This window comes from Cupriavidus sp. 05N39 (assembly GCF_056397325.1).
The window spans coordinates 1-50,549 of record NZ_JBFTNE010000028.1; the positions used below are offsets into that span (position 1 = coordinate 1).

76 protein-coding genes (1 of these 76 running past the window's edge) are annotated in these 50,549 nt (G+C 63.3%); 49 read left to right on the forward strand and 27 right to left on the reverse strand.

What is annotated here, in order from left to right:
• Positions 1-306: 306 nt before the first annotated feature.
• Positions 307-939 (forward strand): hypothetical protein, encoded by a 633-nt coding sequence (locus tag AC1DN0_RS15455; RefSeq protein WP_477111029.1) that lies wholly within the window; start codon positions 307-309, stop codon positions 937-939.
• 18 nt (positions 940-957) lie between these two features.
• On the opposite strand, the gene AC1DN0_RS15460 is transcribed toward AC1DN0_RS15455, so the two are convergent.
• The 3 genes from AC1DN0_RS15460 to AC1DN0_RS15470 form a co-directional block, all read right to left on the reverse strand.
• Positions 958-2,073, reverse strand: coding sequence for a tyrosine-type recombinase/integrase (locus tag AC1DN0_RS15460; RefSeq protein ID WP_477111028.1), 1,116 nt, complete (start codon positions 2,071-2,073; stop codon positions 958-960).
• Positions 2,070-2,315: a DUF4224 domain-containing protein gene (locus AC1DN0_RS15465; protein ID WP_477111027.1), complete on the reverse strand. Its 246-nt coding sequence runs from the start codon at positions 2,313-2,315 to the stop codon at positions 2,070-2,072. The genes AC1DN0_RS15460 and AC1DN0_RS15465 overlap by 4 nt, the downstream gene beginning before the upstream one ends.
• 123 nt (positions 2,316-2,438) lie before the next feature.
• Complete coding sequence (locus AC1DN0_RS15470) at positions 2,439-2,963, reverse strand: DUF1643 domain-containing protein (protein ID WP_477111026.1); 525 nt, start codon at positions 2,961-2,963, stop codon at positions 2,439-2,441.
• Between the two features lie 30 nt (positions 2,964-2,993).
• Here AC1DN0_RS15470 and AC1DN0_RS15475 point away from each other — a divergent pair, with 30 nt between their 5' ends.
• Both AC1DN0_RS15475 and AC1DN0_RS15480 read left to right on the forward strand, forming a co-directional pair.
• Complete coding sequence (locus AC1DN0_RS15475) at positions 2,994-3,197, forward strand: hypothetical protein (RefSeq protein ID WP_477111025.1); 204 nt, start codon at positions 2,994-2,996, stop codon at positions 3,195-3,197.
• Between the two features lie 115 nt (positions 3,198-3,312).
• Positions 3,313-3,528: a hypothetical protein gene (locus tag AC1DN0_RS15480; protein WP_477111024.1), complete on the forward strand. Its 216-nt coding sequence runs from the start codon at positions 3,313-3,315 to the stop codon at positions 3,526-3,528.
• Between the two features lie 17 nt (positions 3,529-3,545).
• Here the strand turns inward: AC1DN0_RS15480 and AC1DN0_RS15485 are convergent, their stop codons facing one another.
• Entirely contained in the window at positions 3,546-4,568 is a 1,023-nt protein-coding gene (locus AC1DN0_RS15485) for a phage Gp37/Gp68 family protein (protein WP_477111023.1), read from the reverse strand.
• 41 nt (positions 4,569-4,609) lie between these two features.
• Between AC1DN0_RS15485 and AC1DN0_RS15490 the strand changes: the two genes are divergently transcribed.
• Complete coding sequence (locus AC1DN0_RS15490) at positions 4,610-4,813, forward strand: hypothetical protein (protein ID WP_477111022.1); 204 nt, start codon at positions 4,610-4,612, stop codon at positions 4,811-4,813.
• A 14-nt stretch (positions 4,814-4,827) separates the two neighbouring features.
• On the opposite strand, the gene AC1DN0_RS15495 is transcribed toward AC1DN0_RS15490, so the two are convergent.
• The 13 genes from AC1DN0_RS15495 to AC1DN0_RS15555 form a co-directional block, all read right to left on the reverse strand.
• Positions 4,828-6,621 (reverse strand): DNA cytosine methyltransferase, encoded by a 1,794-nt coding sequence (locus tag AC1DN0_RS15495; protein ID WP_477145831.1) that lies wholly within the window; start codon positions 6,619-6,621, stop codon positions 4,828-4,830.
• 351 nt (positions 6,622-6,972) lie between these two features.
• The gene (locus AC1DN0_RS15500) at positions 6,973-7,290 is read right to left on the reverse strand and encodes a hypothetical protein (protein WP_477111020.1); all 318 of its coding nucleotides are present in this window, start codon (positions 7,288-7,290) and stop codon (positions 6,973-6,975) included.
• Positions 7,287-7,727 carry a hypothetical protein gene (locus AC1DN0_RS15505; RefSeq protein WP_477111019.1) on the reverse strand — a complete coding sequence of 147 codons (441 nt, stop codon included), beginning with the start codon at positions 7,725-7,727 and terminating at the stop codon, positions 7,287-7,289. Before AC1DN0_RS15505 ends, AC1DN0_RS15500 begins: the two co-directional genes overlap by 4 nt.
• 199 nt (positions 7,728-7,926) lie before the next feature.
• The gene (locus AC1DN0_RS15510) at positions 7,927-8,430 is read right to left on the reverse strand and encodes a hypothetical protein (protein ID WP_477111018.1); all 504 of its coding nucleotides are present in this window, start codon (positions 8,428-8,430) and stop codon (positions 7,927-7,929) included.
• A gap of 34 nt (positions 8,431-8,464) precedes the next feature.
• Positions 8,465-9,286 (reverse strand): hypothetical protein, encoded by an 822-nt coding sequence (locus tag AC1DN0_RS15515; RefSeq protein ID WP_477111017.1) that lies wholly within the window; start codon positions 9,284-9,286, stop codon positions 8,465-8,467.
• Between the two features lie 23 nt (positions 9,287-9,309).
• Positions 9,310-9,894 (reverse strand): PD-(D/E)XK nuclease family protein, encoded by a 585-nt coding sequence (locus AC1DN0_RS15520; RefSeq protein ID WP_477111016.1) that lies wholly within the window; start codon positions 9,892-9,894, stop codon positions 9,310-9,312.
• Positions 9,894-10,835 (reverse strand): phage recombination protein Bet, encoded by a 942-nt coding sequence (gene bet / locus AC1DN0_RS15525; protein WP_477111015.1) that lies wholly within the window; start codon positions 10,833-10,835, stop codon positions 9,894-9,896. Before bet ends, AC1DN0_RS15520 begins: the two co-directional genes overlap by 1 nt.
• A gap of 34 nt (positions 10,836-10,869) precedes the next feature.
• The gene (locus tag AC1DN0_RS15530) at positions 10,870-11,172 is read right to left on the reverse strand and encodes a KTSC domain-containing protein (RefSeq protein ID WP_477111014.1); all 303 of its coding nucleotides are present in this window, start codon (positions 11,170-11,172) and stop codon (positions 10,870-10,872) included.
• A gap of 26 nt (positions 11,173-11,198) precedes the next feature.
• A complete protein-coding gene (locus AC1DN0_RS15535; RefSeq protein ID WP_477111013.1) occupies positions 11,199-11,339 on the reverse strand; it encodes a hypothetical protein in 141 nt (46 codons plus the stop codon).
• Positions 11,340-11,439: 100 nt separating this feature from the next.
• Complete coding sequence (locus AC1DN0_RS15540; RefSeq protein WP_477111012.1) at positions 11,440-11,643, reverse strand: hypothetical protein; 204 nt, start codon at positions 11,641-11,643, stop codon at positions 11,440-11,442.
• Positions 11,640-11,867: a hypothetical protein gene (locus tag AC1DN0_RS15545; protein ID WP_477111011.1), complete on the reverse strand. Its 228-nt coding sequence runs from the start codon at positions 11,865-11,867 to the stop codon at positions 11,640-11,642. The genes AC1DN0_RS15540 and AC1DN0_RS15545 overlap by 4 nt, the downstream gene beginning before the upstream one ends.
• Positions 11,864-12,139, reverse strand: coding sequence for a hypothetical protein (locus tag AC1DN0_RS15550; RefSeq protein WP_477111010.1), 276 nt, complete (start codon positions 12,137-12,139; stop codon positions 11,864-11,866). Before AC1DN0_RS15550 ends, AC1DN0_RS15545 begins: the two co-directional genes overlap by 4 nt.
• Positions 12,140-12,148: 9 nt before the next feature.
• Positions 12,149-12,364 carry a hypothetical protein gene (locus tag AC1DN0_RS15555; protein ID WP_477111009.1) on the reverse strand — a complete coding sequence of 72 codons (216 nt, stop codon included), beginning with the start codon at positions 12,362-12,364 and terminating at the stop codon, positions 12,149-12,151.
• Between the two features lie 136 nt (positions 12,365-12,500).
• Between AC1DN0_RS15555 and AC1DN0_RS15560 the strand changes: the two genes are divergently transcribed.
• Entirely contained in the window at positions 12,501-12,701 is a 201-nt protein-coding gene (locus AC1DN0_RS15560) for a hypothetical protein (protein WP_477111008.1), read from the forward strand.
• A 52-nt stretch (positions 12,702-12,753) separates the two neighbouring features.
• Here AC1DN0_RS15560 and AC1DN0_RS15565 read toward each other — a convergent pair whose 3' ends face one another.
• From AC1DN0_RS15565 to AC1DN0_RS15575, 3 genes are read right to left on the reverse strand one after another with little or no spacing between them, the layout of a single operon-like run.
• On the reverse strand, positions 12,754-13,107 hold the full coding sequence (locus AC1DN0_RS15565) for a hypothetical protein (protein ID WP_477111007.1): 354 nt from the start codon (positions 13,105-13,107) through the stop codon (positions 12,754-12,756).
• Positions 13,108-13,115: 8 nt separating this feature from the next.
• Positions 13,116-13,385, reverse strand: a complete 270-nt coding sequence (locus tag AC1DN0_RS15570) for a hypothetical protein (RefSeq protein WP_477111006.1) — start codon at positions 13,383-13,385, stop codon at positions 13,116-13,118.
• Positions 13,386-13,398: 13 nt separating this feature from the next.
• Positions 13,399-14,175: a LexA family transcriptional regulator gene (locus AC1DN0_RS15575; protein ID WP_477145832.1), complete on the reverse strand. Its 777-nt coding sequence runs from the start codon at positions 14,173-14,175 to the stop codon at positions 13,399-13,401.
• On the opposite strand from AC1DN0_RS15575, the gene AC1DN0_RS15580 reads away from it, so the two are divergent.
• Positions 14,174-14,554 carry a hypothetical protein gene (locus AC1DN0_RS15580; protein ID WP_477111004.1) on the forward strand — a complete coding sequence of 127 codons (381 nt, stop codon included), beginning with the start codon at positions 14,174-14,176 and terminating at the stop codon, positions 14,552-14,554. The two genes, AC1DN0_RS15575 and AC1DN0_RS15580, sit on opposite strands and share 2 nt — an antisense overlap.
• 293 nt (positions 14,555-14,847) lie before the next feature.
• Here the strand turns inward: AC1DN0_RS15580 and AC1DN0_RS15585 are convergent, their stop codons facing one another.
• Positions 14,848-15,165 carry a hypothetical protein gene (locus AC1DN0_RS15585; protein WP_477111003.1) on the reverse strand — a complete coding sequence of 106 codons (318 nt, stop codon included), beginning with the start codon at positions 15,163-15,165 and terminating at the stop codon, positions 14,848-14,850.
• A gap of 189 nt (positions 15,166-15,354) precedes the next feature.
• Between AC1DN0_RS15585 and AC1DN0_RS15590 the strand changes: the two genes are divergently transcribed.
• From AC1DN0_RS15590 to AC1DN0_RS15645, 12 genes are all read left to right on the forward strand, one after another.
• Positions 15,355-15,699, forward strand: a complete 345-nt coding sequence (locus AC1DN0_RS15590) for an XRE family transcriptional regulator (protein ID WP_477111002.1) — start codon at positions 15,355-15,357, stop codon at positions 15,697-15,699.
• Positions 15,696-15,842 carry a hypothetical protein gene (locus AC1DN0_RS15595; protein ID WP_428179446.1) on the forward strand — a complete coding sequence of 49 codons (147 nt, stop codon included), beginning with the start codon at positions 15,696-15,698 and terminating at the stop codon, positions 15,840-15,842. The genes AC1DN0_RS15590 and AC1DN0_RS15595 overlap by 4 nt, the downstream gene beginning before the upstream one ends.
• A 17-nt stretch (positions 15,843-15,859) precedes the next feature.
• The gene (locus AC1DN0_RS15600; protein WP_477111001.1) at positions 15,860-16,753 is read left to right on the forward strand and encodes a hypothetical protein; all 894 of its coding nucleotides are present in this window, start codon (positions 15,860-15,862) and stop codon (positions 16,751-16,753) included.
• Positions 16,750-18,144 carry a replicative DNA helicase gene (gene dnaB, locus AC1DN0_RS15605; protein ID WP_477111000.1) on the forward strand — a complete coding sequence of 465 codons (1,395 nt, stop codon included), beginning with the start codon at positions 16,750-16,752 and terminating at the stop codon, positions 18,142-18,144. The genes AC1DN0_RS15600 and dnaB overlap by 4 nt, the downstream gene beginning before the upstream one ends.
• A 7-nt stretch (positions 18,145-18,151) precedes the next feature.
• Positions 18,152-18,619: a RusA family crossover junction endodeoxyribonuclease gene (locus AC1DN0_RS15610; protein WP_477110999.1), complete on the forward strand. Its 468-nt coding sequence runs from the start codon at positions 18,152-18,154 to the stop codon at positions 18,617-18,619.
• Complete coding sequence (locus tag AC1DN0_RS15615) at positions 18,619-19,020, forward strand: hypothetical protein (RefSeq protein ID WP_477110998.1); 402 nt, start codon at positions 18,619-18,621, stop codon at positions 19,018-19,020. The genes AC1DN0_RS15610 and AC1DN0_RS15615 overlap by 1 nt, the downstream gene beginning before the upstream one ends.
• Positions 19,021-19,099: 79 nt before the next feature.
• On the forward strand, positions 19,100-19,339 hold the full coding sequence (locus AC1DN0_RS15620) for a hypothetical protein (protein ID WP_477110997.1): 240 nt from the start codon (positions 19,100-19,102) through the stop codon (positions 19,337-19,339).
• Positions 19,340-19,418: 79 nt separating this feature from the next.
• Positions 19,419-19,613 (forward strand): hypothetical protein, encoded by a 195-nt coding sequence (locus AC1DN0_RS15625; protein WP_477110996.1) that lies wholly within the window; start codon positions 19,419-19,421, stop codon positions 19,611-19,613.
• Positions 19,613-20,035, forward strand: coding sequence for a recombination protein NinB (locus AC1DN0_RS15630; RefSeq protein ID WP_477110995.1), 423 nt, complete (start codon positions 19,613-19,615; stop codon positions 20,033-20,035). Before AC1DN0_RS15625 ends, AC1DN0_RS15630 begins: the two co-directional genes overlap by 1 nt.
• A complete protein-coding gene (locus tag AC1DN0_RS15635) occupies positions 20,032-20,163 on the forward strand; it encodes a hypothetical protein (protein ID WP_477110994.1) in 132 nt (43 codons plus the stop codon). The genes AC1DN0_RS15630 and AC1DN0_RS15635 overlap by 4 nt, the downstream gene beginning before the upstream one ends.
• Before the next feature lie 190 nt (positions 20,164-20,353).
• A complete protein-coding gene (locus tag AC1DN0_RS15640; RefSeq protein WP_477110993.1) occupies positions 20,354-20,815 on the forward strand; it encodes a hypothetical protein in 462 nt (153 codons plus the stop codon).
• 11 nt (positions 20,816-20,826) lie between these two features.
• Positions 20,827-21,438, forward strand: coding sequence for a hypothetical protein (locus AC1DN0_RS15645; RefSeq protein WP_477110992.1), 612 nt, complete (start codon positions 20,827-20,829; stop codon positions 21,436-21,438).
• Positions 21,439-21,669: 231 nt separating this feature from the next.
• On the opposite strand, the gene AC1DN0_RS15650 is transcribed toward AC1DN0_RS15645, so the two are convergent.
• Both AC1DN0_RS15650 and AC1DN0_RS15655 read right to left on the reverse strand, forming a co-directional pair.
• On the reverse strand, positions 21,670-22,464 hold the full coding sequence (locus tag AC1DN0_RS15650; RefSeq protein WP_477110991.1) for a hypothetical protein: 795 nt from the start codon (positions 22,462-22,464) through the stop codon (positions 21,670-21,672).
• Between the two features lie 648 nt (positions 22,465-23,112).
• Complete coding sequence (locus AC1DN0_RS15655) at positions 23,113-23,487, reverse strand: DUF4124 domain-containing protein (protein ID WP_477110990.1); 375 nt, start codon at positions 23,485-23,487, stop codon at positions 23,113-23,115.
• Between the two features lie 95 nt (positions 23,488-23,582).
• On the opposite strand from AC1DN0_RS15655, the gene AC1DN0_RS15660 reads away from it, so the two are divergent.
• The 26 genes from AC1DN0_RS15660 to AC1DN0_RS15785 all read left to right on the forward strand — a co-directional run bounded on the left by AC1DN0_RS15660 (position 23,583) and on the right by AC1DN0_RS15785 (position 47,008).
• Positions 23,583-24,038 carry a terminase gene (locus AC1DN0_RS15660; RefSeq protein WP_477110989.1) on the forward strand — a complete coding sequence of 152 codons (456 nt, stop codon included), beginning with the start codon at positions 23,583-23,585 and terminating at the stop codon, positions 24,036-24,038.
• The gene (locus AC1DN0_RS15665; RefSeq protein WP_477110988.1) at positions 24,038-25,312 is read left to right on the forward strand and encodes a terminase large subunit domain-containing protein; all 1,275 of its coding nucleotides are present in this window, start codon (positions 24,038-24,040) and stop codon (positions 25,310-25,312) included. Before AC1DN0_RS15660 ends, AC1DN0_RS15665 begins: the two co-directional genes overlap by 1 nt.
• Before the next feature lie 56 nt (positions 25,313-25,368).
• Entirely contained in the window at positions 25,369-26,697 is a 1,329-nt protein-coding gene (locus AC1DN0_RS15670) for a DUF4055 domain-containing protein (RefSeq protein WP_477110987.1), read from the forward strand.
• 3 nt (positions 26,698-26,700) lie between these two features.
• On the forward strand, positions 26,701-27,765 hold the full coding sequence (locus AC1DN0_RS15675) for a hypothetical protein (RefSeq protein ID WP_477110986.1): 1,065 nt from the start codon (positions 26,701-26,703) through the stop codon (positions 27,763-27,765).
• A gap of 31 nt (positions 27,766-27,796) precedes the next feature.
• Positions 27,797-28,702 carry a DUF4238 domain-containing protein gene (locus AC1DN0_RS15680; RefSeq protein ID WP_477110985.1) on the forward strand — a complete coding sequence of 302 codons (906 nt, stop codon included), beginning with the start codon at positions 27,797-27,799 and terminating at the stop codon, positions 28,700-28,702.
• A 137-nt stretch (positions 28,703-28,839) separates the two neighbouring features.
• Positions 28,840-29,622, forward strand: coding sequence for a DUF6651 domain-containing protein (locus AC1DN0_RS15685; RefSeq protein ID WP_477110984.1), 783 nt, complete (start codon positions 28,840-28,842; stop codon positions 29,620-29,622).
• Between the two features lie 59 nt (positions 29,623-29,681).
• On the forward strand, positions 29,682-31,004 hold the full coding sequence (locus tag AC1DN0_RS15690; RefSeq protein WP_477110983.1) for a major capsid protein: 1,323 nt from the start codon (positions 29,682-29,684) through the stop codon (positions 31,002-31,004).
• Between the two features lie 48 nt (positions 31,005-31,052).
• Positions 31,053-31,481 carry a hypothetical protein gene (locus AC1DN0_RS15695; protein WP_477110982.1) on the forward strand — a complete coding sequence of 143 codons (429 nt, stop codon included), beginning with the start codon at positions 31,053-31,055 and terminating at the stop codon, positions 31,479-31,481.
• Entirely contained in the window at positions 31,478-31,726 is a 249-nt protein-coding gene (locus AC1DN0_RS15700) for a spike base protein, RCAP_Rcc01079 family (protein WP_477145833.1), read from the forward strand. The genes AC1DN0_RS15695 and AC1DN0_RS15700 overlap by 4 nt, the downstream gene beginning before the upstream one ends.
• 30 nt (positions 31,727-31,756) lie before the next feature.
• Entirely contained in the window at positions 31,757-32,251 is a 495-nt protein-coding gene (locus AC1DN0_RS15705; RefSeq protein WP_477110980.1) for a DnaT-like ssDNA-binding protein, read from the forward strand.
• A gap of 1 nt (position 32,252) precedes the next feature.
• On the forward strand, positions 32,253-32,627 hold the full coding sequence (locus AC1DN0_RS15710; RefSeq protein ID WP_477110979.1) for a hypothetical protein: 375 nt from the start codon (positions 32,253-32,255) through the stop codon (positions 32,625-32,627).
• A 49-nt stretch (positions 32,628-32,676) separates the two neighbouring features.
• On the forward strand, positions 32,677-33,363 hold the full coding sequence (locus AC1DN0_RS15715; RefSeq protein WP_477110978.1) for a hypothetical protein: 687 nt from the start codon (positions 32,677-32,679) through the stop codon (positions 33,361-33,363).
• A 24-nt stretch (positions 33,364-33,387) separates the two neighbouring features.
• Positions 33,388-33,795, forward strand: coding sequence for an HK97 gp10 family phage protein (locus AC1DN0_RS15720; protein ID WP_477110977.1), 408 nt, complete (start codon positions 33,388-33,390; stop codon positions 33,793-33,795).
• A gap of 11 nt (positions 33,796-33,806) precedes the next feature.
• Positions 33,807-34,253: a phage tail terminator-like protein gene (locus AC1DN0_RS15725; RefSeq protein ID WP_477145834.1), complete on the forward strand. Its 447-nt coding sequence runs from the start codon at positions 33,807-33,809 to the stop codon at positions 34,251-34,253.
• A gap of 60 nt (positions 34,254-34,313) precedes the next feature.
• Positions 34,314-35,540, forward strand: coding sequence for a phage tail tube protein (locus tag AC1DN0_RS15730; RefSeq protein ID WP_477145835.1), 1,227 nt, complete (start codon positions 34,314-34,316; stop codon positions 35,538-35,540).
• A gap of 88 nt (positions 35,541-35,628) precedes the next feature.
• Positions 35,629-36,045, forward strand: coding sequence for a hypothetical protein (locus tag AC1DN0_RS15735; RefSeq protein ID WP_477110974.1), 417 nt, complete (start codon positions 35,629-35,631; stop codon positions 36,043-36,045).
• A gap of 50 nt (positions 36,046-36,095) precedes the next feature.
• Positions 36,096-36,392, forward strand: coding sequence for a phage tail assembly chaperone (locus AC1DN0_RS15740; RefSeq protein WP_477110973.1), 297 nt, complete (start codon positions 36,096-36,098; stop codon positions 36,390-36,392).
• 3 nt (positions 36,393-36,395) lie between these two features.
• Complete coding sequence (locus AC1DN0_RS15745) at positions 36,396-39,302, forward strand: phage tail tape measure protein (RefSeq protein WP_477110972.1); 2,907 nt, start codon at positions 36,396-36,398, stop codon at positions 39,300-39,302.
• 2 nt (positions 39,303-39,304) lie between these two features.
• Positions 39,305-39,961, forward strand: a complete 657-nt coding sequence (locus AC1DN0_RS15750) for a hypothetical protein (protein ID WP_477110971.1) — start codon at positions 39,305-39,307, stop codon at positions 39,959-39,961.
• A complete protein-coding gene (locus AC1DN0_RS15755) occupies positions 39,958-40,509 on the forward strand; it encodes a hypothetical protein (RefSeq protein WP_477145836.1) in 552 nt (183 codons plus the stop codon). The genes AC1DN0_RS15750 and AC1DN0_RS15755 overlap by 4 nt, the downstream gene beginning before the upstream one ends.
• On the forward strand, positions 40,509-40,910 hold the full coding sequence (locus AC1DN0_RS15760; RefSeq protein ID WP_477110969.1) for a DUF6950 family protein: 402 nt from the start codon (positions 40,509-40,511) through the stop codon (positions 40,908-40,910). Before AC1DN0_RS15755 ends, AC1DN0_RS15760 begins: the two co-directional genes overlap by 1 nt.
• A gap of 1 nt (position 40,911) precedes the next feature.
• A complete protein-coding gene (locus tag AC1DN0_RS15765; RefSeq protein WP_477110968.1) occupies positions 40,912-44,070 on the forward strand; it encodes a phage tail protein in 3,159 nt (1,052 codons plus the stop codon).
• A 15-nt stretch (positions 44,071-44,085) separates the two neighbouring features.
• A complete protein-coding gene (locus tag AC1DN0_RS15770; protein ID WP_477110967.1) occupies positions 44,086-44,724 on the forward strand; it encodes a phage tail protein in 639 nt (212 codons plus the stop codon).
• 8 nt (positions 44,725-44,732) lie between these two features.
• Positions 44,733-45,341 (forward strand): tail fiber assembly protein, encoded by a 609-nt coding sequence (locus tag AC1DN0_RS15775; protein ID WP_477110966.1) that lies wholly within the window; start codon positions 44,733-44,735, stop codon positions 45,339-45,341.
• A gap of 208 nt (positions 45,342-45,549) precedes the next feature.
• The gene (locus AC1DN0_RS15780) at positions 45,550-46,677 is read left to right on the forward strand and encodes a phage head spike fiber domain-containing protein (protein ID WP_477110965.1); all 1,128 of its coding nucleotides are present in this window, start codon (positions 45,550-45,552) and stop codon (positions 46,675-46,677) included.
• Position 46,678: 1 nt separating this feature from the next.
• A complete protein-coding gene (locus AC1DN0_RS15785; protein WP_477110964.1) occupies positions 46,679-47,008 on the forward strand; it encodes a hypothetical protein in 330 nt (109 codons plus the stop codon).
• A 16-nt stretch (positions 47,009-47,024) separates the two neighbouring features.
• Here the strand turns inward: AC1DN0_RS15785 and AC1DN0_RS15790 are convergent, their stop codons facing one another.
• Complete coding sequence (locus tag AC1DN0_RS15790; protein WP_477110963.1) at positions 47,025-47,519, reverse strand: lecithin retinol acyltransferase family protein; 495 nt, start codon at positions 47,517-47,519, stop codon at positions 47,025-47,027.
• A 139-nt stretch (positions 47,520-47,658) separates the two neighbouring features.
• On the opposite strand from AC1DN0_RS15790, the gene AC1DN0_RS15795 reads away from it, so the two are divergent.
• From AC1DN0_RS15795 to AC1DN0_RS15815, 5 genes are read left to right on the forward strand one after another with little or no spacing between them, the layout of a single operon-like run.
• Positions 47,659-48,069, forward strand: coding sequence for a hypothetical protein (locus tag AC1DN0_RS15795; protein ID WP_477110962.1), 411 nt, complete (start codon positions 47,659-47,661; stop codon positions 48,067-48,069).
• Complete coding sequence (locus tag AC1DN0_RS15800) at positions 48,062-48,541, forward strand: glycoside hydrolase family 24 protein (RefSeq protein ID WP_477110961.1); 480 nt, start codon at positions 48,062-48,064, stop codon at positions 48,539-48,541. The genes AC1DN0_RS15795 and AC1DN0_RS15800 overlap by 8 nt, the downstream gene beginning before the upstream one ends.
• Positions 48,538-48,936 (forward strand): ubiquitination-like system serine protease family protein, encoded by a 399-nt coding sequence (locus tag AC1DN0_RS15805; protein ID WP_477110960.1) that lies wholly within the window; start codon positions 48,538-48,540, stop codon positions 48,934-48,936. Before AC1DN0_RS15800 ends, AC1DN0_RS15805 begins: the two co-directional genes overlap by 4 nt.
• On the forward strand, positions 48,936-49,337 hold the full coding sequence (locus tag AC1DN0_RS15810) for a hypothetical protein (RefSeq protein WP_477110959.1): 402 nt from the start codon (positions 48,936-48,938) through the stop codon (positions 49,335-49,337). Before AC1DN0_RS15805 ends, AC1DN0_RS15810 begins: the two co-directional genes overlap by 1 nt.
• Positions 49,334-49,591: a hypothetical protein gene (locus AC1DN0_RS15815; RefSeq protein ID WP_477110958.1), complete on the forward strand. Its 258-nt coding sequence runs from the start codon at positions 49,334-49,336 to the stop codon at positions 49,589-49,591. Before AC1DN0_RS15810 ends, AC1DN0_RS15815 begins: the two co-directional genes overlap by 4 nt.
• 3 nt (positions 49,592-49,594) lie before the next feature.
• On the opposite strand, the gene AC1DN0_RS15820 is transcribed toward AC1DN0_RS15815, so the two are convergent.
• The 3 genes from AC1DN0_RS15820 to AC1DN0_RS15830 all read right to left on the reverse strand — a co-directional run.
• Positions 49,595-49,819: a DUF2188 domain-containing protein gene (locus AC1DN0_RS15820; RefSeq protein ID WP_477110957.1), complete on the reverse strand. Its 225-nt coding sequence runs from the start codon at positions 49,817-49,819 to the stop codon at positions 49,595-49,597.
• A gap of 134 nt (positions 49,820-49,953) precedes the next feature.
• Complete coding sequence (locus AC1DN0_RS15825) at positions 49,954-50,178, reverse strand: DUF2188 domain-containing protein (protein WP_477110956.1); 225 nt, start codon at positions 50,176-50,178, stop codon at positions 49,954-49,956.
• A 196-nt stretch (positions 50,179-50,374) separates the two neighbouring features.
• A protein-coding gene (locus AC1DN0_RS15830) for a DUF2188 domain-containing protein (protein ID WP_477110955.1) crosses the window boundary here: on the reverse strand, positions 50,375-50,549 show its 3' portion. Its footprint extends 32 nt past the window's final position; 175 of the gene's 207 nt are visible here — the last part of the coding sequence; the start codon falls outside the window, past its right edge; the stop codon is at positions 50,375-50,377.

The window sequence follows — 50,549 nt, forward strand, 5'->3', positions numbered from 1 at the left end:
TTCATCGTGCGACGATTCTCGGACTTCGCCTCATTCCATCTCACGCTACGCCGGAGTTGCTCTGCGCCTCCGGCAACCCGCGACGATTGCCGACGTCTCACCTCGAATAGCTCGCGACGCCGCTCCTCAAATAGCCCGGGACGTAACAGGTATATCTCAGCGTGAACGCGCGGGTGCTCCGAGGCCAGATCACAACAGCAAAAATCCTCTCCGCGACGCAACAGCCGCTGCTGAAGTAGCACACTAGCTTTCTGAAGTCTCTATTGCGTTTTGCAATGTCCTGTCGTTCGATGCGAGTGAGATGCTATGAGCGAACTTGTGGCTCTGAAGAGTGCTTATCAGCTTTTACAGGACTACTGGCTGCTGACGGTCTTTGTTCTGGCATGGTTCCTCCGCCATGCGGTACAGAAATGGGTCGAAGCAAAGCTTAATGTTGCCGTGACAAAGGAAGCGGAGGCGATCAAGCACCAGTTTCTGGCCGAGATGGAGGCGTTAAAGCTCACCTATTCCTCGCAGCTTGAGGAAACGAAGCTCAAGATTGAAATCCGAAAGGCGGCCGCCATTGAGGTTGCGAAGCAGCGGATTGAGGCATATCAGAAGATTGAGCGGTTGTTGGGTGCCGCAGGACGAAGCGCTCATATTTTTCTCACCCTTGAGCCTCAACGACGCGCCGATCTTATGCCTCGCACCGAGGTAATAACAAATCTGCATGCTGCATCTGAGGCGGTCAGTGAGAAGCAACTACTCGTACCGGATGAGGATGTAAAGGCATTTCACGCGCTTATCTCGGACATGAATGACCTCTGTGCAGCGCACGAGCAAGCGAACACGACGTTGACCGAGACGGATGCAGCCATAGACGACATGGCGAAACGAGTCCGTGCTTTCAAACAGCGTCTCAGAGAATTGCTAGCTTCTGTGGCAGCTGAGATTCAATAGACCATGCAAGCCCGCTAGCTACATTGGCAGGCTCAGGCGAACGACCGATATAGGTACTTCACGCTGCTTGATGTACCCCTCGGTCGTCGCCCGGTCTGTATGCGCGCCTGCCACCTGCAGGGCGTCGATGTCATAGCCTGCCTTCTTCGCATCCGTGAGCGCCTTGGCCCGGATGTCCTTCACCGTGTAGTCCACATCGCCGATCTCGGCGCGCGCGATCGCATCGCGCCAGGCATCCCGGCACGCTGCCGCGGTCTTCGCCTTTCCCTTCTTGTTGATCACCACGAAGTCGTCAGTCAGTGCCTGCACCTTCACGTCTTGCCGGAGCGCTTTGGCGCGGCGCAGCACTTCGCGAATCTCCGGGGTGATGGGCCAGTCGACAGCCTCGCCACTACTGTCCTCGGTCTTGGACGGGACGAAGTGGATCAGCCCTGCTTCGCGGTCCACCTGGCTCCAGCGCAGCTGCCGTATATCGGTTGAACGCTGGCATGTCAGGTAGCACAGGTCGACGAAGACCTGCATTTCCGGGCCGGTCGGCACCTTTGCCACAATAGTTTGCTCCTTGCCGCCGATCTTCTTCTTGTACTTGTACTCGGCCAGCGCCGCGCGGATGGCCAGGAAGTGGCCATGCGGGATGTACGTCGTCCGGACCTTCGGCTTCTTCAGTTCGATCTCGCGGCAGGGATTCAGCGGCACATGCCGGCGGCGCACGGCCCAGCTAAAGAACTTGGACAGCCAGCCCTTCATGGCGGTCTGGGTCGGCAGCTTGTCTGGCCAGTTCTGCAGCAGGAAATCCTCCACCGCGCCCGGGTCAACCTCTTCGATGTTGTGCCGCTTGAAAGCCTTACGGACATCCTCCCCGCGCCGGCGCCACTCGGCCCGGAACGAATCGGCATACTCCTTTTCCGTCTTCTCCATGTAGACGGCCACGAGCCGGGACATGCTCCCTTCGTCGCCGTCGACCTCCGTCTTCCGCTTCTCCTCGGCCAGCCGCTCATACATCCGGGTCTGGCCCTCGTCGAAGCGGCACAGCTTGATCCACTTCTGGTCGGTGTTCCTGACCCAGTGATAGCTGCCAAAGCGGACATAGACCCGGCTGGGCAGCCCGTCTGCCTTCTTCCTGCGCCCGGTCATGCCGCCTTCCTGAGGGGGATCAGGGCGGGGCGGTTAGCTGCCGGGGTGCCCGCGCCAGGCAGGACCCCCGCGCGCTTCGCCTGCAGCGCCTCGAATGCTGCCCAGGTCAGGATGATCCTGCCGTCGGCGCGCTGCACTGGCGTCAACCCAAAGTGCAGCTTGAACCATGCTGCTTGCGCGCTGTGTCGCTTCTTGCCGGTGACGTCCCGCAGGTCCTGCTCGCTCATCAATCTTGTGTCCATCTGGCTCTCCCAGTCCTGCCGTCCTGCCGGGTTGTTTCAATCATACGTTTTGCTGCTGCTTTCACTTCTACTCACTACGTTGGTAAATGCCGAATACGCACCATATGGGTATCCGCAAGGTGCTCAAGGTGCGAAGAGCTTCGGCCGTACCTTGGCCGCGATGTACAGGGGATGCTTCGGGCTGCCGTCCTGGTTCAGGCCCAAGTGATGCAGCAGGGCGCCACGGCCGCACATCCTCACGATGCGCAACACCTCCGCCGCACGCGCCGGTGCCGCCTTGTGTGCGCCCCATGCGCAGATCACCAGCGAGCAGCGATCCAGCGCGTCCATGATTGAGCAGTTGGCCGTGTCCTCGCGACCCAGYGGCGCCGGGTGCGCCAGCAGGCCGTCTGGATCGGTGGAGCGCAGGGGGAACAGGTTCACCACCTCCAGGCGGCCATAGCGGCGGCCGGCCAGCGCGCGCTGCAGGCATCGGGTGATCGTCGGGTCGTTGACCTGGTGGTCGGCGGTCGACGGGTTGAGCATGATGAAGCCCAGGGCCGGCAGGCTGCGGTCCCACTGGCGCCAGAGGCGATAGCGGTACTGTTCGCAGTCGGAGAGGATGGCGCCGGCCTCTCCGTCAAGTGTCTGGGAGGTCATGTGCTTCATGCTACGATTCTCCAAAACAGGGGGGCTACCATGGGCATTGAGAGCTACAAGGACTACACAGTTCGTGGCTTTGCGAAGCAACTGTCGGATGGTTCGTTCGAAGCATTTGGCACCGTGCAGCAGGACCATCTCGTTCTGGAGGCGTCTGAGCCTCTGGGCTACTACGCAACGTTCGACTTTGCCGTCGCGGCAGGCATCGAATGGGCGAAAGCATGGGTAGATGATCAACGCTGATCCCTCCGAAATTCCACCGCACAGATCCTGAAGAGGGTGGGGCGTTCTTTGAACATGCTACGGTCCATGAACCTGCAAGCAAGGTGCGAGCAGTTTGCCGACAGAGGGAGCTACGATGACTAAGGAAAAATTCTTCGACAAAGAGCTTGCTGACAAGGTTGGCGAAGGCAAGGCGCTCCATGCCGCTGTGTTGACTCAGGAGACACGCGAAAGCCTTGAGAGGATCAATGTCGAACGCGCATTGGTGGGCCTGGGCGCTGTTCAGGACCCGATGGACGCCCTCTTGGACTTCGATAAGATCCTGGGTCTTCCTGGCGACCCGACCAAGTAATTTAGTGGTATGGCGCGTCATGCCGCGATCTCCGGGAATCCATCGTGCTGCACGCTGTCGAGCAGGCGGCCGGCGGCCTTCTTACCGACGCGGTCCATTGCCGCAATGGGGTAGGGCTGGGTCGCGCTGTAGTGGACGAAGGTGTAGCCGCGCTCGGCCGCCTCGACCTCTGCCATCGTGCGGTTGTTCGGCGCGTGCTCGCCCCATTGCTTGAACAGAAACGGCACGCCAGCCGCCGCGCACTGGTCGCGCAGGCTGGTGACCCAGTCCGGATGCATAGGTCGCGCGACCGCGCCGCTCTCGCCGCCAACGATCACCCAGTCGATTCCATCGTCGTAGCCCGTCCAGCTTGCGGATTCCCCGCAGGCCGGGCATAGCGGCACACACTCGCCGTTGGCCGTGTAGGTTTCGACCTCATCGTCTTTGACGTACCGTGTATCGGCGCAAACATCCATGCAGTGGACGCCAGTTGGATCAAGCCAGCGCGACACGTCCACCGGCCCCAGAAGCGGCTCCATGCTCAGGAACCGCACGCGCGCCGGCTCGTCCAGCAGCTTCGGGATGTCGCGGTCGGCCTCGGCCTGGTTGCAGATCGTCGCGCCGAGCCAGACGTTCGATGGCAACCGGCCCGGCATTCCTGGCCCGACGAGCATGCCCTGCACATTGCCGATCCGCTTTGTCAGCAGCAACCAGTCGAGGTTCGGCGTGGCCATGATCAGGTCGAACAGATCGGTACGCCAGGCCGGATCCACCGCGTTATCGAACACGTCGGCCAGGCTGGCGCAGAAGACGCGCTGCCGGCGGCCATGCTCGGCGAAAAAGGCATCATGGTTGGCGTTCCAGGCCAACGGCTTGCGCCAGTTCGCGGGGCTCGTGAGCCGGCGCGGCGCGCCCGGGCCCCAATTGACCGCCTGCCCGCCAGCGAAGCGCGCATTGCGAGTCTCTGCGTAGCAGTGGTCGCAGCGGGGCCCGACCTTCTGGCAGCCTTCCCAGGGATTGAAGGTGTGATCTGTCCACTCGATTTTGCTGTTCTCGCTCATAGGGGCCTCAAGGTTTGCTTCCCAGCGCCGATAAGTCGGGCATGGACGATTATGAAAAATTCCTCAAAGAGACGGCCGAGCTGCACGGCGACGAAGTTGCCAAACTCCACGCTGAATTGGGCCGCGCTGTCTATGAGCAACGGGTGCGTGATCGCGAGCGGTACAGGGAGATGGTCGAAGAGACTTTCGCGTTTGAGCACCACGCCCGTCTGAACGGCTACCTCGGTTTTCCCCCGCTTCCCTAGAGCCATTGGTTGGGTCATGCTGCCTCCGGCTGAGCCACCGACAGCGCCACGGCCACCGGCCGCACCCAGACCGGCATGGCCGACAGCATGAAGGTCTCGCCAGTCTCGGCCAGCAGCAGGGTGGTGCCCATTACCTCCGCGATCGCGCGCGCGGCGTCCGGCGGCACTGCGTTGCCGATGCGCTCGCGCCAGGCCTGATCGCTGAGCCCGTCCAACTCCAGGTATTCCTCGGGCTCGATCAGCGACTGAAGCGCGGCCAGTTCCAACGTGGTGAAAGGGCGGTGCCACGTACCGTCCAGCGCGCGGATGATCGCGACCAGCTTGTCGTTCGCCGCGGGCAGGCGCGGATCAGCGACCGACCAGCGGCCGTTGTCGTGGCCAGCAGCTGCCGACACGGCGCCACTCGACTGATCCCAGCCCACCACACCATAGTGGCCGCCGGTCAGGTAGTGGTCGCCGCGCTCGCGCCGCATACCGGGGCGCGGGTCCGCAACGGCATACGCCCCCTGGCCGGTGTCGCTGCGTGCGATGACAGTGCCGGCCGGCTCGTCGAAGCCGGTGATCCGATACTTGCCAGCACCCTCGAATCCGGTCGACGCGCGCGGATCCTGGACGCACTGTCCTGTGCCATGGGCGYTGGTGACCGCGCCGGCGGCCTGGTCCCACGGCACGATCCGGAACTCGTTGTTGTGCTTGGCCGGGCCGGCGTGGCGCGGATCGGCGACGGTGTAGTAGCCCTGGCCGGGCATCTGCTGCGCGGCGATGGTGTTTGCATGCTGGTCCCACGGCAGCACGCCGTAAGCATGGCCATCATTCCATTTCGCGCTTTTGGCGAAGCGCGGGTCGGCGATCGAGAAAGTGCCATTGGTCGGCAGCGACTCGCCGGCCACGGTGCCCGCTGGATCCTTCCAGTCGATGACGCCAAGGTGCCCGGACCTGCGTTCCGGCAGGATCAGGTAATCCCGCAGGTGCCCGTTCTCCACCGCCAGCTTGTTCAGGCTGCGCCAGTCGCTGCCGGCTTCGACGAACGCCAGGCGCACCCAGGTCTTCCACTGCAGCGAGGGAACACGGTGCATCGGACCGCCGGTCAGCTCGCCGGGCAGCGGCATGCGACCTAGCACCGTTCCGACACCCTGCAGGCGTCGCAGCTCGGGCTCGTACAGGAAGGCCGGGACCTTCTCCATGTGCCGCGCCACCAGCAGGAAGCGCTTGCGGCTCTGGGCCAGCCCGCCGAGCTCTCCGCAGTCGTGCGTGGTCTCGTTCACCGCATAGCCGTAGTGACGCAGGATCTGGTTGATCTGATCCAGCAGGTGCCGGCCGCGCGTGGCCAGCCGCGGCACGTTCTCGAAGACGATCAGCTCGACGGGGTCGTCCTTCCAGGCCTCGCACATCAGCCAGACGCAGCGCAGCGTCAGCTCGTTGAGCGCCTGGTACTTCGGCGTGCGGCTCAGGGCCTCGGACAGCAGGCCGGATGCGCCCTTGCACGGCGACGAGATGAACACGCAGTGCGGGTGCTCGTTGTTGGCGGCGCGCCGGATGTCAGCGGCCGTGGCCTCGCGCCAGCCCGCCGGCGGCTCTTTGCCGTGGAAGGCGGTGTACATGGCCCGCGTGAACAGGTCCATGACGGTGCAGGGCACGCCCACGAGCTGCTCGAAGTCGCGCGCGGCGGCCGGGTCGACGTCGATGCCGCCCAAGCAGCGCCAGGTCGCGATCATGTTGCCCACCTGGGAGGCTGCTTTCTTGAAGCCCTTGGCGCCGCCGCCCAGGCCGGAGCACATGCCGAATGTGGTGTATTCGCGGCGGATCATGCGTGTGCCTCGTTGTAGGAGAAACCCTCGCTGTAGGAGGAGGCTTCGCCTACATCCGACATGCAACCCAGCGCGTATCCTGAATGAAGGCTAAGACAGAATTGGAGAGAGCTATGAAGCCCATTCTTGTGCTGCTTGCCGCTTCCATTGCACTGCTGAGCGGCTGCGTTGTGGCACCCTATGGAGACGAGCACCGGGGCGGTGGGGGCTACTATGGCGGAGAGCCTCACGGGGATCACGATCGGTACCATGACGATCACGATCACGACCGCGGCGATCATCGGGACGATGGGGGGGATCGAGATCGCGGGCAGCCGGGGCGCTATCTGTACTGATTTCGGGGTCATCTCATTAATCCTGTTGCGGCTTCGTCAGCGAAGCCAGTAATGCGGATTCGGGCCCGAACTTCACCCAGCGCGCCAGCGGCTGCAGCGGACGTGTCTTCGCGCCATCGTTGAGCGCGCGAGCCAGGCGCTCGAGCTGCAGCAGACGGGAGGCCTGGGAGACGTTCGTCTCGCGCGCCACGGCCAGCAGCGACTTCGTCTCAGCCAGTTGTCGGCGCAGCTCGGCGTTCTGCCGCTTCAGAGCCGACGAGTCGGCGGCAAGATCCACGATGTCGGCGTTCAGCCGGTCGGCGGCGCGGACGGGGGTGCGAAGGGGCCAGTTCATGCGGTCACCTGCGCTGGGTCGGGTTCGAGGGCGGCAGGGCGGCCGGCCAGCACCAGGCGCAGGCGCGTACCGTCAATCCGCGTGGAACCGATGCTGGATTGGGCGCCGGTGCGGAACTGCGCTGCGTCGATTGCGCTGACACGCCATGCGGGCATCGGCGAGACGCCCTGCACGAATTCCACCGGGCGGCCGAGTTTCCGGAAGCACCAGTCCTGCATGAACATCTCGGCGTTCCATGCTTCAGGGCCGTAGCACTCCACCAGCGTCAGCGCCTGGAAGCCTCGGCCCTCGGTCAGGTCCGGGGAATGCGAGACTCGCCAGTAGGTGGTCAGCTTTGCGCGTGCGGCGATCTTCGCTTCGTGATCGACGCAGGCCTGCTCGGTCTCGAAGAGCTGGCCGTCGTCGGCGCGGTACATGGTCTTGTTGATGGCTTCCATGGTCAGGCTCGAAGTAGGGTGGGCGGCTGACGGCGTTCCCAACCAGGAGACGGCGTCGCACGCTATTTAGGGACTCGGCGTTGTCCTGCCGCAGCCGCCCGTTGAGGGGTGGGTTACTCGCTGCACCGGAAGGGAATCGAACCCCGCGGGCCAGGCACCTGCCCGGTACCGCCGGCATCTGCTTTCGCCCGTAAATCGGTCAGGCCGCTTCCTTCATCTGCTCCGGCTCTTGGAAGCTCAGGCTCATGTGCACTTCCTGGCCGAGCAGCTGGAGGATGCGGGCGGTGGTTTTTTCGTCCGGGTACGCCTGCACGCGGAAGTTGATGAAGACCGTGCCGCCTTCCTGAAAATCGAACGAGAGCTTGTTCACCCTGGCATCTTCGAGCAGGATGTCGTCCTTGGGCCGCACCTTGCTGAGGATCCGTAACAACTGGTGCTCCCAGTCGCCGTCCCACTTCACCGCGCCGAGGGCTGGGTTTTTCAGGTTGGGCAAATAGGCAGCGTCGCTCACCAAGTCGCCCTGCACTGATTCGTCCTTGTAGTAGAACGAGGACTTCAGCGTCGGCGAGAACTGCGCAAGCAGATCGTTCGAGACGCGTGCCTGCAGCTTCAGGTCCACGCTGAGCACGTTGTCTTCACCGTGCTTCTCGTTGCGGGTGTTGATGTGCTTGATCTTGACCAGCTGGCTTTCGAGTTCGAGCATTGCTGTGGCTCCGGTGGTGGTGGCGGTTTGGGATTTAGGCAGCGCGCGCGGACATGACTTCGTCCGGGTAGGCCTCGACGCCCTCGATGCGCATGGCGTCCTTCTGGGCCTTGGCCAGCTGGTTGAGCGCGGACTGGTTGACCTCCAGCAGGTGCTGGTGCTCGGGGTGCGCGGCCACGAAGCGGATCAGCGCCATCTTGTCGGTGCAGCGCGCTTTCCAGTTCTTGCGGGTGGACAGGCCTGACACCTTCGGCGCGGCCGATGCGATGGGCACCGGTGCGGCGGTCACCAATTCGGCTGTCATCGCGATGTCTTGCGCCTGCTGTGCGCCGGCGGCGACCGTCTCCTGCGCCTGGGCTTGCAGTTGCTCGGCCTTGGCGGCATCGCCAGCGGCAGCGGCCGCCGCGGCTTCCTTCGCGATCCGGTCGGCTTTCTCTTGCGCCACGCGCTGTGCCTCGCGCGCCTCGGCTTCGATGCGCTCGCGCTCTTTGCGGGCAACTTCCTCGGCGGCGCGGCGCGCTTCCTCGGCCTTGCGCTGCTGCTCGCGGTCATAAGTGAGCAGCGCGCCCTTCAGCTTGGACTCGGCCGATTCCAGGTATTCCTTCGGCGCGCGGAACAGCTCGTTGACGGCCTTGAGCACCTGGTTCAGCGGACCGGTGATCGAGGTGCGCTGCTCTTCGACCTGTTTCATCAGCGTCTTGACGGACTTGAGGTCGTCGCTTGCGATCTCGTACATGGTCGGGCTGTCGATCACGAAGGCCTCGGCGCTGGATAGCGCCTTCTGCGCCTTGCCAGCGAGGACAAGCGCCACGCTTGCGTCGTAGGCGACRGTGCCTTGGGTAGTTGCATTGGTCATAATCAGGATCTCCAGGGCCGCGCTCAGGCGGCGTGCTTGTTACGGAAGCGGTGCAGAGTCAGGCAAGAGAGAAAGACGGCCCAGTCGTCCGGGTCCTTCATCTCGTGCAGGCGATAGGTGCCGTCGTCGCGCAGCTGGAGGGTGTAGCGGCCAGGCACGCGCTTGCCTGTTTCCTGTTCGACGGCGTTTTTGTAGGCGGCTGTCTGCGGGCCGTAGCTCGGATACTGCTCGCCGGTCTTGATGTCGAGGATCCCGCGCGCACCGTCCATGTGTATCAGCCGGTCATAGGTGCCGGCGTAGCGGTGGGTGGGATGGAACACGCGGTGCTCCATGCCCAGGATCTCGAATTTCTTCTCAGCGCGGAACCGGATCCACCCGTTGAGGTAGGGGCGCACGACATCCGCGACCGTCGATTCGTCCAGGTCGCCCTCGTCGTAGAGCTCGGTCGCCTTGTGGACCGCGGTGCCGAGTTGGCGCTTGTACTCCAACACCTCCGGTGCCACGAATTTGAAGTCGTTCAGCGGCGCGAGGATCTGCGTCACGCTCGGGATCCGCGCGCCATCGAACGTGTAGGCGTGTTCTGCCTCGTCGAAGAGCAGGACAGACATCAGCAGTTCTCCCTGATGTAGTCCTGCAGCGCCACGAAGCCGTCGCGGGTGAGGGTGTCCAGATCGGCAAGGCCCAGAGCCTCCAGCGCATCGGGAACGGCGATGCCCGCGCCGTCGAGCTTGTTGCGCACCCATTGCTTCTCGCCATCGGTGGCCATGTCGTCGCCTGCAGCGGGCTGGCGCTGGGCTTGCGTCTGTACCTGCTGCTGGGCGGCCGGGTGCTGCTCAACTTCGGCGGGCTGCTTGATGCGCTGCATCGGCATGTCGACCGTGCGGGTGTCCTGCTGCTCGATCTGCTTGGCCTTTGCCTGCGGCATCTTCACGACCGTGCCTGCGGCGGGCCGGGACACCTCGGCCGGGCCCATGTCGCGCTCGACAATGCGCGCTGCTTCGTCCTCGTCGTAGATGCCGGCAAAGCCGTACGCGAGGCGCGCGCCTTGAATCAGCGTCTTGTGGCGCATCATCCGTGATGGGTGGCTCTTCCACGGCTGCATGGTCGCACGTACCACCTCGGCAAAGCGCTCGCGGATCTTGATCGGGCGAGCGCGGTCCTTGCGGTAGATGTGGACCTCCATCCAGACCGGAACAGTCTTGCCTTCGAAGGTGGTCGTTTCCTCCGATTCGACGAACTCGAAGCCGTCCGACTGCGGGTGCTCGTTGATGATGCGCGACCAGCCGTCGACGCCCACCACCGGCACGATGCCGCCCTTGTCGGGGAAGGCGTAGATCTCCTTCGTGAAGGGGTTCAGGCCGTACTGGTCGGCGACGATCAGAAGCGCGGCCATCTGCTCGTCGCTGATTTCCTGCTGACCGTTCTGGCGGAATGCCGTGGCCTTCAGGGTGGCCAGTAACTTGCCGGCGTCGATGCTGTACTTCGCCGCAAACTTAGCGACGAGGCTCTGGTTGTTGGCGACCGGGCGCTCAGCGACGGCAGTGGACATTTGCGATCTCCTGGATTGGGTTGGTGTGCCGGTGTTAGGCGGCCTGGGTGTCGGTTTCGGCGTCGGCCGGCTTCGCTTCGATCCGCTCGTACGGGTACTTCTCGGCGAACGGCTTGATGTGCTTGTAGAAGTGCGAGCCGATCGACTCGGCGCCGCTGAACGCCGCGAAGTCCTCAGCGCTCACGTTGCGGTAGTGGTAGAGCGAGGTCGGTTCGCCGGCCTTGTTCTTGAAGCGGACGGCGAGCATGCTGGACTCGGCGTCGTGGCCGATGCTGTAGATCTGCGACGATTCGACAGACTGCATGGCGATCGCGGTGGGTGTGATTTGCGTGTCCATGAAAATCTCCTGGGTGGGTGAAGCGTTTAGAAGCCCGCGCGGATGGCGACGGTCAGGTACCAGATGCAACCGGCGGCCAGGCCGTAGCTAATGGCGCCAGCCCACTGCCGGGCGCGCGAGCACTTCGCGGTGGCCAGCAGTTGATTCGAGGTGGGGTCGTAGTTCATGCCAGCACCTGGTGGGCGACGACGACCACGGCGTAGCCGAGGGCCAGCCAGAACAGCGCGGCCAGCACTCGGTTGTTGCGAGTGATGCGTTTTGAGGGATTCACGCCTCGTTCCCCCACAGTTGTTCGTAGGCTTCTGGTGTCTGCAATCCACTTACGAGAAAGCCTGCAGCGCGATCGAAAGGGGCATCGTCCAGGTTGCCGAAATCGCCGTCGCCGGTGAGCATGTCGTGCTCGGTGCCGAAGTCATCGGTCACGATGCTCGGTGCCGGGATGCTGTGCGTGCGGTAGTGGTTCAGTTTCACGCTGCCCTCGCAGCGGAGAGGCCAGCGCCTTCGGCTTCATTCAGCAACTGCTGCGCGTAGAGCAGGACTGCGGTCTTGTCGATCGAGCCCCACACCGTGCGCTTCGGCGCCGCGGCGATGTAGTTGCGCAGGAGCGTCGCGCGCGCCGGGCTGCGTGCCAGTTGGTTGAGGAACGCCATTTCGGCGGTGGTGCCGTAGGCGTTGTTGTCGGTAGCGGTGCTCATGCTGCCCTCGCTGTGCCGTTGAACAGAAGGTGGTTCGGCGTGGCCTGGCGCATCAAGCGGGCATCGGCGGCGCACTCGCGATCCATCTCTTGGCTCTCGCGGGCCTTTGCGACCAGCTCATCGTGCAAGTCGGTGTAGTGCCCGAGCTGGACGATGTCGTGGTCGTCGCGCGCCATTCCCGAGTAATCGAAGCTCTCGATTCGCAGGAACCTGGCCAGTGCGTCGGCACGGTCTTGCGGCGAGAGGTGGCTAAGGATTTCGGCCGGAGTCATGGCGGATCCTCAGGCGACGGTGAGCAGGCCGAGGTCGTGCAGACGCTCAGCGGCTTTCGAGCCTGCGGTGACGAATTCGCAGAACGTGCTCAGCACCTGCTCGTTGCGAACGCGCAGTGCGTAGGTGACGTCCTGATAGGACATGCCGAGCTTTTCGGCCGTGGCTTCGACGGCCTGATCTCGGATCAGGTCTGCCATCTCGGGCAGGGTGAAGGTGCGGGGCATTTCAGTCTCCATCGGGGCGGCGCTGTGTAGTGCCGATGGATGTTATTAAACACCATGTTTATGTTTCGGTCAAACACTATGTTTAGTTTTTTGCGTGGCAGCCACCTAGACTGGATCAACGCACGCAGGAGCCGCCATGACCGTAGACGACGTGATCCAGGCATTCGAGTGCCTGGGGAGTGACGAGGACGAAGATTTGCCCGCGGACCGGGCGATGGCGATCCTGGCCGATCTGATGGTCAGTCAGGCCATGGGACCGGAAGCGCTGATGGCGCTACTGGATGTAGGCGCTACGCTTTGGCGGCTCGGGCTGGCCGAGCGGATGCGGGAGGTATAGGCGTAAAAAAGCCCACCGCAACGGGGTGGGCTTAGGCGGGCATGCTTGCGCTCTAGGCCGGCTGCTCGCAGCTCTTAATCGTTGTCATCCACGCTTCCTTGAAGCCGATGGTCGAGTAGACCTTCATCTCCGTCGCTTGTGGGCCCATTCCCGAGAACATGAACGTGGCGAAGGTGCCCAAATCATGGTTCCAGGTTATTAGCGCCTCCTTGCGCGCCTTGTCGTTCGATAGCTTGATCTGGCCCGGTTGACCTGCGCGGATCTGGCGCGCCTCGATGCATTGCGCGAGTTCGAGGTAGTCCCCGCGCAGGGCTTCCGTCCGTACCGGCGTCTGCCTATCCAAATCGTGCATGGTCATGCAGCCGGCGAGGGTGGCAAGTGGAATTGCCAAGAGTAGGGATCGCATCGTTTTCCTCATTGGGGGATCAAGGCGCAGCCGCAGTGCCTGCACTTGCTCGCGTCGCGCAGCACCAGCTCGCGGCAGTCGGGGCATTTGACGTGCGTTTCCGGGGTGGGCTGGCCTAGCGCGATCGCCTGGCTCGGCAACACCAGCAGGAAGATAAAGCCAACCAGAGGGGTGAAGAAGAGCGAAATCAGGAACCACACGAACACCGACCGGCCGCGCCGGGCCGCCAGGAAGGCGCAGGCAATGCTAAGGGCAACCCAGAGGAAGATGAGCCCCATATGCTCCCTTTTGTCAAAGCAAGCTGTCAGTCCAGACGGCCCTGCCAGCAATCATTGTCCTGTCGTCCGGCGGCAGCAGTTTGTCAGGGAACGTTGCCCGGTCCGGATTGTCGCTGCGGATGATCCAGGCCATCGCACCTGAGGCCGGATGGTAGTCGTGCACCAACCGCTTCAGCACTAGGTCGCCGTCCGGCATACAGATCAAGTAGATCTTCCCGTCCTTCGGCTCGTTGTCGGCGGTATTGATGAGTACCACCCGCCCATCCTGAATAGTCGGGCGCATGCTGCCCCCGTCCGCGTAGATGATCCGGGCGGCGTGCTCTGGCACGCCAAAGTCTCTGAGGCTCGACCGCTTGAATGCCAGTCCGCCTTTTACGACTACGTGATCCTGGAAGCGCCCATCACCACAGGCGGCCTTAACGTCAAGCTRCGGAACCAAAGCGAACTCTTCTTCTGTAGGGCGCGGTAAATCCTGCTCAGCAGGGCCGAGCGAAGGATTGTAAGCGCCTGCTGAAGAACTTTCACTGTCTTGGTGCGTCGGCAACACGGGCTTGATAGTTCCGCTGTCAGATGCCGGCACAGCCATAGGGGGCTGACCTGTAAGCAGCCACGTCGCGCTGCACCCAATGAATTCCTGCGCCTTCAGCATGCCGCCCTGCGACATGCCCCTCCGTTCCCAATTGTTGACCGTCTGCTGCGACTGATTCAGGGCCTTCGCCACGTCTGTCGGCGAATTTAACCCCTTGAGTGCTTTTGCGGCCTCGTAGAGGCGAACCATGGTTTCGTGCATGGCGCACATTTTCTCATGGGTAAACGTTTTGTTGATAAACGTGGTGTTTGACGTTTTGTTAAACATCATGTTTAATACGGTCATGAACGCAAAACAGACCGCCGTCCACGACGACTGGCAACTCATCGAAAGCCTTGGAGGTGCTGCTCAGGTTGCGAAGCTCCTTGGTTATGACAGCCGTCTGGGCGGAACCCAGCGGGTTCACAACTGGAGAGCGAGGGGTATCCCTCCCTCCGTAAAGATCGCTCATCCCGATCTGTTCCTCAAGGAAATCAAATACAGCCAAGACGCCAGCGCCGACGTCCAGCCCCCGGTAGGCACATCGAAGCGCAAATCGCGCAAGCCTAGGGCTGCGGGTGCGCCGGCTCATCCGGGCTAGCTCGCTGGTTTTTCCTTCGCGATTTCGATATCGCGCTGCACCCCGCGGAGCTTGGTCTTGAACCGGGTTACCCACGGGTCCTGAAAGATGATCGCACCCCCGCATACGGGGCAGGCCGAGCCCTCGGGCAACTCCGATGGCGAGCTGCAGGTCCCGCAGTGCAGCGTGTAGTCGGCAGTTGATGATTTTGGCATGGAGAACCCTGATGAAGAAATTGTATGCCCGCCTGGTGCTATGGCTGATCCGGCCGGCGCTTGAGCAGATCGAGGCTGGCCGACCGGTGTCAGTCGGAGTTACTTCGTATCTCGTTGGCGACTCAGGGCCCACTCCGTTTCTTCCACTCTCTGCTTCACGGATGCAAAGAAGTGCTCCAGATGCTGAACAGTCTGCGCCTGAAGACTCATGAGGGACGGATCGTCGCTTGGCGCAGTTGCCTTGAAGCGGGCTGCGCCGATGTACTCCCCGGGCACCTTCTTTCGCGCATCCGGGTTGCTCATGAACCAGTTGCTGTAGAGCTGCTGCAGCAGAAAGTTCTGGGCGCTGAGCATTGAAAAGGCTCGCTCCATGTCCGATTTGAGCGCGCGAATTTGTTGCTCGGTTTGTTTTTCCATGCATCCCCCTTTCGTGGGTGGTTGAGAAGGTCAGAGTTCTCGATTGTTCCATGGGCGGGGGATGCGCCAGTTAGTAGGTTTGTGGGGTTGCGGGTGGAAGCGTCAGGGATGGCGCTTTTATTTAAGGCCTCGCCCAACCGGTAATTCAACCGGTTATTCGATGAATTTTGGCTAAGGGGAGCCATCCACATGGATGAGTTGAAGCTGTTCGGCGGCGTAGTCAATGCCCCAGCGTTTCTGCCGGGAGCAGACGTTGCAGCGTGCGCCACGTTCCGCGAAGTGGTTCGGCTCTCGTGGAGCCATCGCCGCATCAAGGCTATGACCATGCGCACCCTTGCCGAGCGCATAGGCTGCTACCCGGCACACATCTCAGATTACCTCGCCGCCGATGACAAGCCGTGCCGCCGGAACCTGTCTCCCGAAAAGCTGAATGCCTGGGCGGCGACGGTCGGTAACTGGGGTGTGCAGCAGTGGATCGCCAAGCAGTCGCATCTGACGATCATGGAAGAGGTCATTGCGCAGAGGGCCGCATGAGCCAACAAGACGACATCAACGAACTGCTGCACAAGATGACAGTGGCGGAAACCCGGGACGTGCGGCTCGCGCTGTGCGCCCAGATCAAGCGCGAACTCGCCCAGCTGCTCGACAGCGCGGCGACCGCGGGAGGCAAGCAGTAATGGCAAGGCAAGCAGTCATGGAATGGTTCCGGTGGTGGCATGGCACCGTGACCGATCCCAAATTCCAATGGGTCGCCAGGAAGAGCGGCCAGCCAGTTGGGAACGTGATTGCCGTTTGGGCTGCGCTGCTGGAGTGCGCTAGCAGTGCAACGCAAGGCAACGCAGATGCAACGCGAGGCAACGTTGCATCGTTGCATCCTGAAGATTTCGACATTCTTTTCGGCTACGAGGACGGTTCGGTCGCCGCGATCATCGCCTCGATGACCGAGAAGGGACTGATCGTCGATGGCGCTATCGCGAGGTGGAATGAGCGCCAGCCAAAACGTGAGGATGCCGGCAATCCCAATACTGGCGCGCTTTCCAGCACCGAACGTGCCCGTCTTCGTCGCGAAAGATTGAAACGCGAAGCAACGGAAAGCACCGACATGCAACGCGATGCAACGCAATGCAACGACGAGCAACGCAATGCACCGCATAGAGAAGAGAAGAGTAGAGAAGAGTTAACTACAACTACAACTACTACTAACCCTAACGGGTTAGTTGTCGACAGCGCTCCGCCTGCCGACCTGACTCTCGTTGAAGGCGGGGCAAAAGCCACCCGTCCTGATTGCCCGCATCAGGAAATCATCGCGCTCTACCACGAGTTGCTGCCCGCCTGCCCGTCCATCCGGGAGTGGAAAGGCACTCGGCAGTCGAACCTGCGTACCAGGTGGAACGAAGACCCGAAGCGCCAGAACCTGGACTACTGGCGCCGGCTGTTCGCTTATGTCGCGCAGTCCGAGTTCCTGACTGGCCGCGCCCGAACTGCCGAGGGCCGCAAGCCTTTCGTCGCCAGCCTGGACTGGATCGTCAAGCCCGAAAACTTCACCAAGATCCGCGAGGGTCGTTACCACGAGGACGCTGCCGCATGAACGCCCCCGACGACCTGCCACAGGCGCGGCCGATGTTTAGCCTGGAAGCCGAACAAGCCGTGCTTGGCGGCCTGCTGCTCGAAAACAACGCCATCGACCGCATCAGCGGCCTGGAGCCGGCGCATTTCTACCGCGAGGACCACCGGCTGGTCTATTCGCAGATCCTGCAGCTTGTGGTGGCCAACCGCCCGGCCGACGTGGTGACGGTCTTCGAGGCGCTGCAAGGGCAGGGCCGCGCGGATCGCGCCGGTGGCCTGGGCTACCTGACCGAGCTGGCTCACCGCACGCCCAGCGCCGCGAATATCGCCCGCTACGCCGAGATCGTCCGCGACCGAGCACTGCTGCGCGAGACCCTGGCCACCGCGCAGAAGATGCGCGAGCTGGTCGAGACGCCGGGGCCGCTGAAGGGCGCCGAGATCCTCGATCGCGCGCAGACCATGCTGGCCGGGCTGGCGCAGGTGGGCGTGCGCAAGGAAGCGAAGCTGCTGCGCGAGCTGCTGGCCGAGTTCTGCGATTCGGTCGACGCGCGCGCCCACGGCTCGGGCGAGATGGCGATTCCCACCGGGCTCAATTCCCTGGATACGGCGCTCAACGGCGGGCTGCGCCGCGGCAACCTGGTCATCGTGGCCGGCCGCCCGTCGATGGGCAAGACCGCGCTGACGACCGACATCGGGCTGAACATGGCCACCGACTACGGCGTGCTGCTGCTGTCGATGGAAATGTCCGACCAGGAGATCGTGGCGCGCGCGGTGGCCAGCCGCGGCAACGTCTCACTCTCGAAGCTGCTGGGCCGGCTCAACCCGAGCGACACTGCCGCCTGGACGGCGCTGACCGCATCGATCCAGCACATCGACTGCCTCAACTTCGCCGTCGACGACTCGCCCGCACTGACGTTGCTCGAGGTGCGCATGAAGGCCAAGGTCCACCAGCGCAAGCACGGTCTGGATGTGCTGATCGTCGACTACCTCGGGCTGATGACCGGCGGCGAGGAAAAAATGCGCACGCAGCAGATCGGCGCGTACTCGCGCGGCCTGAAGGCGCTGGCCAAGGAACTGAACGTGCCGGTGGTGGCGCTGGCGCAGCTCAGCCGGAAAAACGAAGACCGTCCCGACAAGAAGCCGATCCTTTCGGACCTGCGCGACTCGGGCGACATCGAGCAGGACGCCGACGTGGTGATGTTCGTGCACCGCCCGGAGATGTACGAGCCGGGCAACGCCGACCTGAAGGGCTACGCCGAGGTGCTGATCCGCAAGCAGCGTAATGGCGCGCTCAGCGACGTGCCGCTGCACTACCGCGGCGCCGTAACGAAATTCGAAGAATGGTCCGGACCGATCCCGATGCTCAGCGGCGGGCCGGCGGTGCGCAAGCGCGGCATTGCCGCAGACCTGTGAGGAACTCATGACCCAGATCATCCTGACCCTGCCGTACCCCGTCAGCGCCAACCGCTACTGGCGCACCTACATGCCCAAGGGATTCAAGACACCCGTGACCACGCTCAGCCAGGAGGCGAAAGAATACAAGGCTGCTGTGGGTTGGCTGGCCAAGGCCGCCGGCGTGCGCCAGCCGCTGGCCTGCCGCGTGGCGATCGCCTACACGCTGTTCCCGAAGCGCCCGCTGGACTGGCAGAAGCGCATGGCCAAGGACCCGATGAACTGGGATGACGGTGTGCAATGCATCGACTTGGACAACGCGCAGAAGGTGCTGATGGACGCGCTCAAGGGCGTGGTGATCCAGGACGACGGCTGGCAGGTGCGCCGGATCTCCGCACAGCGGGCCGAGCCGGATGGCGAAGCGCGCCTGGTAGTGACCATCACGCCGCTGCTGACGGACTCGCCGCAGGCAGGGCTGTTCGGGGAGGCTGCGTGATGGAAACCCCAGAACATGCCCCGACCATCGGTGAAGCCCTACGGGCCGCGCTCCTTGCTGGTGAGCCGGTCATCGCCGGTCGCTTCGCCGACCTTCACGGATTCAGCCGGCAGGGCGTTGCCGGCGCCTTGCGCACGATGGAGAAGCGTGGGCTGGTGCACAGCGAACACGTCGAGCGAGCCAATGGTGGTGGCACGCAGCTTGTCGTCTACACGTGCATCAACCACGCTGGGATGCTGGCCCGGGAGACGGTGAAGCAGAAGTTCAATCCGATGATCCAACTAGCCGCTATCGCACAGGATTTCAGCGCCTTGCTGGAGGTCTGGGGCATCCGCGTCGTGGACATCGCGCTGCCGCACGTGCAGCACCGGATGGCGGACGACCGTATGGGGGCAGCGTGATGGATGACTTGGCAATGGCTTGGGTCGCGTTGGTGATCGTGCTGATGGGCGGACTGATCCTCTGGGGGGTGACCAACAAATGAACGATGCCAGCACCTTGTGGGCAATCCACGTCGAAGGCCCGGACGACGTCATTGCGGCGCCGTCCAAGGATGCGGCCGAGCGCGAGGCCGCGCTGCTGAACCGCTACTTCGCATCCATGGCCAAGACTGAGAACGACCCGGACCTGCGCGCGGTGGTCACGGCATGGCCGTACACGGCGGAAGGGCATGTGCAGTCCTTGGGACGAGATTGGGACAAAGAGGGGAACCGGAGATGATCTGTGCAAATTGCGGCGGCGCCGGCCACACGGCGCGCACCTGCCCCTGGACCCGCGGCGTGCGGATTGCGAGGCTGGCATGAGCGCTAGCCATGGAAGTTGCTACAAGTGCCGGAAGGAAGTGCAGGTCTATGGCTCCCGGTGGTGTGCGGATTGCCACTATCCCGGCATCGAGGACGACTACGCGCGGTACCGGGATCTCCTCGAGGAGGGTTACACCCGCTACCAGGCAAAGCTGATGGTCGGCTGGGCCGACCCGCCGGAGGAAGCCTGATGAGCACGCTATATCGAGAGTTCACCCTCAAGAGCCCCGGCATCTGGCCGACGGTGCTGGCCTTCATCAAAGCCAACGCGGCCGCCTTTGCGGAGAAGGGCAAGCCCCTTCGCATCATCGTGACGGCGGAGGAGCGCCGGCGCACGACGGAGCAGAACGCCTTCTACTTCGGCCCGGTGCTGCGCGATGTCGAGGAGCAGGCCTGGATCGATGGCCAGCAGTTCAAGCGCGCCACCTGGCACGAGTACTTCGCCGACATGTTCGCGCCGAAGGTCGAGATCGCGCTGCCGGATGGGCGTCTCTTTACACGCCGGAAGTCCACCTCGGAATTCACGGTCGCAGAGTTCAGCGAGTACGTGACCAAGGTGCAGGCGCACGCGGCCAACGAGTTCGGCGTTTCCTTCGATGGGGTACACGGATGACCTTCACCCTCGACGCATGGCAGATCCTGGCGATCGTGCTGCTGGCCGGCGCGTCCGGTGCCGCTGCCACGGTGATGGCGGTCGCCTGCTACGGGGCACGCCGGCAGGAGGGGGAGGGCGCGCCTTGACCCTGCCAGCTTGGATGTTCCGCGACCCGGCCGAGGTCCACGAGCGCAACGAGGCACGCAGCTGCAAGGGCTGCATATGGGAGAAGTCGGCCCGGCTGATGGGCACGACACATACGGTGTGCACCAATCTCCTTCCCGGCGGAAAGCGTCGGGAACACGGGAAGCGGTGCAAAAACTATCTGGAGAAGGCATGACGCCACACAAGCAACTGATCGCGCACGACCCCGAACACGGCTTCTGGGGTGACTGCTGGCGGACCTGCATCGCCTGCCTGCTGGAGATCCATCCGGCGGAGGTGCCGAACTTTGCCGCCGGCGGCGACCAAGCAGCGGCTGACGTTGCGTGCCGCTCCTGGCTCAAGGCGCGCGGCTACAACCTGGTCAGGTTCTGCATGAATGCCGATTTCGATTTCGCACGCGTGGCCGCCGACTGGTTCGACGACACGCTGTACATCCTCTGCGGCGCGAGCCCGAATATCCCGGGCGTGGCGCACTGCGTGATCGGGCGCGGGGCATTCGAGGTGGTCTGGGACGTGGCCCGGAGTGGGGCAGGTCTCGCGGGCCCCTGGGAGGATGAGAACGGCAATCGGGTGTACTGGATCGAATTCATCGTGCCCAGCCGCTTGGCGGGCGAGCAACGGGAGGCGGCATGAAGGATGGCGCTATGTTCGCAGACGTCTCGCACGCACTGCATGTGTCCTACCTGGTGCTATCGATGCCACCGCGGCAGAAGGCGCCGTTCCGCAACATGCTGATCCAGCTGCTGGAGGCGATCGACGAGCCGACGGCCGCGCAGGAGAAATGGCTGGGCGAGCTGCGCGGGCCCCAAGGCGAGTTCGACCCCGACCGGCTGACGATGGACGAATACCGTGCCCAGTACGCGATGATCACCGACGCAGCAAAGACTCGGCTTCCCAGCCCGGAGTATGCCTCGGTGCTGGCTCGCTACGCCCACGGCGAACAGAAGCTGGCCGGCTGCAAGCGCCTGGCGCTGTATGCGCGCCGCGCCTCGGGTCTCACGGCGACCGCGTTGCTGCTCGACCTGGTCGTCAGGCATTACCTGCCGCGCCAGCAACGGGAGGGCTACACCCTGCGCGCCATCGCGGAGAAGCGGAAGGTGGACAAGAACCGAGTGTTCCGCGCGGCGAAGTGGATGGAGGCGAATTTCCGGGTGCTGGAGACGATGGCGCTGGCGCGGCTGGAGCCGTCATTCGCGGCCCACGGGCTGATCGAGGACCGTACAGCGTACGAGAACCCGGAACGCCTTGCTGCATAAGGGATAGGGCCGAAAATCGCCTTGCATTTTTGAGACAAACGATGTAGATTGCCCCCAGACTCGCCATCAGAGTCATCAAAGCCCGCATGGTTCGCCCAGCGGGCTTTTTCAATGGCACCGCGTGACCGAGCCAGGACAAAGGTTGACGCAGCTAGATCTGGGTGGTGGCGCTGCAGCCGGTACCACCTTGACCGCGGGTTCGAATCCCTGCCGCGGCGCCACCATGCATGATCAAGACACGCCGGTTGGCGCCGTGGTGGGGGCTTGAATATCGCTTGGGACAGTTGCAGCTTTCGTCTGTGTGTTGCTTGGCCGGCGCTCAGGGTTCTGCGTTACATCCAGTGGAGCCCCAGAGGCGAAGAGCGCCTGGTGGGCAGCTTTGAAATAGTCCTCGAGTAGGATCTCCAGCGCGCTCTCATTGTCGTCGATAACCTTGATCCATTTCGAGCGAGCCAGGGCATAGTGGATTTTGTAGTCGTACTCGAACTCTTGCCTCCCTGTTCTATGCATCAGGTCATAGAAATCGAGCATGTGCAGGTCAGAATCCGTGTAACGCCTATCATGAACGTGGCTGCCTCTCGTCGCAGTAATCTCAGCAAGGGAGTGGGAAACTCGCTTAAAAACGGGGGTCACGACAGCGTCGACGCGAGCCTTGAAGGGACCATGTCGGAAGGACTCCTTCATAAGTTTTGCGAACTCGATGAGGCGCTCCTTCAGGATGTAAATCTCATTGAAGTACACAGCAATCTGCTGCGCGAGGTAGCGCGAGCGGCTGATCCTGGTGCGGGCGAAGGGAAAGCGACCTACATAGACGCGCGTGTCGAGAATTGCCTCGTAAGACGCGGATATCTCGGTAAAGGCTTCGAAAAGGCGCATGAACCGAGTTTCTTCCTCGGTCAATTCTGGGGGTGGCACCACGCTACCGGGTGCGGCCGAGCGTGCGGCGAGCCGTGCCTCGGTATGAGGCCTCATGTAATGGGTTGCCCAGTCGGCCATGTCGCGGGTGAAGCTGTCCTGAGAAGTCATCGGCTGTCCTAATTTGTCCCTTGGGAATTATGGCAGGAAGCAAAAAACCTGACCCGCATTCACGTCTCTTGCTTACTGGATGGAGCCAGCCATGTTCGCACCGCTCGCTGCTTATCTGCTGTGGGGCGTCTGGGCGGAGACATGTTGCCCTGGCTCGATGGTTTCCCGGGGCAGCCCCGTACAGCGCGCAAGGGACGGCGACACGTCTCCGCTGGCAGGCCGAGAGAATAGCCTGCCCGATATGCCGGGGGTAGCCAGCCCCATCGCGGCCCCGGATGCCCAGAGTGCTACCCGGGCACGAAGCGGTCGATTGGCGCTCGACGCCGGACCCGTAACCGGTGCCTTCGGGCCATGGCGGTTGTCGGATGGGCGCTTTGATGCCAAGCGTCGTAGAACAGACCGGCAAGGGAAACCACAACCGCTGTGGCCTGAGGCTTAATGTGCTGCAGGAGAAACATCAGAGTATTTCTCCTGCCTAATGTGACAAAGGCGGCACGGCGCCGCGTCTCACTCAACAGCATCTCGATGACAGTCGAGGTCACGGCCAGCACCAGGTGCCGGAAAACAGGTGCAGCGCAGCACGAAATGTGGCCAGTCTCCTCCCCGCTGGGATCGCGGGTTCCTTTTGGCGACGGGGCTGCGCAATCCCTATTCGCAGCGGTGCTTCGACATTTGCGCCCCCGACTGCTGGACTGCGTTGGCGGCTCGTTGAATCTCCGCAGGATCTTTCCGCAGCATGGCGCGCTCGGACCACGCGATGTTCGACGTGTATTGCTGCTTGAGCGAAGGGCAGATGATGCTTGCAACCAGCCGATTGGCCGATTGCTCGTTCCCGGGGATAAACGGCTGCGCACGTTCTTCGGCATTCAGTTGCCCGATGGACTTGCGCGATAGCTCTGTTTTCGCATTGTCCGGGCAGGGGGAATCCTGCAGCGTGACCTTCCCGGCCGAACTCCGGCATTGATAGATGGTTTGAGCGTGCGCACTTGTGGCGAGCGACATCAGCAACAGCAACCTGAGCATGGTTTTCCTCCTCGCCGGATTGTGGTGGCGCCAAGTGGGCAGCGTCTGCCCTCCATCGGTGGGGCGGCGGCCGGCTGCCCTCTGAGACGAAACGTATGGCACGGCCATCCAAATACAAACCGGAGTTCGCCGAGCAGGCGGGCCGGCTGGCAAAGCTCGGTACCACGAACGAGGAATTGGCCAAGTTCTTCCAGGTGGGGGAGACCACTCTGGACCGGTGGATCGCCACGAACGAAGAGTTTCGGGGTGCCATACAAAGCGGGCGGCTGCTGGCCGACGCTACCGTGGCTGATCGGCTGTACCAGCGCGCCATCGGCTACGAGCACGACGACATCGACATCCGGGTGGTCGGCGGCAAGCTCCGCAAGACCAAGATCCGGAAGTACTACCCGCCGGACACCGCGGCCGCGTTCATCTGGCTGAAGAATCGCCAGCCGGCCAAGTGGCGGGACAAGACCGATCCGAAGGACGGTGATGACGTGCCCCCGCCGGTATCGGTGACGGTCAACGTGCTTGATGCCAGCCGCCCCGAGCCAGAAGACGACGCCTGATGCCATCCCTCAACGTGCCCCAGGCGCAATTCCTCGCGCTGCCGCACAAGTTCAAGGCGTTCGTGGCGGGCTTCGGCTCCGGGAAGACGTGGGTGGGCGGCGCTGGCCTCTGCCGGCATGCCTGGGAGTTCCCGCGCATCAATGCTGGCTACTTCGCCCCGACATATGGCCAGATCCGGGACATCTTCTTTCCTACGATCGAGGAAGTCGCCTACGACTGGGGGCTGGTGGCCCGGGTGAACGCTTCCAACAAGGAAGTGCACCTGTACAGCGGGCGCCGGTACCGCACGACGATCATCTGCAGGTCGATGGACGACCCGGGCAAGATCGTGGGCTTCAAGATCGGCAAGGGCCTGGTCGACGAGCTGGACGTGATGCGCAAGACCGAGGCGCAGACGGCCTGGCGCAAGATCATCGCGCGGATGCGCCAGGTTGCGCCCGGCCTGCTGAACGGCATCGACGTGACAACGACGCCCGAGGGCTTTAAGTTCGTCTACGAGCAATTCGTGAAGGCGGTGCGGGAGAAGCCCGAGCTGGCCAGCCTCTATGGCCTGGTGCAAGCCAGCACCTACCAGAACGCGGCTAACCTGCCGCCGGACTATATCGATTCGCTGCGTGCCAGCTACCCGGCGCAGCTGATCTCGGCCTACCTGCGTGGGAAGTTCGTCAACCTGACGTCCGGCAGCGTGTACGCAGCCTTCGACCGGGTGAAGAACCACACCGACGACGCGATGCGGGAGGGCGAGCCCCTGCACGTGGGCATGGACTTCAACGTGCTCAAGATGGCCGCGGTGATCTACGTGGTGCGCGATGGCACGCCGCGCGCCGTGGGTGAGCTGACCGACGTGCGCGACACGCCGGAGATGGCGCGGCTGCTGAAGGAACGCTACAAGGACAAGGGGCACCCGGTCGTGGTCTACCCGGACGCCAGTGGCAAGAACACCAGCAGCAAGAGCGCCAGCGAGTCGGACCTGTCGATCCTGAAGGGCGCCGGGTTCCAATTGCAGGTCAACCCAAGCAACCCGGCCGTGAAGGACCGCATCAACGCTGTCAACGGTCTGGTCCTGAACGACAAGGGCGAGCGCCGGCTGCTGGTGAACACCCATTTGTGCCCGGTTTATACCGAGGCGCTCGAGCAACAGCCCTACGACAAGAACGGCGAGCCGGACAAGTCGACCGGCCATGACCACGTCAACGATGCCGGCGGCTACCCGCTGGTCAAGCTGTGGCCGATCGTGAAGCGCACCGCGAAGGTGACGTCGCTGCGCGCATAACCACCCTCTGAACTATGGCAAACGACGTACGCAAAGCCTCCGCCGCTGTGACGGCAATGAGCGCGCCCCTGCCGCTCATTCGCTCGCTGCTCGGCGGTACCGCGGCCATGCGCGCGGCCGGGGAGCGCTACCTGCCCCGGTGGCCGAACGAGGAGGAGAAGAGTTACAAGGCGCGCCTGGAGGTTGCCACGCTGTTCCCGGCCTTCCGCCGCACGGTCGAGGTGCTGGCAGGCAAGCCGTTCTCGAAGCCGCTCACGCTGGGCGACGACGTGCCTACACGGCTGAATGGCTGGACCGAGGACATCGATCTGCAGGGCCGGAACCTGCACAGCTTTGCCGCCAGTCTCTGCGAGGACGCTCTGGCGGCGGGCTTCTGCGGGATTCTCGTGGATTACCCGCCGACCTCCGGCCTGCGCACGCAAGCGGACGAGAACGCCGCCGGTGTCCGCCCGTACTTCGTCCACATCAAGCTGGATGACCTGCTGGGCTGGCGCTACAAGCGCATCAACGGCGTGGCCACCCTCACGCAGTTGCGCATTCTGGAGTGCGTGACCGAGGACGATGGCGACTTCGGCGAGCGCGAAATCCAGCAGGTTCGCGTGTTGACGCCGGGGGCGTGGGCGCTCTACCGGAAGGTGCAGGACAAGGATGAGTGGGTTCTGCACGACGATGGCGCCACCACGCTGCCTGTCATCCCCTTCGTGCCGGTCTACGGCCAGCGCGCGGGGTTCATGCTTGGCACGCCGCCGCTGCTCGACCTGGCGCACATGAACGTCGAGCACTGGCAGTCGAAGAGCGACCAGCAGACCATCCTGCACGTCGCCCGGGTGCCGATCCTGTTCACCAAAATGCTGGGCGACGAGGTCGAGATCACAGTTGGGGCCAACTCGGCGGTGAAGGCGCAGGACCAGCATGCCGACATGAAATTCGTCGAGCACTCTGGCCAGGCGATCGAGGCAGGCCGGAAGTCGCTGCTGGACCTGGAAGACCAGATGCGCCAGGCCGGTGCCGAGCTCCTGGTGATCAAGCCCGGCAACGTGACCGAGGTCCAAACCGTCGCCGATAACGAGCAGGGCGCATGCGCGCTCCAGCGCATTGCCAGCGACCTGGAAGACGCCATCGACGCTGCGCTGCAGCTGATGGCCGACTGGGTGAGCGAGAAGGAAGGCGGCCACGTCACCATTTACAAGGACTTCGGCGCGGCCACGCTGGCCGAGGCCTCCGCCGAGCTGCTGCAGAAGATGAACATGGCCGGCACTCTTTCGGACGAGACGCTGTTCGAAGAGATGCAGCGCCGCGGCATTATCCGGCCCGACCTGACGTGGGGCGACGAGTCGACGCGCATCGGCACGCCCCAGCCCGGCAAGGCCCCGGTATCGGCATAACCCATGGCAAACCTGTCCGAAATGCTCGCCGCGCTTGCCGTCGAGCGCCAGTTGGACCTGAATCGGCTGATCGGTCACCAGTCGAACCTGGTCCTGTCGGTGATGGAAAGCCTGCTGGCCGACGTCGAGGCCAGAATTGGCACCAAGCCGCTGACCGACTACCAGAAAGCGCGCCTGAACCAGCTTCTTTCTGACGTGCGCGGCCTGGTGGTTGACCGTTACGAGTCGATGCAGGGTGACCTATTCAGCGATCTGAAGGATTTGGGCCAGCAGGAGTCCAAATGGGTGCTGTCGAGCACGAATAGCACGGTCGGTGTCGATCTGATGCGCGCGCTGGCGCCGTCCGCCACGCTCAAGGCGCTGGTGGACACCGGGTTGTTCCAGGGCGCGCCGCTGGGCGACTGGCTGGACCGGCAGGCGGGCGATACCGCCTTTCGCTTTGCCAACCAGATCCGCCTGGGCGTGGCCGCCGGCGAGACGAACAACCAGATCGTGCAGCGCATTGGTGGCTCGACGCGCAAAGGCCTGACTGGCGTGATCGAGACCAGCCGCCGCAACGCCGACGCGCTGGTGCGCACTGCGGTGCAGACCGTCAGCGCTCGCGCGCGGGACATCACCTGGTCGGAGAACGCCGACATCGTGAAGGGCAAGCAGCAGGTCAGCACGCTGGACGGCCGCACGTCGGATGTGTGCATCGCGTATGCCGGTGCCGCGTGGGACCTGAAGGGCAAGCCTATCAACGGCACGCATTTGCCCTACAACGGCGGCGTGCCCCGCCACTGGATGTGCCGGAGCACCGAGATACCGATCCTGAAGACCTTTCGGGAGCTTGGCCTCAACGCGGACGAGTTCACGCCGACCACGCGCGCCAGCATGGACGGGCAGGTGGCGGCGGATCTGTCCTTCGGCGACTTCCTAGCCAGTAAGGGCAAGGCGTTTCAGGACCAGGCGCTGGGCAAGGGCAGGGCGGACCTGTGGCGCGACGGCAAGATCACGCTGCCGCAGTTGCTGGACCAGCGCGGGAACCCGCTGACCCTTGACGAGCTGAGATCGAAATATGCGAGATAATCGGCACATTCCTTATCTCGCGAGATAGTCAATGGGCGACCCGATACGGCACCACTATGTGCCGCGCTTTTACCTTGCACGATTCTGCGCATCTGGCACGAACACCCTTCACCTCTTCGACAGGGAGCGCAGTCACTTTCGTTATCAGCGTCCAGAAGAGGTGGCCCACAGGCGGAACTATTATGCGTTCACCGATGAAGGGGGAAAGCTTGATTTGCGCGTCGAGCATTACTTGTCGGAAGTGGAGTCCTTGGCAAAGTTAGCCATTGAGAAGATTGATCGCGCAGAAGGTATTGAGGGCGAGGAGGCGATGAATCTTGCGGCCTTCATCGGCCTGCAATCGACTAGAACGCCCACTTTCGAAGCAAAACGGGACGCGATGCATACCGCGATCAGCGACGCCATACTGGAAAAAGCTTTCCAAGGCAATCGAGAGGAGTTTGCGAGATACCTGCAGCATGCAGACCCAGAAAAAGTCCTTGATCATTCCACCGGGTATCCGATACCGGATAAACGAAGGGCGTTGGCCGACATCGTGCCTTTCGCTAGGGAGTTTGCTGAGCACCTGGTCACAATGGACTGGTATTTCCTCCGGGCGAGGCCGAAGAAGTCGTTCGTAACTTCCGATCACCCTCTGGTGGTGTTACCTCCTGCGGGTTGGGATGCCCATGGTGTGCGAGGTTATGGATTCAAAACAGCAGGAGTGTCAATTGTCATGCCTCTATCAGCGCAGACGTGCTTGCTTGCGCAGGGGCGCGGCGACAGGATTTCTTTCACGGAGGCTGAGGATGCGTGGATTCGGGACATCAACTTGCGTTTAGCGGAAAGCTGTAACACCTTGCTGATTGCTCGGGATAGTGCGCTCTTGCACAGCTTGGTGAAAGAGACTGGCATCAATGAGAAAAAGTGGGACCACGGATTTCAGATGGGCGTGTAGATAGCTCGGCGAAATCTCTTAACGTAAAGCTACCCCCGGTTCTTGAACCGGGTTTTTTTTGCCTGCGCGGCGGATGCCAGCGGGCGCATCGCGGCGGATGCCGCTCAGCAATCAGGGCGGATGCCCAGGAAACCACCATGCCATTCAAGTACGACGCCGACGGCAACATCATTATCCAGGAAGTCAACGGCCAGAAGCTCCCCGTGTTCGTCAATGCCGAGGGCAAGGAAGCGCCCTTCGACGGGGACAGCACGGTAGCGACCATCTCCCGCCTCAATTTCGAGGCAATGAATCACCGGGAGCGTGCGGAAAAGGCCGAAGGCAGCCTGAAGGCCTTCGAAGGCATCACCGACCCAGCAGCGGCCCTCAAGGCGCTGAACACGGTGAAGAACCTGGACGACAAGAAGCTGGTGGATGCCGGCGAAGTCGAAAAGGTGAAGGCCGAGGCAATCAAGTCGGTCGAGGAAAAGTACGCCCCCATCGCGAAGAAGGCCGGCGATCTTGAGGCGCAGTTGAACACCCACCTCGTCGGTGGTGCGTTCTCGCGTTCCAAGTTCATCGCCGAGAAGTTTGCCGCCGAGGGCCCGGCCGGCGTGGAGATCGCGCAAGCGCTCTTCGCAAACCGGTTCAAGGTCGAGGAAGGCAAGGTCGTGGCCTACGACGCGCAGGGCGGCAAGATCTATTCGCGCACGCGGCACGGCGAACTGGCCGATGCCGAGGAAGCGATCGAGATCATGGTCGACACCTATCCGCACAAGACTCACATCCTGAAAGGGTCCGGTGCATCCGGAGGTGGTTCGCAGGGCGGCAATGGCGGTGGCGGTGGCAAGAAGACGATCACGCGTGCTCAGTTCTCGCAGCTCGATCCTGCTGCTCAGGCGGCAACGGCTCGGGACGCGAACACCGTAATCACGGACTAGCAGTATCCCAAGCAACCTCTGGCCGCTGATTGCGGCCTTTTTCATTTGAGGCATCCAACATGCGAAACACCTTCTCCAAACTGCGCTTCCTGGCGCTCGCTACGGTGGCATCGGTCGCCGCGGCGTACCCGATGGCCACCGTAGCTGCCGTCGCGGCGCGCCTGTACGACATGCTCAACGAGGCGGTGACCCGACCGACTCCGCGCGGCATGGTCGCTGGCGCGAACACGCTGACCGGCCTGATCCCGACGCTCTACAATGCGCTGGATGTCATCTCCCGTGAGCTGGTGGGCTTCATCCCCGCCGTCAGCTCGGATATGACATTCGCGCGGGCCGCTGTAGGCCAGACCGTCATGTCGCCGGTTGTGCCGGCCGCAACGGCCACCGACATCACGCCTGCCGTGACGCCGCCCAACGATGGGGACCAGAACATCGGCAACGTTCCGATGACGATCACCAAGGCGCGTCGCACGCCGATTCGCTGGAACGGCGAGGAGAAGCTCGGCATCGACAACAACGGCGCCAGCTACAACGTGATCCTGTCGAACCAGTTCCAGCAAGGCATGCGCACGCTGGTGAACGAGGTGGAAGCCGATCTTGCGGCACTGCACGTGTTCGCGTCGCGGGCTTACGGCACGGCCGGCACCGCGCCGTTCGGTACTGCGAACGATCTGACCGACACCGCCGGCGCGCTGCGCATCCTGGAAGAGAACGGCGCACAAGGCCTGGACTTTCAGTTGGTGCTGGGCACCGCAGCCATGTTCAACCTGCGCGGCAAGCAATCGGGCCTGTTCAAGGTCAACGAGGCTGGCCGCGAGGACATGCTGCGCAACGGCATCACTGACCGCCTGCAGAACCTGGCCTTGCGCCAGTCCGCTGGCGTGAAGCGTCCGGCGTCTGGCACTGCCGTGGGCTCGACGACCAACAACGCTGGCTATGCTGTTGGCGCCACGGTGATCACGCTGGCTGCCGCTGGCACCGGCACGATCCTGGCCGGCGACGTGGTGTCGTTTGCGGGTGACGCCAACAAGTACGTGGTGGCGTCGGGTGACACCGATGTGTCCAACGGCGGCACGATCACGCTCCAGGCTCCCGGCTTGCAGCAGGCGATCCCTGGGTCGGCCACGGCGATTACGGTTGCCGCGATCAGCAATCGCAACATGTTCTTCGCGCGTTCGGCCATTTCGCTGGCTACCCGCGCGCCCGCACTGCCGCCGCAGGGCGATTCGGCGGTGGATCGCATGATCATCACCGACGCGCTGACCGGGCTGTCGTTCGAGGTCTCGATGTACGCCCAATACCGCCAGATGCAGTATGAAGTTGCGCTGGCCTGGGGCTGCGCCGCGGTCAAGAAGGAACACATCGGCCTGCTGCTGGGCTAATCAAGCGGTGCCGGGGCTTCGGCCCTGGCCCAGCAACCGGAGAAGAGCATGAAGACCATCAATGTGAAGCCCTGGTCCGAGGATCAAGGTGCCTTCGTCGTCATCAATGAGGCCGATTTCGATCCCAAGGTGCACAAGCTGTACGACCCGGAAGGTGACGCCGCGCGTGAGCGTGAAGCCGAAGCACAGCGCCAGGCCGAAATTGCAAAGGCTGCCGAGGAAGCGGAGCGCCTGAAGAAGCTGGAAGCCCAACGCGCGGCCGATTTGGCGGCGCAGCAAGCTGCTGAAGCCGCCGAGGCCCAGCGTTTGCGCAAAGAAGCAGAAGCCAAGGTAACTGCGGGGCAGGGCGGCACGCCGGACGTCGCCAGCATGACCAATGACCAACTGCGCGCCGAGCTGGATGCACGCGGCATCAAGTACCCGGCCGCTGCCAACAAGGCTGAGCTGCAGGCGCTGCTTGTCGGTGACGCGAAATGACGTTCAAGGACGCAAGCAGCCCGGCGGTGAAGGCCGCCGCCGTGACCCCCAACGACAGCGTTGTTTTCGATCCGCCGACGAAGTCGCTTTACGTGGGCGTCGGCGGTGACCTGATGGTGCTGCTGGCCGATGACACCGTGCCTGTCTTGTTCCAGGCGGTGCAGGGCGGCCTTCCGTATCCCCTCATGGTCAAGAAGGTGATGCTCTCGGGCACGACGRCAACCGGCATCGTTGCGCTCTACTAAGCGCGCGACGCATCAACCAGACGGTAATCCATGGCTATCGATACCACCCCGGGCAGCCCGACGGCCGACAGCTACGTCTCGGTGGCCGAGGCCGATGCCTATCACGCGAAACGCGGAAACACGGCCTGGGCTGCCGCAGATGTGCCCGGAAAAGAGGGGCCGCTCGTGCGTGCCACCGGCTATGTCGATGCCGAGTACGGGTGGAAGGGCATCCGCGCCACTTCCACCCAAGCGCTGGGCTGGCCGCGTTACAACGTCGAGGTCGACGGCTACCCAGTGCCGACCACTGTCATCCCGCAGAAGGTCAAGGACGCCGTCTGCGAGCTGGCGCTGAAGGCGCTGGCCGGCGATATCGCACCGGACGTGCTGCCGGACGTCGTGACCGAGACAACCGTCGGTCCCATCACCAAGAAGTACGCACCGACCAAGCAGAACGGCGGCCAGAAGCGCTACGCCTACGTGGATTCGTTGCTGGGCGCGCTGGTTTCCGGTGGCAGCGGCATGATCAAGCTGACGCGGGGCTGAGATGAGCGCCTTCTACGACGATATGGCGGCCACCGCCGACGAGCTGCTGCGCGAATACGGTAAGCCGCTGGTCCTGCGCCGCGTGACGCCTGGTGCCTACGATCCCAGCAGTGGCGCGGCAGCCGAGACAACCGTCGATTTCCCCGGCACCGGCACGATGTTCGACTTCGCGCTGCAGTCGGCCGGCCAGGCCTTCGCCGGTGCGACGATGATCGAGACCGGCGACAAGCAGTGCTACCTGTCGCCGGTGGGCGCGCCTCTGCCGATGGCCGGTGACTTGGTGGTCGACGGCGCTGACGCGTGGCAGGTCAAGAACGTCAAGGCCGTGAACCCGGCGGGGACGCCGGTGCTGTACGAACTGCACTTGCGTAGGTAGGTAGTTCAGGGTCCATTACTATGTAGCCGACGAGCTAACGGGAGCTGATATGGAATGGGCAGCAGTGCTGGATACAGCAAAGAACGTCGCAGCGCTGAGTGCGGCGGTGATGGCGGTAGTTGGCATTGGGACATGGCGGCGTGACTTCAGCGGGAAGCGGAATATCGAATTGGCAGAGGAAACGCTTGTGCTGTTCTATCGGGCGCGAGATGCAGTTCGGGCCATGAGAAGTCCCGGAGCCTTCGAGCACGAGTTCGATCATGTGGTCCAAAAGGATGGCGAATCGCTCATCGTCTTTCAGGCTCGCAAGACAATCGCGCCGTTATTGAAGCGTCATGAGCACTATTCGGAACTGTTCGCATCTCTTCAAGCTACCCGCTATCGCTACATGGCGAGGTTTGGCAACGACGCCGGAGCGCCCTTTGAAGAATTGCGGCTCCTAGTGATAAATGTGTTGTTGACTGCTCGCCATTACGTGATGATGTCAGGGCAATATGATCCTAACGAGAAATCCCCGGCCAGCGAGCGACAAAGGGAGCGCCTCAACGAAGCCGAGAGCATCTTCTGGGAGATGGGTAACGACGATGAGATCAACCGGAAATTGGCGCGGATAGTGGAAACAGTGGAGTCGCAGTGCCGAGGAATTATTGAGTCACAGTTCCATCCGCGGGCATGGTATCGACGGTGGGTGAAGCCGCTCATATCGCGGCGAGCGGAAAAGTCGGTCGGGAACTGAGACAAGAAAGTGCGGAAGAACTGAATGGCCACGAACGATGATTTCCGGCGCAAGTTTGCCGCCTTCGTCGAGCGCGCGAAGGGCAATCAGGAACAGGTCGTGCGCAAGGTCGCGCTTGATCTCATGCGCAGCCTCATCCTAAAGAGCCCCGTCGACACCGGCCGCTTCCGTGGCAATTGGCAGGTGCAGTACACCCTGCAGCCGCGCACCCTGGGCGTCGTCGACCGTGCCGGAACGACAACGATTGCCACAGCCACCCAGGACCTGTCGTACCTGCGGCTGGGTGAGACGATCTACCTGGTCAATCACCTGCCCTACGCCGTGCCGTTTGAATACGGCCATTCCAAGCAGGCGCCGGTCGGCATGGTGCGCCTCACGGTGACCGAGTTCGACCAGTTCCTGACCCGCGCAGTGGGAGACCTGAAGCAATGAGCAATGCACTGGTGAGAAGGGCCCTGGAGACGCGGCTGAACGCCATGGCGTCGGGCCTGGCCACCGCGTGGCAGAACGCGAGCTTCACCCCAGCGGCGGGTGTGCCCTACCAACAGGTGCACCTGATGTTCGCCCCGCCGGAGAACCCCGCCTACGGCACCTACTACCGCGAGGTCGGCGTCTTCCAGGTGTCGCTGATGTATCCCCAGGGCACTGGCCCGGCCGCCGCCGATGCGCGTGCCCAGGCCATTCGGGACTGGTTCGCGCGGGGCACGACGATTCATGCCTTTCCGGCGGGCCCATCCGTGGTGCTCGACTTCCTGACGCAGACTTACCAGGTCGACCCGGGCATCGACGTCATCATCCAGCGCACGCCTGCCATAGCTGACGGCTACCCCGACGGCGACCGATGGCGCGTGCCGATTAGCATCCCATTCTTCGCCAGCGTCAACGCCTGACGCCGGCCAGCAACATCAACGCCTCGCCTTGCGCGGGGCTTTTCTTTTTGGAGCAAGAAAATGCCCAACGCAAAAGGGTTGTTCAAGCAGCTGCGCTACAAGCTGCAAACCGGGCAGGGGGTAGCGGCCGGCGCGTCTGGCGGCCAGATCCTGCGGCGCGTCACTTCCGACATCTCGCTGAACAAGGACACCTACCAGTCCAACGAGATTCGGTCGGACCAGCAGATCGCGGACTATCGCCACGGTGTGCGCCGCGTCGCCGGCACGATCAACGGGGAAATCTCCCCCGGGACCTATGCCGACATCTTCGCGGCCATCCTGCGCCGAGACTTTGCCGCGGTATCGCCCATTGCGGGCGCCAGTATCACCGTCGCCCTGGGCGCGGTACTGGGCACGATCCAGACTTTCACCGTCACGCGCGCCGCAGGCTCGTACCTGACCGATGGGATCAAGGCGGGCGACGTGGTGCGGCTGACCGCCGGCGGCTTCAATGCCGCCAACCTGAACAAGAACCTGTTGGTGCTGTCGCTGACCGCGCTGGCGCTGACGGTGATCCCGCTGAATGGTGTGGCGCTGGTCGCGGAAGGGCCGATTGCCACCGCCACGGTGTCGGTTCCGGGCAAGAAGACCTTCGTGCCCACCTCCGGCCACACCGATAAGTACATCACCTTCGAGCATTGGTTCTCTGACATCGCGCAATCCGAGCGCTTCACGGACTGCAAGCTCGGGCAGATGGACATCAACCTGCCGGCCACCGGCATGGCCACGCTGGCCGCCCAGATTCAGGGCCTGGACATGGTGTCGGGCACGTCCGCTTACTTCACCGCGCCCGCGGTCGAAACGACGTCCGRCATCGTGGCCGCCGTCAACGGCGTGCTGCTGGCGGCTGGTGCGCCGGTTGGCCTGGTGACCGGAATGAGTGCCTCAATCAACGCGAACCTGACTGGTGATCCGGTCGTCGGCCAGAACACGCTGCCCGACCTGTTTCCCGGTCGGGTCGTCGTCACCGGGCAGTTCACGGCGTACTTCCAGGACGCTGTGCTGCGCGATGCTTTCGTGAACGAGGCTGAAATCGGCATCGGCGCGGCGCTCACCACCAGCGGTGCGGCGGCGGCGGACTTCCTTGCCCTGACCAYGGCGCGCGTGAAGCTGGGCAGCGCTGGCAAGGACGACGGCGAGAAGGGGCTGATCCAGACCTTCAGCTACCAGGCGCTGCTGAACGTGAACGGCGGCGCCGGCACGGCAAACGAGAAAACCACGATTTCTGTGCAGGACTCGCTCGCATAAGACGAGCCCCCACGGGACAGCGCTCCCACCCTAGGGATCTTCGCGGGCCGGCAACGATGTCGGCCCGCATCTTTTTGGAGCAAGGCATATGGAACAGAACAAGGCAGCGCCGACGCGCTCGATCGCATCCCTCAACCTGGTGAAAGCCAGCGAGACGGGCTTTGAATTCGAAGTCAAGGACTCGTCCGGCGTTGGCCTGGGCGTCTTCATCAGTGTGCGGGGCGAGCATTCCGACACGGTCAAGGCGGTCAACCGTAAGCGGCTCAACGAGCGCCGCGAGCGCGCCTATGTTGCCGCGAAGAAGGGCGAGAACCTCTTGCCCGACTCGATCGAGGACGAAGAGGCAATGGCCATCGAGGGCGCGGTGCTGCGCACGATCGGCTGGCGCGGCCTGGACGAAACCTTCTCTCCGGACAACGCGCGGCTGCTCTACACCGTCAACCCGGAGGTTCGCGCGCAGGTCTACACGGCTGCCGCTGAGTCGGGAAATTTTTTGAAGGTCTGACGGCCGAGATTGTCGAGTATGCAGAGCATCAGGCGGCGCTGGATGAGCGCATGCCTGATGGCTCGACCGTCAGGCAGAACCTCGAATCAGTCGCGCGGCAGACCGGGCGCCGGCCGGACGGGCTGGATGGTCCCGAGCTACCGCCAGCCGGGTACCAGCTCTGGGAATGGTTCATGGAGCTGAACGCCACTCGGCAGGCCGGAATGGGCCTGTCCCCCATCACGTACCCAGATATTCAGGCGTTCTTCACTATGATCGGCGAGGAGCCGGCGCGCTGGCAGATCAGCGCTATCCGCCGACTCGACTTGGTGGTGCTGGCCGCCGCAAGCAAACGCAACAAGGTGTAAGAGATGGATATTGCCTCGCTCGGCATTGCGATGGATACCTCCGGGCTGAAGCGGGGGGAAGATGCGCTCAATCGCGCCACGCAGTCTGCGGGGCGCACAGCCGATGCCATGGACAAGGTCGGCGCCAGTGGCGGCAAGGCATCCGAAGGCATCGGCAGTACTGGCTCTGCCGCCGACGGTGCGCGAGCCTCGTTGGAGCGTTACGACCAGTCGGCGCGCCAGGCGAGCCAGTCGATGGACGATCTGGGCAAGCAGTCCCGGTCCTTCACCGACTCGTTCAAGGACTTCGCGATTGGCGCAACCGCGGTGAACGCCGTCACGCAGTCGGTGCGTGGGCTGTTGGACGGCCTCATGGAGATCCCGGAGGGGGTCTACGATTCGATTCGGTCCATGGCTGAGCTCCAGGCTCAGGTGGACAAGATCACCGTTGGCCTGAAGTTCTCCAACGGTGGCGACGCCAGCGCCGGCGCGCGCGACCTGTCATTCCTGCGCGACGAGGCCAACCGGCTCGGCCTGGACCTCACCGTCGCGGCGAATTCATTCGTGAAGCTCTCGGCAGCTGCGCGCGAGACCACGCTGGAAGGGAAGGGCGCGCGCGACATCTTCCTGGCGATCAGCGAGGCGTCCGCGGTGATGCACCTGTCGGCAGCCGAGTCCGAAGGGGCGCTGCTGGCCATCAGCCAGATGATCAGCAAGGGCACGGTGCAGTCCGAAGAGCTGCGCGGCCAGCTTGGCGAGCGCCTGCCGGGCGCATTCCAGACCGCCGCGCGGGCCATGGGCGTGACCACGGCCGAACTGAGCAAGATGCTCGAGCAAGGCGAGGTGATCTCGTCGGACTTCCTGCCGAAGTTCGCGGCCCAGCTGCGCAAGGAACTGGCCGGCTCAGTCGAGGAGGCCGCCAACAGCACACAGGCCGCGCTCGGCCGCATCGACAGCGCCTGGACGGACCTGAAACGCACGGTTGCAGATTCCGGGCTTGGCCAGGCCGCCGCCGGGCAGTTGAGCATCCTGACGGACGCCATGAACGATGTGGCGGGGTCGATCCGGCGCGCCAAGTCGGAAGGGGCTGGCTTTTGGGGGCAGCTCGGTGCGGGTGCCGGCGCGGCGGGCCGGTTCCTCAATCCGGTCAATGCGTTCGGGTATGACCCCCAGTCCTTGAAGGGCATGCAGCAGCAGCGGGACCAGTTGTCCGCGGAACTGAAAGACCCGAGCCTGGACGTGTTCCAGCGCGGGCAGAAAGCCTACAACCTGCAGCAGCTGCAAAAGCGGATGGCCGAGGCCGAAGCGGTTGCGGCGCAGCAGAAGGTCGTCAACACGCCGAACCTGTCCGACGTGATGGGCCTGGGCATGGATCAGCGCAAGCGCGACGAGGCCGAGGCGCGCGCACGGAAGTTCCTGACCGATGGCAAGAACCTCACGAAGGCTGAGAACCGCGACAAGGACCTGAAGGAGATCGACGACGGCTTCAAGGCCGCCACCGCGGGCATCGAGAAGGGCAGCGACCTTTACAACAAGGCGCTGGGGGTGGTCGCCGCGCGCAAGCAGGAAGTTTGGGACAAGTTCAACAAGGCCGGTGCGGCTGGCGCCAGCAAGGCGGCCGCCTATCAGCAGAACGTCATGGGCGGGGAGATCGCCCAGTTGGAGGGCATGGCCAAGCAGCGCGAAGCTATCCTGAAGGGCGAGTTGCTGGACTTGGAGACCCAGCGCAACCAAGGCCTGTTGTCCGAGCGCGAGTACATCGAAAAGAGCTTCGACGCCAAGCAGCGCGGGCTGATCGACGAGCAGGTGATCGCCGAGATGCAGGCCGACGTGGCGGCTGGCCGCAAGCAGATCGCCGAACGCGAGCGCTACGCAGCCAAGATCCAGGAGATCGAGGAAAAGCTCGGCAACAGCGAAAAGGAGCGCGCCAAGGCGTTGAGCGAGGTCTACAAGAAGCTGGACGACGCTCGCCAGGAGGTGATGCTCAACGTCGGCGCCTATACGGCTTCTCGTGACAGGGAGGCTGGCCGTGAGCTTGGCAGCCTGGGCATGGGCGACAACGCCAGGGAACTGAACCAGATCCTTGCCCGCACGGAAGACGAGTTCCGGCGCCAGCGCGAGATCCTGACTAAACGTGCTTCGAAGTCCGGCTTGCTGGACACCCAGCAGTACAAGGACTCGTTGGCGGAGCTGGACGCCGCCATGCAGGCGCAGCTCGATCGCGAGCGCGGGTATTTCCAGCAGCGCCTGGATATGCAGGCTGACTGGACTATCGGCGCGTCGCGTGCGTGGGAGAACTACCGGGATTCGGCGGCCAACGTCGCCGGCCAGGTCGAGAGCTTGTTCTCGCGGGCATTCTCGTCGATGGAAGACGCGCTGGTGAGCTTCGCCATGACCGGGAAGCTGAATTTCAGCGACTTCGCCAAATCGGTGATCTCGGACCTGATCCGGATCCAGGCGCGCGCCGCGGTGTCCGGATTGGCGCAAATGGGGGTGAGTCTCGTGGGTAGTCTGTTTTCAGGTGTTGGCGCGGGTGCGCCCGATGCTGCCGGTGGCGCATGGGGTGGGTTCAACCTTGGCGGAGCCGGCTATTCGCCGACGGTGGACACCTCGGGAGCCTCGGGCATCTTCGCGACCCGGGCTGGCGGCGGCGACGTGCAGGCGGGCTTGCCGTATCTAGTCGGCGAGCAGGGCCCGGAGGTCGTCGTACCTACATCTTCCGGAAATGTCGTTCCTAATCATGTGCTTGCAAATCAGGGTGTGCAGCAGCCGGTGGCGCCGGTGATCGAGTTCCACAACACCTACAACATCGACAGCCGTACGGACCGAGCCGACGTGATCGCTGCCATCCAGCAGAGCCAGCAGCAGACGAAGGCCCAGATCCTGGACAGCATCAATCGTGGCGGCACGTTCTCGCCGAAACGTGGGTAACCATGCCAACATTGACCTTCCCGACGGACATCCTGCCGTCCAGCGCCATGTTTGGCCTGCAGTCCAACACGGAGAGCTTCACCTCCCCGCTGAACCGGGCCACGCAGACCGTGGAGCGGCCGGGCGCGCTGTGGAAGGCGCGCCTGACCTTCACTACCATGAGCCTGCAGCAGCAGCGACGCCTGAAGGCGTTGCTGTCTGCGCTGAACGGCATGGCCGGTCGGATCTACCTTTGGCCGCACGACGCGCCCATCGCCGATATCGCGGCCGTGCCGGTGGATGCGACGATGGTGCTCGACTTCCTCAATCAGAGCTATCAGGGGGTTGGCAACCCGGTCGTGAATGGCACGATCACCGACTTCAAGGTGCTCCCGACGAAGTACTGGCCGGCGAGCACGCTGGTGCTGCGCGCGGGCGAGTACATCGAGGCCGGCGGTGAGCTGAAGATGGTGACGGCTGATGTGACCAGCGACGCCGCGGGGCTGGCGTCGATTCCGGTCGCGCCGCCATTCCGTGTGGCGCCGGCTAACCTGGCCGTCGTCACGCTGGACAAGCCGAAGGCATTCATGCGGCTGGCCAGCGACGTCTGGGAGTTCGTCAGCACGCCGGCTTGGCGGCATGAGGCATTTTCCGTTGACTTCATCGAGGTGCCCCTATGACGCGCGCGCTCGATGGCGGGACAGTCGCCGCGGTCACTGGCGGGCACGTTCCGTATCTGTTCTTCGTGCAGCTCGACTTCTCCCAGCCGCTGAGGGTGTGCAGCGCTGGCTACAACATCGATTGGAATGGCTCGACGTGGCTTGGCATCGGCGCGCTGGGGAACATTGAGCCGATTCAGGAGCAGGCAAGCCTGGAGGCCACAGGGGTGCGCTTGACGCTGTCCGGCGTGCCGTCCGAGTACGTGGCAATAATGCTGGCCGAGCAGTACCAGGGCAGGCCATGCCAGATCTGGTTCGCACCGCTGCGTGAGGACCTGCAGGTGGCGGTGCAGCCCAGCCGCCTGTTCTCCGGGCGTATGGACGTACCAAGCATCGAAGTGGGCGACACCGCCACTATCACCGTCTCTGYGGAGTCGCGCATGGTCACATGGGATCGAGCAAAGGTGCGTCGCTACAACAACGAGGACCAGCAGAGTCGATACCCGGGCGACCGGGGCTTCGAGTTCACGCCTCAGATGGTGGAGAAAACTTTGCAGTGGGGGAGATAGTGCAGAGATTAGAGGACTGGCCAACGCGCCTTGCAGAGTTCATCGAAGCCCGCCGCGAGCGGGCTTTTTCATGGGGTGAGAGCGACTGCTGCCTTTTCGTCTGCGATGCGATCGAGGCGATGACGGGCTCGGATCCGGGCGTGCGCTGGCGCGGTCTCTACACGACGGAGAAGGGTGCTCGCCGCGTGCTGCGTGACAACGGCGGCGTGGACGGCATTGCGACGATGGTGCTGGGCCCGGCGATGCCGCCTGCGCTCGCTGGGCGAGGCGATGTGTCGCTGATTGATACGCCGAGCGGCGAAGCGCTCGCGCTTTGCCTGGGGGGGCTGATAGCAGCTCAATGCCAGGCTGGCCTCGAGTTCATCCCGATGACTGCGGCGAAAGCCGCATGGAAAGTGTGATATGCCCGTCGCGATTATTCCTGCGATTGCCGCCGCCCTAGAGATTGCCGCCGGTACGCTTGCCTACTACGCGCTATCCGCTGTCGTTACGCTGGCCTTCACAGCTATCACCGGTGCCCTGATGGGCGCAATTTTCAAGCCGCGCACAAACAACAGCTTCAGCGCCGAGGCCCAAGGCCGCACACAGGTAGTCCGCTCCAACGTCCAGCCACGCAACATGATCTATGGCCGGGCAATGACGTCCGGCCCGCTCGTGTTCGCGGCCAGCACCAACGGAAGCGACAAGGCCAACCAGTTCATGCACCTGGTGATCGCGCTGGCCGACCACGAGTGCGATGCCATCGAGGAGGTGTATCTCGGCGAGGACGCTGTTGGCGGTCTGGACGGGTTCGGCTACGCAACAGGCGGCAAGTTCAGTAAGTCTTGGGGGGAATCGAGAACCAAGGGCTTCCCCGTTGATCCTCATGCGACATCGATGACGGTGTCAGTCGGGGAGGCAGTCCGCAGCATATCGTCGGTCGTGGTTGGGGTATCGAATGGGGAGTACGAGAACCAGTACACGGTCAATGACGTGTCGTGGAGCCAGGGCAGCGACGTCGTGACCGTGCGCGGTCTACCGGACGGTGCAACGGGTATCTCGATCACATTTGAGGCGCTGCGATCGAGGGCCTATGTCCGGATCAAGAAGCATCTCGGTGCGACCAATCAGGATGCCGATAGCGACCTGGTGAACGAGGTGCCCGGTTGGACCTATCACCATCGCCTTCTTGGGGTCTGCTACCTCTATGTGCGGCTGGAGTATGACGCCGACATGTTCCCCAATGGTTTGCCGAACATTAAGGCCGTAGTGCGCGGCAAGCGCGTGCTGGACCCGCGGGATGGCACGGTGTCCTGGTCGAATAACTGGGCGTTATGCGTCTACGACTACTTGCGGGACGAGCGTGGCTTTGGCTGCACGGATGCAGACATCGATGTGGCATCGGTGATCACCGCAGTTGGCGTCAGCAACGAGAGCGTGGCGGTCGCCGGCGGGTACCAGTTACGGTACCGCTGCGATGGCATTGTGATGAGCGACAAGTCTCCGCGCGACAACCTGACCGAGATGACGACGGCGGGCGCTGGCGCGGTGGTGATTTCCGGCGGGGTGTTCCGTGTGTTCGCTGGCGCATACGACATCCCGACGGTCACGCTGACGGAATCGGACCTGCGCGGCTCGATCAAGGTGCAGCCGCGCATCTCGCGCAAGGACCTCTTCAATCGGGTCAAGGGAACCTTCGTGGACCCGTCGAAATACTGGCAGCCGGGCGACTTCCCGGCTGTGGGCAATTCGTTGTATTCGGCGCAAGACGGCGAGGTGATCGATCGCGACATCGAGCTGCCATACACCACCGACAGCGTCGCGGCCCAGCGGCTGGCGAAGATCATCCTGGAGCGATCTCGTCAGGGGATCGTGGTCGAGTTCCCGGCCAAGTTGACAGCCTTCCAGCTCACGGCCTACAGCACAGTCAAGCTGACGCTCGCGAAGTTCGGCTGGGCCAACAAGGTCTTCCGGGTGATGTCCTGGAAGATGAGCGCCGACGGCGGCATCGACCTGGTGCTGAACGAGGAAGCTGCGGCAGTCTATGACTGGAACATGGGTAACGCCACGACGGTCGACCCAGCGCCGGATACCAACCTGCCGAACCCGTTTCTCGTGGAGAACCTCGGTCAGATCCGCATGGATTCGGGCGAGGAACAGTTGATCGTCAGCCAGAGCGGTGTGGTGACGTCGCGCATCCTGGTGTCGTGGCCGGCTGTGCAGGAGGCGTCGCTGGCGCAGTCCGGCCGCATCGAGTTGCAGTACAAGCGCGCAGACCAAGCCGACTGGACGATGCTGGCCCCGCTGACGGCGGATACCACCAGTACTTACCTTTCGCCGGTCGAGGACGGCATGCCATACCAGGTGCGAGGCCGGCTGGTCTCGGCGATCGGCGTACGCAGCAAGGATTGGGCGTACTCGCCAGTGCATACGGTAGTCGGCAAGCTGGCACCGCCGGCGGATCTGACCGGCTTGTCGCTGACTGTGCTGAACGGTTTTGCCAATCTGACGTGGGACGTGGCGCCCAACCTGGACGTCCGCAACGGGGGGCAGGCGCGGATCCGGCACACCACGGACCTGGTGCAGACGAGTTGGGCCAGCGCGATCGACATTGGTGGCTACATCTCCGGCGCGGCGAACTCTGCGCAACTGCCCCTGCTGGAAGGGGTCTATCTCGCCAAGTGGATCGATTCCACCGGTCATGAGTCGCCGACAGCGGCTGCTGTGATCACCACCGCGCCGTCGCTGCTTGACTTGAACGTGGTGGCGACCATCGCGGAGCACCCGGCGTTCTCGGGGGCGAAGAGCGGGGTGGTATTCGACCCGGCGGCGAATGGCATCAAGTTGGTCGGGCTCGGGCTTATCGACGATCAGGGGCTGATTGACGCCAGCGGGCTGTGGGACACGCAACCCGTGATTGATGGGCTTGGCCTGATCGACGACGTAGTCGGAAACGGGGGGTGGGGGCTGATCGACTCGCTGGGGGGTATCGCGGACAGCGGCACCTATACGTTCGCGGGATCGCTGGATCTCGGTGTTGTCGAGAAATCCCGGCTTACGGCCACCATCGATTCGGTGTCCTTCGATACGGATGATCAGATCGACTCACGGCTGGACCTGATCGACACATGGGGATCCGTGGATGGGAATCGCATCAACGATACCGCGGTCTCGCTGTATGTGCGGACCACGTCCGACGACCCGGGCGGGTCGCCGATCTGGTCCGAGTGGCAGCGCTTCTCCATGGGCGACTACGAGGCCCGGGCGTTCCAGTGGAAAGTGATTCTGGAAAGCCAGTCGTCTACGCACAACGTGGCTGTCACAGGCCTGACGGTTGGCGTCGACATGCCGGACCGCATCGAGCATCAGCATGACGTGATTTCAGCAGCTGGGCCGCACGCGATCGTATTCAGCAAGCCGTTCCGGATCGTGCCGTCCCTTGGCATCACCGCGCAGAACGGCGTGCAGGGCGACTACTTCACCATCACCAGCAAGTCCGAAGCGGGCTTCACCGTCAACTTCTTCACTAGCGCGGGCACGCCAGTCTCCAGGCGGTTCGACTGGGATGCCAAAGCCTATTAACTCAGAGAGGTAAGCATGTCTCAACACGACCTGGTTCTCGACAACCAGACGGGGGCGCTTTTTCGCGCGGACCTGAACGCCGCACTGAAGGCGATTGCGGAAAACCAGTCCGGCTCCGTAGCGCCGACCACGACCTATGCGTATCAGTTCTGGGCTGACACGGGGGCGGGCCTGCTCCGGATGCGGAATGGTGCCAATACCGCATGGGTGACTATCGGGCTGCTGGGTGTGCCGAACTTTGGCCACATCCTGCCCGGCGCAATCTTTTATCACGGCAAGAGCGCGGCGCCATCGGGCTACCTGAAGTGCAATGGCGCGGCAGTCTCGCGCACGACGTATGCGGACTTGTATGCGGAGATCGGCACCACCTTCGGCGCTGGGGATGGATCGACGACGTTCAATCTTCCCGAGCTGCGGGGCGAGTTCCCGCGCGGTTGGGACGATAGCCGCGGCGTCGACTCCGCTCGGGTGTTCGGCAGTGCACAGGCGCAGGGTGAGCGCGCTCACTACCACACGATCCAATACGGCGTGTACGGGCTCGGGGCCGGTGGCTCGAACATCACCGTCGTGAACACGAACACGGACGGCGCCACGATTACCGGCGGAGAAACGCGACCCCGTAACGTCGCGCTGCTGGCCGTCATCAAATATTGAGGATCAGCATGGACATCCATAACTATCACCCGATTTCCGGCGAGTACCTTGGCGACGGGCAGGCCGACGAAAACCCGCTCAAGCCCGAGGATCCCATCGTGCCGGGCTACGCCACGCCCACCGCGCCGCCGGCCGCCGGCGCGCGCGGCGTCGCGCTGTACCTGGGCGCCGACCGGCGCCCACCGCAGAACTGGCCGGACGGAGCCTGGACGCTTGCGCCCGACTATCGGGCCGAGCCGCTCTTCCGCATCGCCGACGGATCGCCGTTCGTGCTGGGCGCCGAGTACTCCGGCCTGGGAGATCTGCCCGCGTTCCTGACCGACGAGCCGCGCCCGTCGTCAGCGCACAAGTGGGTCGACGAGGAATGGACGTTGGACGTGGCGCTGGAGACCGAGCAGCTCGCTGCTGCCGCGCGTGCGAAGCGTGATGCGTTGCTGGCTGAGGCCGACCGGCTGATCGCGCCGCTGATGGACGCGCAGGTGCTCGAAGAGATCACGGCCGAGGAACTGGTCCAGCTGAAGGCCATGAGCCAGTACCGCAAGGCGCTTCGCGCGGTCACCGCCCAAGCCGGCTTTCCCCGCACCATCAACTGGCCGGTGAAGCCGGTAGGCGCATGAGGCTCGGACTGGGACTTTCCGTCACAGGCCTCCGGCGCGGCAGATACGACGCTGACGACCTGTCAAAGGGAACGCTGCTGCTGGACTTCACGGCAACGAATGAGCCGACAGCGCAACTCGATTTCGCCGCCAACACGTACCGCGCATGGGTCGATGACCCGACGTGGCCATACGGAATCGTCGGCGTATTCAAAGGGAAGGCATAGCTATGCTGGTGAGCAAGAATTTTGGTGACATCGTCACCTTCGCGCGGGCGTCGGCCGGATGGAGTTATAGCACCGGCGGCGTGCTCGTGCAGGCGGCGGCCAACGTGCCGCGGCTGGACTATGATCCGATCACGCTGGCGGCGAGAGGGCTGCTGGTGGAGGAAGCGAGAACGAATCTATTTACCAACTCAGACGGCACTGTCGCTCAGTTGGGATTGTCGAGCGGTGTGTCGGATGCTGTTAGCCCTATCGCATCGTACTTCTCCAAATCCATCCAGTTTCCTGGAGCGCCCGGCGCTACCGCGTACGCGTACAAGACCGCGACCACCACGTCGTCAGTACAGTATTGCCTCTCCTACTTCGTGCTCATGGATGACGGCAACGGACCCGTGATCGGGACCACCAGTAATACCGGTGACTTCTCTATGGTCTGCAACGGGGTCATCGCGTCGTCTGGTGTCGTGTCGGTGAACTGTGGTGGTGGCATCTATCGAGTCTCCACGCCATACACCGTAGGTACTGGCGCGGGCATGAACTTCGGGGTCGCCAAGTACACAACCCAATCAGCGCGCGGCTTCCGCGTTACTGGCTACCAGTTGGAGGTGGGGGCCGCTGCGAGTAGCTACATCCAGACCACCGCGGCCCAGGCGACTCGCGCCGCCGACAACGCGACCATCACCGACCTGAGCAAGATCGCCTACAACCAGACTGAAGGCACGTTCATATCGAAGTTCATTGTTCCGCAGGCGGCGAGCACCGCGCAAGGCATTTTCAATGTGAACGATGGGACGATCGCGAACCGATTCATTGCCTACGTGCTCTCCGGTGGATTGCGCATCATGTCGGCAGTCAGCAACGTGCCATTGACTATTAATGCCGGGGCACTCCCTGCTTCCGGCTCTGCGGCGAAGATCGCCATGGCGTATAAGGCGAATGATTTCGCCGTCTCTGTCAACGGCGGGGCGGTTACGATGGGTTCGACACTTGGACTTGCATCAGGAATGTCCATGCTCCGACTCGGCGGGACAAACCATGCTGCAGGATCTGAGGCTTTTAACTCCTGTCTTCAACGTTTGGATTACATCCCGGTGCGCAAGACGAACGCCGAACTGCAAACTCTTTCCGCGTGAGGTGACTATGTTCCATGACTACTACCTGCGCGGCCCCGACCGCGACACCACGCGCGCGGCGCTGCTGGCCGCCGGCCTGACGGTCGAATACACCGAGGACGGCGAGCCGGTGCGTATGCCCGCCGAGGGCGTCAACCTCTCGACCATCGGCACGATCTACGAGGGCGGCACGTGGGATGCCGATGGCAACGTGATCACGCCGCCGACGGCCGTGCCCGGGTGGCACGTGAACTTGCGGCTGGAACGCCCGCTGACCGCCGGCGAGGCGGCAACACTGGGCAGCATTGTCGTCGCGCCGGAGCCGGGCACGCCGTATCGGGTGTGGGCGTAAGTTTTGGCGGACGCGATTATCGATAGATGCTTGGGACGTTCCAAACTCGCCAGTTGTCGACGCCCAGCCTCGTTTCACACTCGTGCTTTAGCATCCAGAGGAAATTGATTTGCCTATCCGGTTCTCCGCTGATGCATGAGGCGGCGAATTGGTGGCAGTTGTCGATGATGACGTTGTAATTACGAGTGCCGCCGATGCGTTTCTTAGCCCGCGCTGCGGTTTCGCGGCTACCAACGGGAGACTTCCCCCGGCAGCCAACGTATATGCTGAGTCCCGTTCCGCCAGCGATAAATTCCTTTGGCGATACAACCTCAATGGACCCCTTGCCGTTCAATTGGGCGATTTTTCCGTTGCCGATATAGACGCCGGAGTGTTCCATGTATCCAAGGAAAAGGTCGCAATAAACGATGCTTCCCAGTTCCGGCATGTCGACGGTATCTCTGATGTAGTTGTCGATAATGTGCTCGGCAACTTCAAATCTACGAAGGCCTTTCCATAAATACGAGATCATTTTCTAATTTTGTGGGGTGGTTGCATTGGATGCTACTTAAGGGCGGCCAGAGAGGAATCCTTCTTCGGTGGGGTCAAGTTTTCTTTCGTTATGCCGTGTGGCCCGCCTCGTGCGGGCATTTTCATTTCCGGGGTTACAAATGTCTGAACCAATCAGCGGCAGCGCCGCAGCAGGGGCCGCGGGCGCGGCTGCATTCAAAGCAATCGGCGGCACCGCCGGCGTGGCGGCCGGCGCAAGCGGTCTGGCGGCAATCGTGGTGATGATCATGATGCGGCCGCGCAGCACAGCGGAATGGGCTGTCGCGCTGATCTCGACGGTGGTATCGAGCGTCGGTGGCGGGGCGGCGGTGGTGCAGCACTACTCCCTGCAGATCTGGACGCAGGACTACATCGGGCTGGTGGCGCTGTTCGGCCTGGTGTTCGCCTGCGGGCTGCCTGGCTGGGCGGTGGTCCGCTGGCTCTTCAACTTCATTGAGCGGCGTCGCGACAAGGATCTGGCCGAGGTTGCTGAGGACGTGCGCGATGCAGTAACTGGGGGCAATCATGGCTGATATGGACACCCCGAACATCCGGCCATTCCTGGACACCATCGCGGTGTCCGAGCTGGGCCGTGCGCTGCTGGCGAAGTCCGACAACGGGTACAACGTGCTGGTCGGCAGCAAGCCGGCGGCGCCAATCCTGTTTCACAGCTACGCCGACCACCCGCGGCGGCTGATTCAGATCCGGCCCGGCCTGTCCTCGACGGCCGCTGGCCGCTACCAGCTGTTGGCGCGCTACTACAACCCGTACCGGCAGCTGCTCGGCCTGGCCGACTTCAGCCCAGCGTCGCAGGACCGCATCGCCGTGCAGCAGATCCGCGAGCGCCTGGCGCTGCCGCTGCTCGCCGCCGGCCGGTTCGACGAGGCTGTCTCCCGGGTGCGGAACATCTGGGCGAGCCTGCCGGGCGCCGGCTATGGCCAGAACGAACACTCGCTGGACTATCTGCGGGGCGTGTACCTGAAGGCGGGAGGCCTGCTGGCATGAGCGCGCTATCGAAAGTCCTGCGGCAGCCGGCGGCCGGCTGCCTTTCCTTCTGGTGCCCAGGCTGCGGCCAGTCTCACCAGATCCAGCATGGTGACGGGCCGGGCCCGCGCTGGGGCTGGAACGGCGACGTGGAGCGGCCGATATTCACCCCCAGCGTGCTCGTGACGGGCACGGATTTCACCGAGGCRGGCGAGGCCGAGTACGAGCAATGGATGGCGGCCGGGTGTCCGCCGCTCGACGGGCGCCGGTTCGACAGTCGCGCGATCGTCTGCCATTCGTTCGTTGGCTGCAGCGGAGCGCAGCCCGGCGAGATCATCTTCCTGGGCGACTGCACGCACGTGCTGGCGGGCCAGACCGTGCCGCTGGCCGAGTTTCCGGAGGGATGGGGATGCTGATGCCGACGATTCCATGGCGCTCCTGTGGCGTGGCCGCGCTGCTCGGCGCCGTGCTCGCGGTGGTGCTGGCTTACCTGCTGTATTTCGCGCCGCGCGCGGAGGCTGCCAGCCAGGCGCTGCAGGCGGCCACCGAGCGCGCCGGCCGCGTGCAGGATGCCAACGAGAGGTGCGCCGCCGACGTGGATAAGGCCAACGGCGCCGTCGCGGCGCTGAAGGCGGCGGCTGCGGCGCGCGCTGGGCAGCTTGCGGAGGCGCTGGCCCAGGCCGCGGGCCGCGCAGCGGCGGCGGAGGGCAAGGCCGCCGACCTGGCGCGGCGCCCGCCGGCCAGACCGGCCGACCTATGCGGCTCGCTGGACGAGTTGCTGACCGAGGCGATCAAAGAACGGAGGGCCGGGCGATGAAGAGCTTCTTGGTGCTGGGGGCGTTGCTGGCGGGCTGCGCCGGCGCTCCGCAGGTGATCACGCAGACGAAGACGATGGAGGTGCCGGTGGCGGTGCCGTGCAAGGTGCAGCCGGTCGCGCGGCCAGCATGGGCGCTCGATCAGATCGATCCTGCGGCGGACGTGTTCACGAAGGGGCGGGCGGCGCTAGTGGAGGTGCGTCAGCGTGCGGCTTACGAGATCCGACTGGAGGCGGCGGTGGCCGCGTGCCAGTAGTAGCTATCCCCAGTTGTTTCGTGGATTGCGGCCGCACGTATCGCGCTTGCGAACGCGGCCATCGAGGCCATGGATCAGCAATTCGACCTGCTCGCGGCTGGCCTTCTCCTTGCCAGCGTCGATGGCTTCCTGCTCTGTATCGTAAAAGACCACGCTTTGCTCTGTGCTTTCCACGTCAACTGCCCAACGCTTTCCAGTCGCGGGCATCACATGAATGTCTCCTTTCATCGTCGTCTCCTACAGCGGTTTATCCCCAACTTCTAGACTGACGGCGAGATGCCGGCTATCAGGTAGCGTCCGACAGCACGAAGCAAGGAGGGAGGGCGCAAGGTGGCCGGCATCACGGTAGCGGGCAATGCACCTCAATGCATCGAAGTGGACTGGACGTTCATGGACTCGAGCTCGCTAGGATGCTCATCGATTCCATGAATCAGGAGGCAAGCATCTTCTTGCATAGCTATGAGGACGCCAGCAGAGATGGCTGCGCCTCGTGACGGGTATTTGACACGCTGACTTTCGGGGGCATCGGTTTCCACGGCCCAACGACCGTCTTCGCCAACCAACACCAGGACGGTTGTGATCGACATGTTCACATCCTACAGAGTGGACATATTTCTCTTCTAGGAAAGTTCGCGCGACAAAGATATCAGCGCTCGTCTGATTTTCGCGAATCGCGAAAGCATAAGGCCGCATACGGCACGAAGAAAAACGCCCCGCCGATAGAGCGAGCGGCGAGGCGCAAACAGGCAGGCTCATGTTGGACCTGCCCGCTGGGGTAGTACTTCAATGCTTCATGTCGCTACTAAAGCGGATTTGGCCGTCCTTGCCATGCACCAGCAACTCAACTTTTTCGCGCTCGGCAAGCGCGGTCCCAGCTTTGATCGCATCTTCCATGGTGTCGTAGTGGAATCGCGCGCGCGCGGCACCATCCTGCCTGACATCCCAGCCCTTGCCATGA

Coding starts and splice junctions, on each gene's coding strand:
- AC1DN0_RS15635 (WP_477110994.1), top strand. CDS start 20,032: ATGACCTTCACCCTCGACGCATGGCAGATCCTGGCGATCGTGCTGCTG.
- AC1DN0_RS15625 (WP_477110996.1), top strand. CDS start 19,419: ATGAGCGCTAGCCATGGAAGTTGCTACAAGTGCCGGAAGGAAGTGCAG.
- AC1DN0_RS15720 (WP_477110977.1), top strand. CDS start 33,388: ATGGCCACGAACGATGATTTCCGGCGCAAGTTTGCCGCCTTCGTCGAG.
- AC1DN0_RS15550 (WP_477111010.1), bottom strand. CDS start 12,139: ATGACTCCGGCCGAAATCCTTAGCCACCTCTCGCCGCAAGACCGTGCC.
- AC1DN0_RS15590 (WP_477111002.1), top strand. CDS start 15,355: ATGGATGAGTTGAAGCTGTTCGGCGGCGTAGTCAATGCCCCAGCGTTT.
- AC1DN0_RS15790 (WP_477110963.1), bottom strand. CDS start 47,519: ATGATCTCGTATTTATGGAAAGGCCTTCGTAGATTTGAAGTTGCCGAG.
- AC1DN0_RS15690 (WP_477110983.1), top strand. CDS start 29,682: ATGCGAAACACCTTCTCCAAACTGCGCTTCCTGGCGCTCGCTACGGTG.
- AC1DN0_RS15465 (WP_477111027.1), bottom strand. CDS start 2,315: ATGGACACAAGATTGATGAGCGAGCAGGACCTGCGGGACGTCACCGGC.
- AC1DN0_RS15595 (WP_428179446.1), top strand. CDS start 15,696: ATGAGCCAACAAGACGACATCAACGAACTGCTGCACAAGATGACAGTG.
- AC1DN0_RS15480 (WP_477111024.1), top strand. CDS start 3,313: ATGACTAAGGAAAAATTCTTCGACAAAGAGCTTGCTGACAAGGTTGGC.
- AC1DN0_RS15500 (WP_477111020.1), bottom strand. CDS start 7,290: ATGAACTGGCCCCTTCGCACCCCCGTCCGCGCCGCCGACCGGCTGAAC.
- AC1DN0_RS15705 (WP_477110980.1), top strand. CDS start 31,757: ATGGCTATCGATACCACCCCGGGCAGCCCGACGGCCGACAGCTACGTC.
- AC1DN0_RS15585 (WP_477111003.1), bottom strand. CDS start 15,165: ATGGAAAAACAAACCGAGCAACAAATTCGCGCGCTCAAATCGGACATG.
- AC1DN0_RS15685 (WP_477110984.1), top strand. CDS start 28,840: ATGCCATTCAAGTACGACGCCGACGGCAACATCATTATCCAGGAAGTC.
- AC1DN0_RS15560 (WP_477111008.1), top strand. CDS start 12,501: ATGACCGTAGACGACGTGATCCAGGCATTCGAGTGCCTGGGGAGTGAC.
- AC1DN0_RS15580 (WP_477111004.1), top strand. CDS start 14,174: ATGGCGCACATTTTCTCATGGGTAAACGTTTTGTTGATAAACGTGGTG.
- AC1DN0_RS15505 (WP_477111019.1), bottom strand. CDS start 7,727: ATGGAAGCCATCAACAAGACCATGTACCGCGCCGACGACGGCCAGCTC.
- AC1DN0_RS15520 (WP_477111016.1), bottom strand. CDS start 9,894: ATGTCTGTCCTGCTCTTCGACGAGGCAGAACACGCCTACACGTTCGAT.
- AC1DN0_RS15620 (WP_477110997.1), top strand. CDS start 19,100: ATGAACGATGCCAGCACCTTGTGGGCAATCCACGTCGAAGGCCCGGAC.
- AC1DN0_RS15815 (WP_477110958.1), top strand. CDS start 49,334: ATGAAGAGCTTCTTGGTGCTGGGGGCGTTGCTGGCGGGCTGCGCCGGC.
- AC1DN0_RS15555 (WP_477111009.1), bottom strand. CDS start 12,364: ATGCCCCGCACCTTCACCCTGCCCGAGATGGCAGACCTGATCCGAGAT.
- AC1DN0_RS15695 (WP_477110982.1), top strand. CDS start 31,053: ATGAAGACCATCAATGTGAAGCCCTGGTCCGAGGATCAAGGTGCCTTC.
- AC1DN0_RS15680 (WP_477110985.1), top strand. CDS start 27,797: ATGGGCGACCCGATACGGCACCACTATGTGCCGCGCTTTTACCTTGCA.
- AC1DN0_RS15640 (WP_477110993.1), top strand. CDS start 20,354: ATGACGCCACACAAGCAACTGATCGCGCACGACCCCGAACACGGCTTC.
- AC1DN0_RS15825 (WP_477110956.1), bottom strand. CDS start 50,178: ATGTCGATCACAACCGTCCTGGTGTTGGTTGGCGAAGACGGTCGTTGG.
- AC1DN0_RS15675 (WP_477110986.1), top strand. CDS start 26,701: ATGGCAAACCTGTCCGAAATGCTCGCCGCGCTTGCCGTCGAGCGCCAG.
- AC1DN0_RS15510 (WP_477111018.1), bottom strand. CDS start 8,430: ATGCTCGAACTCGAAAGCCAGCTGGTCAAGATCAAGCACATCAACACC.
- AC1DN0_RS15810 (WP_477110959.1), top strand. CDS start 48,936: ATGCCGACGATTCCATGGCGCTCCTGTGGCGTGGCCGCGCTGCTCGGC.
- AC1DN0_RS15545 (WP_477111011.1), bottom strand. CDS start 11,867: ATGAGCACCGCTACCGACAACAACGCCTACGGCACCACCGCCGAAATG.
- AC1DN0_RS15665 (WP_477110988.1), top strand. CDS start 24,038: ATGCCATCCCTCAACGTGCCCCAGGCGCAATTCCTCGCGCTGCCGCAC.
- AC1DN0_RS15670 (WP_477110987.1), top strand. CDS start 25,369: ATGAGCGCGCCCCTGCCGCTCATTCGCTCGCTGCTCGGCGGTACCGCG.
- AC1DN0_RS15735 (WP_477110974.1), top strand. CDS start 35,629: ATGGAACAGAACAAGGCAGCGCCGACGCGCTCGATCGCATCCCTCAAC.
- AC1DN0_RS15740 (WP_477110973.1), top strand. CDS start 36,096: ATGCCTGATGGCTCGACCGTCAGGCAGAACCTCGAATCAGTCGCGCGG.
- AC1DN0_RS15455 (WP_477111029.1), top strand. CDS start 307: ATGAGCGAACTTGTGGCTCTGAAGAGTGCTTATCAGCTTTTACAGGAC.
- AC1DN0_RS15630 (WP_477110995.1), top strand. CDS start 19,613: ATGAGCACGCTATATCGAGAGTTCACCCTCAAGAGCCCCGGCATCTGG.
- AC1DN0_RS15530 (WP_477111014.1), bottom strand. CDS start 11,172: ATGGACACGCAAATCACACCCACCGCGATCGCCATGCAGTCTGTCGAA.
- AC1DN0_RS15655 (WP_477110990.1), bottom strand. CDS start 23,487: ATGCTCAGGTTGCTGTTGCTGATGTCGCTCGCCACAAGTGCGCACGCT.
- AC1DN0_RS15460 (WP_477111028.1), bottom strand. CDS start 2,073: ATGACCGGGCGCAGGAAGAAGGCAGACGGGCTGCCCAGCCGGGTCTAT.
- AC1DN0_RS15800 (WP_477110961.1), top strand. CDS start 48,062: ATGGCTGATATGGACACCCCGAACATCCGGCCATTCCTGGACACCATC.
- AC1DN0_RS15535 (WP_477111013.1), bottom strand. CDS start 11,339: ATGAACTACGACCCCACCTCGAATCAACTGCTGGCCACCGCGAAGTGC.
- AC1DN0_RS15775 (WP_477110966.1), top strand. CDS start 44,733: ATGGACATCCATAACTATCACCCGATTTCCGGCGAGTACCTTGGCGAC.
- AC1DN0_RS15610 (WP_477110999.1), top strand. CDS start 18,152: ATGACCCAGATCATCCTGACCCTGCCGTACCCCGTCAGCGCCAACCGC.
- AC1DN0_RS15615 (WP_477110998.1), top strand. CDS start 18,619: ATGGAAACCCCAGAACATGCCCCGACCATCGGTGAAGCCCTACGGGCC.
- AC1DN0_RS15565 (WP_477111007.1), bottom strand. CDS start 13,107: ATGCGATCCCTACTCTTGGCAATTCCACTTGCCACCCTCGCCGGCTGC.
- AC1DN0_RS15490 (WP_477111022.1), top strand. CDS start 4,610: ATGGACGATTATGAAAAATTCCTCAAAGAGACGGCCGAGCTGCACGGC.
- AC1DN0_RS15750 (WP_477110971.1), top strand. CDS start 39,305: ATGCCAACATTGACCTTCCCGACGGACATCCTGCCGTCCAGCGCCATG.
- AC1DN0_RS15570 (WP_477111006.1), bottom strand. CDS start 13,385: ATGGGGCTCATCTTCCTCTGGGTTGCCCTTAGCATTGCCTGCGCCTTC.
- AC1DN0_RS15780 (WP_477110965.1), top strand. CDS start 45,550: ATGCTGGTGAGCAAGAATTTTGGTGACATCGTCACCTTCGCGCGGGCG.
- AC1DN0_RS15795 (WP_477110962.1), top strand. CDS start 47,659: ATGTCTGAACCAATCAGCGGCAGCGCCGCAGCAGGGGCCGCGGGCGCG.
- AC1DN0_RS15745 (WP_477110972.1), top strand. CDS start 36,396: ATGGATATTGCCTCGCTCGGCATTGCGATGGATACCTCCGGGCTGAAG.
- AC1DN0_RS15660 (WP_477110989.1), top strand. CDS start 23,583: ATGGCACGGCCATCCAAATACAAACCGGAGTTCGCCGAGCAGGCGGGC.
- AC1DN0_RS15765 (WP_477110968.1), top strand. CDS start 40,912: ATGCCCGTCGCGATTATTCCTGCGATTGCCGCCGCCCTAGAGATTGCC.
- AC1DN0_RS15820 (WP_477110957.1), bottom strand. CDS start 49,819: ATGAAAGGAGACATTCATGTGATGCCCGCGACTGGAAAGCGTTGGGCA.
- AC1DN0_RS15770 (WP_477110967.1), top strand. CDS start 44,086: ATGTCTCAACACGACCTGGTTCTCGACAACCAGACGGGGGCGCTTTTT.
- AC1DN0_RS15650 (WP_477110991.1), bottom strand. CDS start 22,464: ATGACTTCTCAGGACAGCTTCACCCGCGACATGGCCGACTGGGCAACC.
- AC1DN0_RS15475 (WP_477111025.1), top strand. CDS start 2,994: ATGGGCATTGAGAGCTACAAGGACTACACAGTTCGTGGCTTTGCGAAG.
- bet (WP_477111015.1), bottom strand. CDS start 10,835: ATGTCCACTGCCGTCGCTGAGCGCCCGGTCGCCAACAACCAGAGCCTC.
- AC1DN0_RS15485 (WP_477111023.1), bottom strand. CDS start 4,568: ATGAGCGAGAACAGCAAAATCGAGTGGACAGATCACACCTTCAATCCC.
- AC1DN0_RS15600 (WP_477111001.1), top strand. CDS start 15,860: ATGGAATGGTTCCGGTGGTGGCATGGCACCGTGACCGATCCCAAATTC.
- AC1DN0_RS15715 (WP_477110978.1), top strand. CDS start 32,677: ATGGAATGGGCAGCAGTGCTGGATACAGCAAAGAACGTCGCAGCGCTG.
- dnaB (WP_477111000.1), top strand. CDS start 16,750: ATGAACGCCCCCGACGACCTGCCACAGGCGCGGCCGATGTTTAGCCTG.
- AC1DN0_RS15645 (WP_477110992.1), top strand. CDS start 20,827: ATGTTCGCAGACGTCTCGCACGCACTGCATGTGTCCTACCTGGTGCTA.
- AC1DN0_RS15710 (WP_477110979.1), top strand. CDS start 32,253: ATGAGCGCCTTCTACGACGATATGGCGGCCACCGCCGACGAGCTGCTG.